51 protein-coding genes and 5 tRNA genes (1 of these 56 running past the window's edge) are annotated in these 57,671 nt (G+C 37.2%); 14 read left to right on the forward strand and 42 right to left on the reverse strand.

Annotation, left to right across the window (positions count from 1 at the left end; genetic code table 11):
• Window positions 1-491: 491 nt before the first annotated feature.
• From rpoC to G521_RS0100140, 20 genes are all read right to left on the reverse strand, one after another.
• Window positions 492-4,778 carry a DNA-directed RNA polymerase subunit beta' gene (gene rpoC / locus G521_RS0100045; protein ID WP_026896684.1) on the reverse strand — a complete coding sequence of 1,429 codons (4,287 nt, stop codon included), beginning with the start codon at window positions 4,776-4,778 and terminating at the stop codon, window positions 492-494.
• 99 nt (window positions 4,779-4,877) lie between these two features.
• Window positions 4,878-8,687: a DNA-directed RNA polymerase subunit beta gene (gene rpoB / locus G521_RS0100050; protein WP_026896685.1), complete on the reverse strand. Its 3,810-nt coding sequence runs from the start codon at window positions 8,685-8,687 to the stop codon at window positions 4,878-4,880.
• Window positions 8,688-8,841: 154 nt separating this feature from the next.
• Entirely contained in the window at window positions 8,842-9,219 is a 378-nt protein-coding gene (rplL, locus tag G521_RS0100055; RefSeq protein WP_026896686.1) for a 50S ribosomal protein L7/L12, read from the reverse strand.
• A gap of 56 nt (window positions 9,220-9,275) precedes the next feature.
• Complete coding sequence (gene rplJ / locus G521_RS0100060) at window positions 9,276-9,794, reverse strand: 50S ribosomal protein L10 (protein WP_026896687.1); 519 nt, start codon at window positions 9,792-9,794, stop codon at window positions 9,276-9,278.
• A 2-nt stretch (window positions 9,795-9,796) separates the two neighbouring features.
• A complete protein-coding gene (rplA, locus tag G521_RS0100065) occupies window positions 9,797-10,495 on the reverse strand; it encodes a 50S ribosomal protein L1 (RefSeq protein ID WP_026896688.1) in 699 nt (232 codons plus the stop codon).
• A 22-nt stretch (window positions 10,496-10,517) separates the two neighbouring features.
• Window positions 10,518-10,961, reverse strand: a complete 444-nt coding sequence (gene rplK / locus G521_RS0100070; protein ID WP_026896689.1) for a 50S ribosomal protein L11 — start codon at window positions 10,959-10,961, stop codon at window positions 10,518-10,520.
• Between the two features lie 129 nt (window positions 10,962-11,090).
• Window positions 11,091-11,633 (reverse strand): transcription termination/antitermination protein NusG, encoded by a 543-nt coding sequence (nusG, locus tag G521_RS0100075; protein WP_026896690.1) that lies wholly within the window; start codon window positions 11,631-11,633, stop codon window positions 11,091-11,093.
• A gap of 14 nt (window positions 11,634-11,647) precedes the next feature.
• A complete protein-coding gene (secE, locus tag G521_RS0100080) occupies window positions 11,648-11,842 on the reverse strand; it encodes a preprotein translocase subunit SecE (protein ID WP_026896691.1) in 195 nt (64 codons plus the stop codon).
• A gap of 17 nt (window positions 11,843-11,859) precedes the next feature.
• Window positions 11,860-11,930 (reverse strand) — tRNA-Trp (locus G521_RS0100085).
• A gap of 119 nt (window positions 11,931-12,049) precedes the next feature.
• The gene (tuf, locus tag G521_RS0100090) at window positions 12,050-13,237 is read right to left on the reverse strand and encodes an elongation factor Tu (RefSeq protein ID WP_026896692.1); all 1,188 of its coding nucleotides are present in this window, start codon (window positions 13,235-13,237) and stop codon (window positions 12,050-12,052) included.
• A 60-nt stretch (window positions 13,238-13,297) separates the two neighbouring features.
• Window positions 13,298-13,369 (reverse strand) — tRNA-Thr (locus G521_RS0100095).
• Window positions 13,370-13,453: 84 nt separating this feature from the next.
• Window positions 13,454-13,526 (reverse strand) — tRNA-Gly (locus tag G521_RS0100100).
• Window positions 13,527-13,569: 43 nt separating this feature from the next.
• Window positions 13,570-13,650 (reverse strand) — tRNA-Tyr (locus G521_RS0100105).
• Window positions 13,651-13,657: 7 nt separating this feature from the next.
• Window positions 13,658-13,730 (reverse strand) — tRNA-Thr (locus G521_RS0100110).
• Between the two features lie 206 nt (window positions 13,731-13,936).
• Window positions 13,937-14,275 (reverse strand): ribosome hibernation-promoting factor, HPF/YfiA family, encoded by a 339-nt coding sequence (hpf, locus tag G521_RS0100115; protein WP_026896693.1) that lies wholly within the window; start codon window positions 14,273-14,275, stop codon window positions 13,937-13,939.
• Between the two features lie 13 nt (window positions 14,276-14,288).
• Entirely contained in the window at window positions 14,289-15,176 is an 888-nt protein-coding gene (locus tag G521_RS0100120) for a tyrosine-type recombinase/integrase (protein WP_026896694.1), read from the reverse strand.
• Window positions 15,177-15,247: 71 nt separating this feature from the next.
• The gene (gene rpsU / locus G521_RS0100125) at window positions 15,248-15,439 is read right to left on the reverse strand and encodes a 30S ribosomal protein S21 (RefSeq protein WP_026896695.1); all 192 of its coding nucleotides are present in this window, start codon (window positions 15,437-15,439) and stop codon (window positions 15,248-15,250) included.
• Window positions 15,440-15,592: 153 nt separating this feature from the next.
• Entirely contained in the window at window positions 15,593-16,765 is a 1,173-nt protein-coding gene (locus tag G521_RS0100130) for an acyl-CoA dehydrogenase (protein WP_269464933.1), read from the reverse strand.
• Between the two features lie 142 nt (window positions 16,766-16,907).
• Window positions 16,908-17,435: an adenine phosphoribosyltransferase gene (locus G521_RS0100135; protein WP_026896697.1), complete on the reverse strand. Its 528-nt coding sequence runs from the start codon at window positions 17,433-17,435 to the stop codon at window positions 16,908-16,910.
• Window positions 17,432-18,361 carry a ComEA family DNA-binding protein gene (locus tag G521_RS0100140; RefSeq protein WP_026896698.1) on the reverse strand — a complete coding sequence of 310 codons (930 nt, stop codon included), beginning with the start codon at window positions 18,359-18,361 and terminating at the stop codon, window positions 17,432-17,434. The genes G521_RS0100135 and G521_RS0100140 overlap by 4 nt, the downstream gene beginning before the upstream one ends.
• Before the next feature lie 143 nt (window positions 18,362-18,504).
• On the opposite strand from G521_RS0100140, the gene G521_RS0100145 reads away from it, so the two are divergent.
• Both G521_RS0100145 and G521_RS0100150 read left to right on the forward strand, forming a co-directional pair.
• Window positions 18,505-20,256 (forward strand): lysophospholipid acyltransferase family protein, encoded by a 1,752-nt coding sequence (locus tag G521_RS0100145; RefSeq protein WP_026896699.1) that lies wholly within the window; start codon window positions 18,505-18,507, stop codon window positions 20,254-20,256.
• A 91-nt stretch (window positions 20,257-20,347) separates the two neighbouring features.
• Window positions 20,348-21,586 (forward strand): hypothetical protein, encoded by a 1,239-nt coding sequence (locus tag G521_RS0100150; RefSeq protein ID WP_051189319.1) that lies wholly within the window; start codon window positions 20,348-20,350, stop codon window positions 21,584-21,586.
• A 78-nt stretch (window positions 21,587-21,664) separates the two neighbouring features.
• On the opposite strand, the gene G521_RS0100155 is transcribed toward G521_RS0100150, so the two are convergent.
• Window positions 21,665-23,101: a hypothetical protein gene (locus G521_RS0100155; protein ID WP_026896701.1), complete on the reverse strand. Its 1,437-nt coding sequence runs from the start codon at window positions 23,099-23,101 to the stop codon at window positions 21,665-21,667.
• Between the two features lie 104 nt (window positions 23,102-23,205).
• The gene (locus G521_RS0100160) at window positions 23,206-26,004 is read right to left on the reverse strand and encodes a TonB-dependent receptor (protein WP_081674988.1); all 2,799 of its coding nucleotides are present in this window, start codon (window positions 26,002-26,004) and stop codon (window positions 23,206-23,208) included.
• Between the two features lie 256 nt (window positions 26,005-26,260).
• Between G521_RS0100160 and G521_RS0100165 the strand changes: the two genes are divergently transcribed.
• Window positions 26,261-27,466: a porin gene (locus tag G521_RS0100165; RefSeq protein WP_026896703.1), complete on the forward strand. Its 1,206-nt coding sequence runs from the start codon at window positions 26,261-26,263 to the stop codon at window positions 27,464-27,466.
• 31 nt (window positions 27,467-27,497) lie between these two features.
• On the opposite strand, the gene G521_RS0100170 is transcribed toward G521_RS0100165, so the two are convergent.
• The 8 genes from G521_RS0100170 to rpsT all read right to left on the reverse strand — a co-directional run bounded on the left by G521_RS0100170 (window position 27,498) and on the right by rpsT (window position 34,965).
• A complete protein-coding gene (locus G521_RS0100170) occupies window positions 27,498-28,232 on the reverse strand; it encodes a TlpA family protein disulfide reductase (protein WP_026896704.1) in 735 nt (244 codons plus the stop codon).
• Between the two features lie 55 nt (window positions 28,233-28,287).
• Window positions 28,288-28,824, reverse strand: coding sequence for an Mpo1 family 2-hydroxy fatty acid dioxygenase (locus G521_RS0100175; RefSeq protein WP_036677930.1), 537 nt, complete (start codon window positions 28,822-28,824; stop codon window positions 28,288-28,290).
• A 136-nt stretch (window positions 28,825-28,960) separates the two neighbouring features.
• Window positions 28,961-30,514: a ribonuclease Y gene (gene rny / locus G521_RS0100180; RefSeq protein WP_026896706.1), complete on the reverse strand. Its 1,554-nt coding sequence runs from the start codon at window positions 30,512-30,514 to the stop codon at window positions 28,961-28,963.
• A gap of 199 nt (window positions 30,515-30,713) precedes the next feature.
• The gene (locus G521_RS0100185; protein ID WP_026896707.1) at window positions 30,714-31,004 is read right to left on the reverse strand and encodes a cell division protein ZapA; all 291 of its coding nucleotides are present in this window, start codon (window positions 31,002-31,004) and stop codon (window positions 30,714-30,716) included.
• 22 nt (window positions 31,005-31,026) lie between these two features.
• Window positions 31,027-31,338, reverse strand: a complete 312-nt coding sequence (locus G521_RS0100190; RefSeq protein ID WP_026896708.1) for a hypothetical protein — start codon at window positions 31,336-31,338, stop codon at window positions 31,027-31,029.
• A gap of 64 nt (window positions 31,339-31,402) precedes the next feature.
• Window positions 31,403-33,802 carry a phenylalanine--tRNA ligase subunit beta gene (gene pheT / locus G521_RS0100195; RefSeq protein WP_026896709.1) on the reverse strand — a complete coding sequence of 800 codons (2,400 nt, stop codon included), beginning with the start codon at window positions 33,800-33,802 and terminating at the stop codon, window positions 31,403-31,405.
• 125 nt (window positions 33,803-33,927) lie between these two features.
• On the reverse strand, window positions 33,928-34,626 hold the full coding sequence (gene radC / locus G521_RS0100200; RefSeq protein WP_026896710.1) for a RadC family protein: 699 nt from the start codon (window positions 34,624-34,626) through the stop codon (window positions 33,928-33,930).
• Window positions 34,627-34,710: 84 nt separating this feature from the next.
• On the reverse strand, window positions 34,711-34,965 hold the full coding sequence (rpsT, locus tag G521_RS0100205; RefSeq protein WP_026896711.1) for a 30S ribosomal protein S20: 255 nt from the start codon (window positions 34,963-34,965) through the stop codon (window positions 34,711-34,713).
• A gap of 231 nt (window positions 34,966-35,196) precedes the next feature.
• Here rpsT and G521_RS0100210 point away from each other — a divergent pair, with 231 nt between their 5' ends.
• Window positions 35,197-36,159: a zinc dependent phospholipase C family protein gene (locus G521_RS0100210; protein WP_026896712.1), complete on the forward strand. Its 963-nt coding sequence runs from the start codon at window positions 35,197-35,199 to the stop codon at window positions 36,157-36,159.
• Here the strand turns inward: G521_RS0100210 and G521_RS0100215 are convergent.
• From G521_RS0100215 to G521_RS0100245, 6 genes are all read right to left on the reverse strand, one after another.
• Entirely contained in the window at window positions 36,156-36,812 is a 657-nt protein-coding gene (locus G521_RS0100215) for a DedA family protein (protein WP_026896713.1), read from the reverse strand. The two genes, G521_RS0100210 and G521_RS0100215, sit on opposite strands and share 4 nt — an antisense overlap.
• A 155-nt stretch (window positions 36,813-36,967) precedes the next feature.
• Window positions 36,968-38,092 carry a DNA polymerase III subunit beta gene (gene dnaN, locus G521_RS0100225; protein WP_026896714.1) on the reverse strand — a complete coding sequence of 375 codons (1,125 nt, stop codon included), beginning with the start codon at window positions 38,090-38,092 and terminating at the stop codon, window positions 36,968-36,970.
• Window positions 38,093-38,188: 96 nt separating this feature from the next.
• Entirely contained in the window at window positions 38,189-39,871 is a 1,683-nt protein-coding gene (gldG, locus tag G521_RS0100230) for a gliding motility-associated ABC transporter substrate-binding protein GldG (RefSeq protein WP_026896715.1), read from the reverse strand.
• Window positions 39,865-40,593 carry a gliding motility-associated ABC transporter permease subunit GldF gene (gene gldF, locus G521_RS0100235; RefSeq protein WP_026896716.1) on the reverse strand — a complete coding sequence of 243 codons (729 nt, stop codon included), beginning with the start codon at window positions 40,591-40,593 and terminating at the stop codon, window positions 39,865-39,867. The genes gldG and gldF overlap by 7 nt, the downstream gene beginning before the upstream one ends.
• Window positions 40,594-40,654: 61 nt before the next feature.
• On the reverse strand, window positions 40,655-41,368 hold the full coding sequence (locus G521_RS0100240) for an ATP-binding cassette domain-containing protein (protein ID WP_026896717.1): 714 nt from the start codon (window positions 41,366-41,368) through the stop codon (window positions 40,655-40,657).
• Window positions 41,369-41,462: 94 nt separating this feature from the next.
• Window positions 41,463-42,047, reverse strand: coding sequence for an outer membrane beta-barrel protein (locus G521_RS0100245; RefSeq protein ID WP_026896718.1), 585 nt, complete (start codon window positions 42,045-42,047; stop codon window positions 41,463-41,465).
• A 122-nt stretch (window positions 42,048-42,169) separates the two neighbouring features.
• On the opposite strand from G521_RS0100245, the gene G521_RS0100250 reads away from it, so the two are divergent.
• The gene (locus G521_RS0100250; protein WP_026896719.1) at window positions 42,170-43,648 is read left to right on the forward strand and encodes a glycine--tRNA ligase; all 1,479 of its coding nucleotides are present in this window, start codon (window positions 42,170-42,172) and stop codon (window positions 43,646-43,648) included.
• Between the two features lie 71 nt (window positions 43,649-43,719).
• Here G521_RS0100250 and namA read toward each other — a convergent pair whose 3' ends face one another.
• The gene (gene namA / locus G521_RS0100255; RefSeq protein WP_026896720.1) at window positions 43,720-44,784 is read right to left on the reverse strand and encodes an NADPH dehydrogenase NamA; all 1,065 of its coding nucleotides are present in this window, start codon (window positions 44,782-44,784) and stop codon (window positions 43,720-43,722) included.
• Between the two features lie 237 nt (window positions 44,785-45,021).
• On the opposite strand from namA, the gene G521_RS0100260 reads away from it, so the two are divergent.
• The 8 genes from G521_RS0100260 (at window position 45,022) to G521_RS0100295 (ending at window position 53,566) form a co-directional block, all read left to right on the forward strand.
• Entirely contained in the window at window positions 45,022-46,014 is a 993-nt protein-coding gene (locus G521_RS0100260) for an NAD-dependent epimerase/dehydratase family protein (RefSeq protein ID WP_026896721.1), read from the forward strand.
• A gap of 160 nt (window positions 46,015-46,174) precedes the next feature.
• Window positions 46,175-46,981, forward strand: coding sequence for a murein L,D-transpeptidase catalytic domain family protein (locus G521_RS16125; protein WP_051189321.1), 807 nt, complete (start codon window positions 46,175-46,177; stop codon window positions 46,979-46,981).
• 78 nt (window positions 46,982-47,059) lie between these two features.
• Window positions 47,060-48,658: an ArnT family glycosyltransferase gene (locus G521_RS0100270; RefSeq protein ID WP_026896722.1), complete on the forward strand. Its 1,599-nt coding sequence runs from the start codon at window positions 47,060-47,062 to the stop codon at window positions 48,656-48,658.
• On the forward strand, window positions 48,655-49,611 hold the full coding sequence (locus G521_RS0100275) for a glycosyltransferase family 2 protein (RefSeq protein WP_026896723.1): 957 nt from the start codon (window positions 48,655-48,657) through the stop codon (window positions 49,609-49,611). Before G521_RS0100270 ends, G521_RS0100275 begins: the two co-directional genes overlap by 4 nt.
• The gene (locus tag G521_RS0100280; RefSeq protein WP_026896724.1) at window positions 49,580-50,461 is read left to right on the forward strand and encodes a lysylphosphatidylglycerol synthase transmembrane domain-containing protein; all 882 of its coding nucleotides are present in this window, start codon (window positions 49,580-49,582) and stop codon (window positions 50,459-50,461) included. The genes G521_RS0100275 and G521_RS0100280 overlap by 32 nt, the downstream gene beginning before the upstream one ends.
• Window positions 50,462-50,588: 127 nt before the next feature.
• Window positions 50,589-52,364, forward strand: coding sequence for an aromatic amino acid hydroxylase (locus G521_RS0100285; protein ID WP_026896725.1), 1,776 nt, complete (start codon window positions 50,589-50,591; stop codon window positions 52,362-52,364).
• Between the two features lie 2 nt (window positions 52,365-52,366).
• Window positions 52,367-53,068, forward strand: a complete 702-nt coding sequence (locus tag G521_RS0100290; RefSeq protein ID WP_026896726.1) for an SDR family NAD(P)-dependent oxidoreductase — start codon at window positions 52,367-52,369, stop codon at window positions 53,066-53,068.
• Window positions 53,069-53,071: 3 nt separating this feature from the next.
• Window positions 53,072-53,566 (forward strand): hypothetical protein, encoded by a 495-nt coding sequence (locus tag G521_RS0100295; protein WP_026896727.1) that lies wholly within the window; start codon window positions 53,072-53,074, stop codon window positions 53,564-53,566.
• Between the two features lie 29 nt (window positions 53,567-53,595).
• Here the strand turns inward: G521_RS0100295 and G521_RS0100300 are convergent, their stop codons facing one another.
• Entirely contained in the window at window positions 53,596-53,793 is a 198-nt protein-coding gene (locus G521_RS0100300; RefSeq protein ID WP_026896728.1) for a KTSC domain-containing protein, read from the reverse strand.
• A 121-nt stretch (window positions 53,794-53,914) separates the two neighbouring features.
• Entirely contained in the window at window positions 53,915-54,253 is a 339-nt protein-coding gene (locus G521_RS0100305) for a single-stranded DNA-binding protein (protein WP_026896729.1), read from the reverse strand.
• A gap of 180 nt (window positions 54,254-54,433) precedes the next feature.
• Here G521_RS0100305 and G521_RS0100310 point away from each other — a divergent pair, with 180 nt between their 5' ends.
• Window positions 54,434-54,787 carry a hypothetical protein gene (locus G521_RS0100310; RefSeq protein WP_026896730.1) on the forward strand — a complete coding sequence of 118 codons (354 nt, stop codon included), beginning with the start codon at window positions 54,434-54,436 and terminating at the stop codon, window positions 54,785-54,787.
• Between the two features lie 56 nt (window positions 54,788-54,843).
• Here G521_RS0100310 and G521_RS0100315 read toward each other — a convergent pair whose 3' ends face one another.
• The 3 genes from G521_RS0100315 to G521_RS0100325 all read right to left on the reverse strand — a co-directional run.
• A complete protein-coding gene (locus tag G521_RS0100315) occupies window positions 54,844-55,455 on the reverse strand; it encodes a c-type cytochrome (protein WP_026896731.1) in 612 nt (203 codons plus the stop codon).
• A 270-nt stretch (window positions 55,456-55,725) separates the two neighbouring features.
• Window positions 55,726-56,403 (reverse strand): YoaK family protein, encoded by a 678-nt coding sequence (locus G521_RS0100320; protein ID WP_245580810.1) that lies wholly within the window; start codon window positions 56,401-56,403, stop codon window positions 55,726-55,728.
• 179 nt (window positions 56,404-56,582) lie between these two features.
• On the reverse strand, window positions 56,583-57,671 hold the 3' portion of the coding sequence (locus tag G521_RS0100325; RefSeq protein WP_026896733.1) for a M48 family metalloprotease. The gene runs 378 nt beyond the window's last position; 1,089 of the gene's 1,467 nt are visible here — the last part of the coding sequence; the start codon falls outside the window, past its right edge; its stop codon occupies window positions 56,583-56,585.

Raw genomic sequence — 57,671 nt, forward strand, 5'->3', positions numbered from 1 at the left:
TTTCAAATAAAGCATAACACCTCATCCTCAACCACTCTGCTACCCCAAATCCTCAATGTACCATCCGCATTTACTTCCTTTGCGGGTTGCAAAAGTAGAAAGTTATTTCATCCCCGCAAATAAGTTTTTTAAAATAATTAAAACAATCCGATAACTACATGATAAAGAGATGCAAAATTATTTGAAATACTTTCAGAATGACTACAGAATAGGCAAAAGGGATGTATAGGAAGATATAAATTGTGAAAAGCATTTAAATACAAAGTGACAGATTAATAGTATAAAATTATTATTAAAAGCTAATAAGTATTCCAGAGCACTTTAAATACTAACAGTTAAATCAGAAAATATCGTGTTATGATCTGATTCGATTGGGTCTCTGATCATAAAATAAAAGCTAATAAAAAAAGCCGTCCCGAAATTAAATTCGAGACGGCTTATTATTATTTAGATTTTCATTAAAGTAATCTGATAAGATTACAGAGAAAGAATTATGCTTCTACTTCTTCTTGTTTAGAAGCCAGCAACTTGTCGTATTCTTCCTGAGAACCTACTATGATACGTTCGTAATGACGCAAACCAGTTCCTGAAGGAATTAAATGTCCTACAATAACGTTTTCTTTCAATCCTAACAGATTATCTCGTTTACCACTGATAGCTGCTTCATTCAAAACCTTGGTAGTTTCCTGGAAGGAAGCTGCAGAGATGAATGATTTAGTTCCCAATGATGCCCGGGTAATACCCTGTAACATTTGGCTTGAAGTAGCTGCAATTGCATCACGAGCTTCTACCAGTTTCATATCCTTACGTTTAAGAACTGAATTCTCATCTCTTAATTTACGCACAGAAATAATCTGACCAGGTTTCAGATTAGGAGAATCTCCAGGCTCTACAACAACTTTCTTGTCATAGATCTCGTCATTTTCCAACATGAAATCCCAACGATCTACCAGTTCTTTTTCTAAGAAACGCGTATCACCTGCATCTTCGATCATCACCTTCTGCATCATCTGATGTACAATAGTTTCGAAGTGCTTGTCATTGATCTTAACCCCCTGCAATCTGTAAACTTCCTGAATACCATTTACAAGATATTCCTGAACAGCTGCCGGCCCTTTTATAGAAAGAATATCTGCAGGAGAAATTGATCCGTCAGAAAGTGGCATACCTGCTTTCACGAAGTCATTATCCTGTACAAGAATGTGCTTGGATAATGGAACAAGGTATTTCTTGATTTGTCCGTCTTTTGATTCGATAGACATTTCACGATTACCACGTTTAACACCACCTAAAGTTACTACACCATCAATTTCAGTTACTACAGCCGGATTAGATGGATTACGTGCTTCAAACAATTCAGTTACACGTGGTAAACCACCCGTAATATCTCTTGTTTTTCCGGTAGAACGAGGAATCTTAACGATAACCTGTCCCATTTTCACTTTTTCACCTTCTTCAACTGCAATATGTGCACCTACAGGAATGTTATAACCTTTAATACCATTTCCTTTTTTATCCGCTACGCGAATAATTGGATTTTTGGTTTTATCACGGGTATCAATAATAACTTTTTCTCTGTGCCCGGTTTGCTCATCAGATTCTTCACGGAAGGTAATACCTTCAATAATAGCTTCGAACTCTGCAACACCTTCAAACTCAGAAATAATAACCGCATTATATGGATCCCAGCTACAAATACGATCACCTTTTGAAATCTGTGCACCATCTTTAACATACAGATAAGCTCCGTAAGGGATGTTGTTAGACATGATCATTTTGTTAGTTCCGGCTTCCAGAATACGGAATTCGCCTGAACGACCCAATACTACTTCCAGCGGTCCTTCTTCAGTTTGATGACTCACAGTTCTAACATTCTCAAATTCAATAATACCATCGAACTTAGCGTTGATCTGAGATTCTGCGGCAATATTGGATGCAGTACCACCCACGTGGAATGTACGTAATGTTAACTGAGTTCCCGGCTCTCCGATAGACTGTGCGGCAATTACACCTACAGCTTCACCCATCTGAACACGTTTACCTGTTGCAAGGTTACGTCCATAACATAAAGAACAAACTCCGCGTTTACTTTCGCAAGTTAATACAGAGCGAATTTCGATACCTTCTAGTGGTGAGTTTTCAATTTTAAGAGCAATGTCTTCCTCGATATCATTTCCGGCACTAACTAATAATTCATTAGTTAATGGGTCATAAACATCATGTAAAACAGTTCTTCCTAAAATACGGTCGTATAATGGCTCAACAACATCCTCATTATCTTTTAAGGCTGTAGTATAAATTCCTCTTAAAGTTCCGCAATCTACTTCACCCACAATCATATCCTGGGCCACATCATGTAAACGACGGGTTAAGTAACCAGCATCAGCCGTTTTCAAAGCTGTATCGGCCAAACCTTTACGTGCACCGTGTGTAGAGATAAAGTATTCTAATACTGATAATCCTTCTTTAAAGTTGGATAAAATCGGGTTTTCAATAATCTCACCACCTGAACCTGATTTCTGTGGCTTAGCCATCAAACCACGCATTCCGCAAAGCTGACGAATCTGCTCCTTAGAACCACGTGCTCCAGAATCAAGCATCATGTACACCGAGTTGAATCCCTGGTTATCTGTTGAAAGGATTTCCATCACATTCGCTGTTAAGCGATTGTTGATACGGGTCCAGATATCAATAATCTGATTGTAACGTTCGTTGTTGGTAATGAAACCCATGTTATAGTTACCCATAACCTCCTGAACTTCTTTAGTAGCCTGAGCAATAAGTTTAACTTTTTCATCAGGAATATTTAAATCCTGAAGGTTAAACGAAAGACCACCCTGAAATGCCATTAAGAAACCTAATTCCTTAATTTCATCAAGGAACTGGGCCGCACGTGCCATACCAGTAATTTTAACAACTTCTCCAATAATATCACGAAGTGATTTCTTGGTTAAAAGCTCATTTATATAACCTACTTCTGCCGGTACACGCTGATTAAATAGCACGCGACCCACAGTGGTTTCGATAATTTTGTTAACAATTTCACCGCTTTTCTCTTTCACATGAGTTTTCACTTTTATGAAAGCATGAAGATCGATCATCCGCTCATTATAAGCGATAATCACTTCTTCAGGTGAATAGAAAGTTTGATCCTGACCTTTTACTACCCTACCCGCATCAGTTCTGCGACCTTTAGTAATATAATACAGACCCAAAACCATATCCTGTGAAGGAACAGTAATCGGGGTTCCGTTAGCCGGATTCAAAATATTATGCGAAGCAAGCATCAGCATTTGGGCTTCCAGAATCGCAGCATTTCCTAAAGGTAAATGCACGGCCATCTGGTCACCGTCAAAATCCGCGTTAAATGCAGTACAAACCAAAGGGTGTAACTGAATCGCTTTTCCTTCAACTAATTTTGGCTGAAAAGACTGGATACCTAACCGGTGTAATGTAGGTGCACGGTTTAATAATACCGGGTGCCCTTTTAACACGTTTTCAAGAATATCCCAAACAATCGGATCTTTACGATCGACAATTTTCTTCGCTGATTTTACTGTCTTCACAACACCACGCTCAATCATTTTACGAATGATAAACGGTTTGAAAAGCTCAGCAGCCATATCTTTTGGCAAACCGCACTCGTGCAATTTCAGGTTAGGTCCTACAACAATTACTGAACGTGCTGAATAATCCACACGTTTACCCAATAAGTTTTGACGGAAACGCCCCTGCTTACCTTTCAGAATATCTGAAAGTGATTTTAATGCACGGTTACCTTCAGTTTTAACCGCGTTAACTTTACGTGAATTATCGAATAACGAATCTACAGCTTCCTGTAACATACGTTTCTCGTTTCGTAAAATAACTTCCGGTGCTTTAATCTCAATCAAACGTTTTAAACGGTTGTTACGAATAATTACACGGCGGTATAAATCGTTCAGATCTGAAGTGGCAAAACGACCGCCTTCTAAAGGAACCAATGGACGTAATTCCGGTGGAATAACAGGAACGATCTTCACAATCATCCACTCGGGATGATTTTCGATACGTGTGTTAGCTCCGCGGAAAGCTTCAACAACCTGAAGACGTTTTAACGCTTCATTTTTACGCTGCTGCGAAGTTTCGTTTGCTGCCTGGTGACGAAGATCATATGATTGCTGATCTAAATCTAAACGGCTTAATAAATCCTGCAAAGCATCAGCACCCATTTTGGCAATGAATTTCTGCGGATCTTTATCGTCTAAATACTGATTCTCTTTTGGCAGTGTATCTAAGATATCCAGGTATTCTTCTTCAGTAAGGAAATCCATTTTCAGAATTCCATCTGCTTCTTTTAAACCCGGCTGGATAACTACATAACGCTCATAATAGATAATCAGATCAAGCTTTTTAGTAGGTAAACCTAATAAATAACCAATCTTATTTGGCAATGAACGGAAGTACCAGATGTGGGCAACTGGAACCACCAAATTGATGTGTCCCATACGCTCACGACGTACTTTCTTTTCGGTTACTTCAACACCACAACGATCACAAACAATCCCCTTATAACGAATACGTTTGTATTTACCGCAATGACATTCGTAATCCTTTACAGGACCAAAAATGCGCTCGCAGAATAAACCATCACGCTCGGGTTTGTAAGTCCGGTAGTTAATAGTTTCCGGTTTTAACACCTCACCGCTTGAACGCTCCAGAATGGATTCCGGAGAAGCCAAACTAATGGTAATAGAGGTGAAGTTACTTTTGATTTTATTATCCTTCTTGTAAGACATAGCTCTTTTGTTTTGAGTACTTAGTCGTAAGTATTTAGTATTTAAATGAGCCGTTTAAGCTTCTGTCTAAATACTAAATACCAGATACTATAATACTATTTAGTCTAACGTAATATCTAAACCTAATCCTCTTAATTCATGAACCAATACGTTGAATGATTCAGGTACGGAAGGGGTTGGAAGATTTTCACCTTTAACAATCGCTTCGTAAGTTTTTGCACGACCTACAACATCATCAGATTTAACAGTTAAAATCTCCTGAAGAATGTTGGCAGCACCAAATGCTTCCAGTGCCCAAACTTCCATCTCACCAAAACGCTGACCACCAAACTGAGCTTTACCACCCAATGGCTGTTGTGTAATTAATGAATATGGTCCGATTGAACGAGCGTGCATCTTATCATCAACCATGTGACCTAATTTCAGCATGTAAATAATACCTACTGTAGTCTGTTGATCAAAACGATCTCCGGTTAAACCATTGTATAAATAAGTTCTACCTGAAGTTGGCACTCCTGCTTTAGTTACCCACTCTTCTACTTCATCGTGCGAAGCACCATCAAATATTGGAGTTGCGAATTTCATACCCAGTTCTTTACCAGCCCATCCTAAAACAGTTTCGTAAATCTGACCAAGGTTCATACGTGAAGGTACACCAAGCGGATTTAACACGATATCAACAGGTGTTCCATCTTCAAGGAACGGCATATCTTCATCACGAACGATACGGGCAACAATACCCTTATTTCCGTGGCGACCTGCCATCTTATCTCCTACTTTTAATTTACGTTTTTTAGCGACATAAACTTTAGCCATCTGTACAATACCTGATGGAAGTTCATCTCCAACACTTATTGCAAACTTATCACGTTTGTAAGCACCAAGCTCTTCGTTTAGCTTAATGTTATAATTATGAAGAGTTAATTTGATCAGCTCGTTTTTATCTTCGTCTGTTGTCCACTTCGTTGGGTTCACATTTGCATATTCAAGCTCTGCTAAAACTTTTTGCGTAAACTTAACGCCTTTAGCTATCAGCAATTCTTTGTATACATTGAAAACACCTTGTGAAGTTTTACCATTTACAATGGTGAACAACTTATCAATTAACGTTTCTTTTAATTCTTTTACCGCTTTATTATGACGGGCATCTAATTTCTCGATTAAAGCTTTCTCTTCTGCCTTGGTTGTTTTCTTGGCACGGGAGAATAACTTGGTATCGATAACCACACCATGAATAGATGGAGGAGTTTTCAAAGATGCATCTTTTACATCACCGGCTTTGTCTCCAAATATGGCACGTAAAAGTTTTTCTTCCGGCGAAGGATCAGATTCTCCTTTTGGAGTGATCTTACCGATCAGAATATCACCTTCTTTTATCTCTGCACCTACACGGATAATACCATGCTCATCCAGATCTTTAGTAGCTTCTTCAGAAACGTTCGGAATATCCGGAGTTAATTCTTCTTCACCACGTTTGGTATCACGAACTTCTAATTCGAATTCCTCGATGTGTAATGAAGTGAAAATATCCTGAGAAACCACACGCTCGGAAATTACAATCGCATCCTCAAAGTTAAATCCCTGCCAAGGCATGAACGCAACTTTTAAGTTTCTGCCTAAGGCCAATTCACCATCCTGTGTTGCATATCCTTCGCAAAGAACCTGACCTTTTTCAACCTTCTGCCCTTTTTTAACAATTGGCTTCAGATTGATACAGGTACTTTGATTAGTCTTTTTGAATTTTATTAAACGGTAGGATTTTACTTCACCTTCAAATGATACCAATACATCATCTTCATTACGTTCGTAACGGATTTGAATTTCATTGGCATCTACATATTCTACTACACCATTACCTTCTGCATTGATCAGGGTGCGGGAGTCACGTGCAACACGACCCTCTAAACCTGTTCCAACAATTGGCGCTTCAGGGCGTAATAATGGAACGGCCTGGCGCTGCATGTTTGATCCCATCAATGCACGGTTTGCATCATCATGTTCCAGGAATGGAATTAATGAAGCGGCGATTGAAGTAATCTGGTTTGGAGCAATATCCATCAAATCGAGTTTCTTAGGCTCAATTACCGGGAAGTCACCTTCATAACGTGCTTTAACATGAGGATTGGCGAAAACACCATTATCATCATACTGTGCATTAGCCTGACCGATAGTTTTACCTTCTTCATCTTCTGCAGATAAATAAATTACCGGCTCTTCAACAACTACACGGCCATCATCCACCTTACGGTAAGGAGTTTCGATGAAACCTAAATTGTTGATCTTCGCGTGAACGCAAAGAGAAGAGATCAGACCAATATTCGGACCTTCGGGAGTTTCAATGGTACACAAACGACCGTAGTGAGTATAGTGTACGTCACGAACCTCAAAACCGGCACGCTCACGTGAAAGACCACCCGGGCCTAAGGCTGAAAGACGACGTTTGTGAGTAATCTCTGCCAGAGGATTGGTCTGGTCCATAAACTGTGACAACTGATTTGTTCCGAAGAACGAGTTGATCACAGAAGAAAGTGTACGGGCATTGATTAAATCGGTTGGCGTAAACACCTCGTTGTCACGAATATTCATCCGCTCACGAATAGTTCTGGCCATACGTGCTAAACCTACTCCAAACTGAGCATATAACTGCTCGCCTACAGTACGTACACGACGGTTTGACAAGTGATCAATATCATCCACCTCAGCTTTGGAGTTGATCAGTTTGATCAAATACTTTACGATGGCAATAATATCCTGCTTGGTTAATACTTTCGTAGCAACCGGGGTATCTAATTTTAATTTACGGTTGATGCGGTAACGACCAACATCTCCTAAATCATATCTTTTATCTGAGAAGAATAAACGATCAATGATACCACGAGCTGTTTCTTCATCAGGTGGTTCTGCATTACGTAATTGACGGTAGATATGCTCCACCGCTTCTTTCTCAGAGTTTGATGTATCTTTTTGTAATGTGTTATATATAATAGTATAATCACCGCTGTTTATTGCATCATCTTTAGTTAAGATAACGGTTTTAACACCAGCATCAATGATCATATCGATATGCTCATCCTGAAGAACTGTTTCCCGCTCCATAATGATTTCATTACGGTCAATAGAAACTACTTCACCAGTATCTTCATCAACAAAATCTTCAACCCATTTTCTTAAAACTCTTGCAGCAAGCTTACGTCCGATGAATTTCTTCAAACCAGATTTACTTACTTTAACTTCATCAGCTAATTCAAATAATTCAAGGATATCCTTGTCATCTGAATAACCAATGGCACGAAGTAAAGTGGTTACGGGGAATTTTTTCTTACGATCGATGTATGCATACATGACGTTATTTACGTCGGTTGCAAATTCGATCCAGGATCCTTTAAAAGGAATTACACGGGCTGAATACAGTTTTGTTCCGTTAGTGTGGCGGCTCTGGCCAAAAAACACACCTGGCGAACGGTGCAATTGCGATACAATTACACGCTCAGCTCCGTTAATAACAAATGTTCCTTTTGGAGTCATGTATGGGATAGTTCCCAGGTATACATCCTGAACAATTGTTTCAAAATCTTCATGTTCTACATCATTACAAGATAAGCGAAGCTTAGCTTTTAAAGGAACACTATACGTTAAACCACGCTCGATACATTCTGTAATATCATAACGCGGGGGATCTATGAAATAATCAAGAAATTCTAAAACGAAGATATTTCTTGAATCAGAGATCGGGAAATTTTCAGAAAATACCTTAAACAAACCTTCCTGATGGCGGCTGTCTGAAGTGGTTTCTAATTGGAAAAATTCCTTGAAAGATTGCAACTGCACATCCAGAAAGTCTGGATAATCCAACACATGCTTACTTGTAGCAAAATTTACTCTTTCGTTGTGCTTATTTTTGTTTGCCAAGGGAATAAGAATTTAGTTTAAAAAAATAAACTGCGACTTGTTTTCCCGGTTTCACACGGGTTTGTAAGTCAAACAAAAATGGGGATTTTATAAATGGGAATAGACCCCGACGAAAATCGGGGTCTAAAACCATTAAACATTAACTGTTAGGAAATTACTTAATTTCAACTACAGCTCCTGCTTCTTCTAATTGTTTTTTCAAGCTTTCAGCTTCTGCTTTATCAACACCAGTTTTAACTTCTTTAGGAGCTCCGTCAACTAAATCTTTAGCTTCTTTCAATCCTAATCCAGTTAAATCTTTCACTAATTTCACAACTGCTAACTTAGCGCCACCAGCTTCTTTTAAGATAACATCAAAAGCAGTTTGCTCAGCTGCAGCTGCAGGAGCATCACCACCACCGGCAGGACCAGCAACAGCTACCGCTGCAGCAGGCTCAATACCATACTCATCTTTTAATATTTGAGCTAATTCGTTAACTTCTTTTACTGTTAAGTTTACTAATTGCTCAGCAAACGATTTTAAATCTGCCATTTTATTTAAATTTTAAAATTTCTATTCTTGTAATTTGTTCGAACTTCAGGTGTTCGTTAACCTCTTTCTTGTAATGTTTTAACAATTCCGGCAAGTTTGTTACCACCAGACTGTAAGCCTGATATAACGTTCTTGGCAGGAGATTGCAGCAATGCAATAATATCTGCAACTAATTCTTCCTTAGATTTAAGGTTAACTAATGCATCTAACTGGTTATCACCAATAAATACTGCTGAATCAATGTAAGCTGCTTTTAATACTGGCTTATCACCTTGTTTTCGAAGTTGTTTAATCAACTTGGCCGGAGCGTTTGCTGACTTAGAAAACATAATAGATGAAGATCCTTTAAGTACTTCAAACATTTCGCTAAAATCACCATCAGCAGCTTCCATAGCTTTTCTGATTAATGTATTTTTAGCAACCTGCATTTTGATATCGCTTTCAAAACATTTACGGCGGATAGCATTTATTTTTAAAACGCTCAAATTAGCAGTATCAGTAATATAAAAATTACCATACTCTTTAATTTGCTCTGTTAAAGCCAGAACCACATCTTGTTTTTGTTCTTTCTTCATGATTAGATCCCCGCTACTGATTTAGTTTCAATTTCGATTCCCGGACTCATTGTTGAAGACATATGAACGCTCTTAAAATAAGTTCCTTTAGAGGCAGATGGTTTTAATTTTGAAATTACCTGAAGTACTTCAAGCGCATTCTCATAAATTTTATCAGCATCAAATGATACTTTTCCTATGGAAGCATGAATGATTCCTGTTTTGTCAACCTTGAAGTCAATTTTACCACCTTTAACATCAGTTACCGCTTTACCCACATCCGGGGTTACAGTACCTGACTTAGGATTTGGCATCAGGTTACGCGGACCTAAAATACGGCCCAGCTTACCTACTTTTGCCATTACACTAGGCATGGTAATAATGATATCAACGTCAGTCCATCCACCTTCAATTTTGGCAATATATTCATCCAAACCAACAAAATCTGCACCTGCTGCTTTAGCTTCTTCTTCCTTATCAGGAGTACATAAAACTAAAACGCGGACAGTTTTACCGGTTCCATGAGGAAGAGTTGCAATACCACGTACCATTTGATTCGCTTTACGCGGATCTACGCCTAAACGTACATCCAGGTCAACCGATGCATCAAATTTGGTAGTAGTAATATCTTTAACCAAAGCAGCTGCCTGAGTTAAAGTATATGCTTTCCCAACCTCAATTTTGGAATGTGCCTTTTTTTGATTTTTTGTTAATCTAGCCACTTCTTAAACTGATTTGTGTTAATTAATTGTTCCAGGGTGCATCACCGCTAACGGTAATTCCCATACTGCGTGCTGTACCAGCTACCATTTTCATGGCCGACTCTTTTGTAAATGCATTCAAATCGGTCATTTTATCACTTGCAATGGTCTCAACCTGTTCCCAGCTTACACTGGATACTTTTTTACGGTTGGGCTCAGCAGAACCTCCTTTTAATCCCGTAGCTTCTAATAACTGGATAGCTACCGGTGGAGTTTTGATGATAAAATCAAATGACTTGTCTACATAAACAGTAATTACAACAGGCAATACTTTACCTGGCTTATCTTGGGTACGAGCATTAAACTGCTTGCAAAATTCCATAATATTCACCCCTTTTGCTCCCAATGCAGGACCAACCGGAGGAGATGGATTAGCAGCGCCGCCTTTGATTTGTAGTTTTACTAACGCACCGACTTCTTTTGCCATTTTACTTAATTTATTTATTACTCAATGTTCAATGTGGAAGCATGTAACATTTAAGATCTTTATCGAAACTTAGGTTTCAGAGATTAAAATATGAGATACTTCTCAGATCTAAATTCTGAAATATCCAATCTATTCCTTTTCTACTTGCATATAATTCAACTCAAGTGGTGTTCTTCTGCCAAAGATCTTAACCATTACCTTAAGTTTCTTTTTCTCTTCGTTAACCTCTTCGATTACACCGGTAAAACCATTAAATGGACCATCCATTACTTTAACGTTTTCGCCAACGTAATATGGAACATTCATAGATTCACCCTGCTCGGCCATTTCATCAACCTTACCTAAAATACGGTTCACTTCTGCTGGTCTCATAGGTACGGCGTTTCCGGTTTTATCTCCAAGAAAGCCAATCACACTATTGATGTTTTTAATAATATGTTCTAATTCGCCATCCAATTGTGCCTCTATCAGAACATAACCCGGATAAAAATTGCGCTCTTTTGCAATTTTCTTTCCGTCACGCATCTGGTAGTATTTTTCCATAGGAATTAATACCTGTGGAAGTAAATGAGAAAGGCCTAAACGATTCACTTCTGCTTCTAAGTATTGCTTTACCTTTTTTTCTTTTCCGCTAACAGCTCTTACTACATACCATTTTAATTGATCGCTCATTCTTAGTGCTGTGATTATGCCAGAGATTTGTAAAACATTTTTAAAGCAGTACCTGCTGTTTCATCCATCCCTAAAATTAATAATGCGATGATAATAGAAGCAACCAATACTAATATTGCTGAATTCTGTAACTCAAGCCAGGTTGGCCAGGTAACTTTTTCAGTCATCTCTATATATGACTCTTTTAAAAACTCTACTACGTTAGCCATGTTTTAATTCGCGTAAGCACGGGCACAAGGATTCGAACCCTGATCAAAGGTTTTGGAGACCTCTATTCTACCATTGAACTATGCCCGTGTATTATAAAGCTCAGTTCTGTTATAACCTCAATAAACTAAGCCCGTGTATTATAAGAAAACATAAGTCCACACTTGGCAGACTTATGTTGTCCAATTAACCTTTATTTTGAAATTTTATTACTTTAAAATTTCAGTTACTTGTCCGGCTCCTACAGTTCTGCCACCTTCACGGATAGCGAAACGAAGACCTTTTTCCATTGCAATAGCGTTAATCAACTTAACAGTGATGGTAACGTTATCACCTGGCATAACCATTTCAACACCTTCAGCTAATGAAATCTCACCAGTAACGTCTGTGGTACGGAAATAGAATTGTGGACGATATTTGTTAAAGAATGGAGTATGACGGCCACCCTCTGCTTTTGACAATACATAAATCTCAGCTTTGAAATCTGTGTGTGGAGTTACAGAACCTGGCTTACAGATAACCATACCACGACGGATATCAGTTTTCTCAATACCACGTAATAATAATCCTACGTTATCACCAGCTTCACCTCTGTCTAATATTTTACGGAACATCTCAACACCTGTAACTACAGATTTTAAGTTTTCAGCACCCATACCTAAAATATCAACCTGCTCACCAGAGTTGATTACTCCTCTTTCAATACGTCCTGTTGCAACAGTACCACGACCAGTGATCGAGAATACATCTTCAACCGGCATTAAGAAAGGAAGATCAGTTAAACGTGGAGGAATTGGAATATATGAATCAACTGCATTCATTAATTCTAATATTTTCTCTACCCATTTAGCATCACCGTTCAATCCACCAAGAGCAGAACCTTGAATTACTGGAATATCATCACCCGGGTATTCGTAGAAAGATAATAATTCACGAATTTCCATTTCAACAAGTTCTAACAATTCTGGATCGTCAACCATGTCTACTTTGTTCATGAATACAACCAATGAAGGAACACCTACCTGGCGAGCTAATAAGATGTGCTCACGAGTTTGTGGCATAGGACCATCAGTCGCAGCAACAACAAGAATTGCACCATCCATCTGCGCAGCACCTGTTACCATGTTCTTCACATAATCCGCGTGACCTGGACAGTCAACGTGAGCGTAGTGACGGGTAGCAGTTGAATACTCAACGTGAGCGGTATTAATTGTAATACCTCTTTCTTTTTCTTCCGGAGCAGAGTCAATTGATTCAAATGAACGTGCCTCAGAAAAACCTGCATCAGATAACACCTTAGTGATAGCTGCAGTTAAAGTTGTTTTACCGTGGTCAACGTGACCGATAGTACCGATGTTTAAGTGCGGCTTACTGCGGTCAAATTTTTCTTTTGCCATGTTTTTATACTAATTAGTAGGTTAATTTTATTGTTGTTTTTGAATTATTTTACCTTTTTGAGCCAATGATGGGAATTGAACCCATGACCTCTTCCTTACCAAGGAAGTGCTCTACCGCTGAGCTACATCGGCTTTTTCCCGTCAATGCAAAATAGCCCATTGAACAGCAGCCTTTTATAACCGATTTTCAATCAACTGAATCGCTCACTCAACGTGAGCGGAAGACGAGGCTCGAACTCGCGACCTATAGCTTGGAAGGCTATCGCTCTACCAACTGAGCTACTTCCGCTTATTAAGTTTACTGTCCGCTAAAGCTTACAGCAAATTTTCCGTGGGGGGAGAAGGATTCGAACCTTCGAAACCGAAGTAACGGATTTACAGTCCGTCCCATTTGACCGCTCTGGAATCCCCCCTACATTGAGCCTCCTATCGGGATCGAACCAATGACCTACTGATTACAAGTCAGTTGCTCTACCAGCTGAGCTAAGGAGGCTTATGCTTTATCTTTAAATATTAAAAGAATCTTTAAAGAACCAACCCTTTAAAAAGAATTTCATCTGTTGATGACCTTTCCGTAAGGGAATGCAAATCTACAAAAAATAAGGTTTGATCAAAATTTTTTACAAAAAAAAATCGGCAGCCTCATCGGCTGCCGAAAATCTACTTTATTTTAGTAAAATGGAATAGCAATATTATCTATCAAAACTCCTCTGTTGCAGCAATTTCTTTGAAATTACTCGTTTTGGCACGCACCTTCACTTTATGTTTTTCTATTTGCTTCCTTAATGATTCAACTGCCTTATCCGTTGCTTCTTCAAACGTTTTACATTGTTCTTTAGCAAACAGATCATTCCCTGGAATGTGCAGCTTTATTTCCGTAATCTTATTTTCTTCATCTTCCGTGTTTTCTAACTTAAGGTAAACTTCCCCACTGATAATCTGATCAAAAAACTGATCCAATTTATCTGCCTTTTTCTGAATAAAATCCAACAGCTTAATATCTGCTGTAAAATGAATTGACTGCACTCGGATTTTCATGGTTCCTCCTTTTTTAACCCTTTGGATGGGCTTGTTTATAAATTAATTTTAATCTTTCAACTGAATTGTGAGTATAGACCTGGGTGGCAGCTAAACTGGCGTGGCCTAACAACTCCTTAATAGCATTCAACTCTGCACCATGATTTAATAAACTGGTTGCAAAGGTGTGTCTTAAAACGTGAGGGCTTTTTTTATCGTTAGTAGATATGTATGATAAAATAGAATTCACTATACGATAAATAAATTTTGGATAGGCAATGTTGCCTTCATTGGTAACGATTAAAAATACGGAATTGTTATTAAAATTTTGACTTTTTTTGGATTCAATATATTGCAGTATCAATTCTAATAATGAAGAATTAATTGGAATAATTCGTTCTTTATTCCTTTTCCCCAGAACTTTAATTTGATGTCCATACATATCAATATCATGCTCTTTCAAATTAATCAATTCAGAAGAGCGAATGCCGGTACCATACAACAATTCAATAATCAGCCTACTGCGGATTCCTGAAAAATCGTTAGAAAAAATTTCGCTATTGGCAGTATCCAGCATGGAGTTTATCTTTTCCTCCTCTATTGTTACCGGTAAACGCTTTGGAACCCTGGGCGCCTGAACCAAGAGCATGGGATTTACCTGGATGAAGTTTTGGCGATGTAAAAATTTATAAAAAGATCTGAGAGTGGATATTTTTCTGTTAACAGTTTTTGCCTCTATTCCCTGATCTAATAATTCTACAATCCAGGAGCGGACATGAATATGCAATACATCTCCAAAATCAAGTTCGGATAGTTTAATAAAGGCGTAGAATTGCTTTAAGTCTTTTTGGTAGGCTGTAACGGTGTGCGGAGAATACCGTTTTTCAAACTGGAGGAATTTTGTAAAATGCGCTATAAACATCAAAAACTATTTGTACATCTCAAAAATGAAATATACAAATAGTTTTAAGTTTTATATGCCTGAAAAAAGAATTAAACAGTTTCTCTGTTCATTCCTTCTTTGTAGATAGCTTTTTTAACCTGCGTACGACGGGTAATAGATTTTTTCTCGTAGGCCTGACGGCTACGCAGTTCTCTTAATACACCGGTTTTTTCGAATTTCTTTTTGAAGCGTTTTAATGCTTTGTCTAATGATTCGCCGTCTTTTACGTTGATAATGATCATAATTTAAAGATACCCCCTTTCGGTTTTGGATTGCAAATGTAAGAAAAACTATAGAAACACGAAAAGCTATTTCTATTTAAGTTGGATTACGTTTCGAGGTATAAAAAAAGCGGACTGATTAATCAGTTCGCTCTATATATATTAAATGAAATATTATTTCAATACTTCTCTGGCAATAACCAGTTTCTGTATCTCTGAAGTACCCTCTCCTATAGTACACAATTTGCTATCGCGATAGAATTTCTCCACTGGGAAGTCTTTTGTGTATCCGTAACCACCAAATATTTGAATAGCCTCTGTAGAAGCTCTTACACAAACTTCTGAAGCGAAATATTTGGCCATTGCCGATTCTTTCGTAACTTTTTTGCCCCGGTTTTTTAAATCTGCAGCCTGCATAATCAGTAATTCTGCAGCTTCTATTTCGGTTGCCATATCGGCCAGTTTAAAAGATATTCCCTGGAAACTTGCAATGGGCTGGCCAAACTGATAACGTTCTTTTGAATAAGCAACTGCCGCTTCAAACGCACCTTTGGCAATTCCTAAAGATAACGCAGCAATAGAAATCCGTCCGCCGTCTAAAACATACATGGCTTGTTTGAATCCTTCGCCTTCATTACCCAGCAGGTTTTCTTTCGGAACACGGCAGTTATCAAAAATGAGCTCTGTAGTTTCGGAAGCACGCATGCCCAGTTTATTCTCTTTTTTTCCTGCTGAAAATCCGGGAGTTCCTTTCTCTATTACGATAGTCGAAATTCCTTTCGAACTCCCCTTTTCTCCCGTGCGCACCATTACTACAGCTACATTCCCTGACTTTCCGTGAGTAATCCAATTTTTTGAACCGTTAACGATATAATGATCACCATCTAAAACTGCAGTGGTATTCATCCCCATGGCGTCAGATCCGGTATTTGCTTCGGTTAACCCCCAGGCCCCAATCCATTCTGCGGTAGCTAATTTTGGCAACCAACGCTTTTTTTGCTCGTCATTTCCAAACGCCAGAATATGACCTGTACACAAAGAATTGTGAGCAGCCACAGATAAACCGATTGAACCACAAACTTTCGCGATTTCTACAATAACATTTACATATTCAAAATACCCAAGGCCAGAACCACCATATTCTTCAGGAACCAATACACCCATTAAGCCCAATTCGCCTAATTTCTTGAAAGTTTCAACAGGAAAAGTTTGTGCTTCATCCCACTCCATCACGTTTGGACGCACGTGCTTTTCAGCGAAATCGCGTACCATATTGATGATCATTTTTTGATTATCAGTTGCTGAAAAATTTATTCCGCTTTGCTCTGCCTCTACTGAATTATGCATATTTGGTTGTGGTTAATTTGCAAGTATAGCAATTTCCAATTCATTTTTTTATTATTTAAAGCTTGTTTATAAGTAGAACAAAATGGTTTCCGGTTCAATTAAGCAAACCAAAACACCAGAGTTTAAGAATGCGAAAGTAGAATCAATATGAAACCAGAGAAATAATTTTATCCGAATGCATTTTCAAGGATTCTTTGCCTTTTAGAAAATCCAAAGAAATAACAAATGCATAACCAGCAACTATTCCTTCTAACTGTTGAACCAGCCGTGTTGCTGCGTTAACCGTTCCACCCGTAGCCAGCAAATCATCATGAATGAGAACCCGTTGGCCGGGAAAGATGGCATCCTCATGCAGTTCTAAAATGGCGGAACCATATTCCAGCTCGCAGGGCTCCTGAATTTTATTAAAAGGAAGCTTTCCCTGTTTGCGGATCGGAACAAAGGGAACCTCTAATTTGGCTGCCAGCATAAGGCCGAATAAAAATCCGCGGCTTTCTATACCTGCAATTATATCAATCTGATCACCTTTCAGCTTTTCCGCGAAAGCGTTAACAATTTCCTGGCAAAGGGAAGCATCTTTTAAGATGGGAGTAATATCTTTAAACAGGATACCCGGTTTAGGGAAATCAGGAATATCACGGATAGCTGATTTTAATTTCGATTCAATCATTCAAATAGTAAATAAGGCTCAATTTTACGCAAAATCTCATCATTCATAATGGCTATTTTTTTTAAATCTGATACCGCTTGATACGGACCATGCTGTTTTCGATATTGAATAATGGCATTTATCTGCTTATATGATAAATAAGGGTTACGTTTTAAATCGTCGAACTGAGCTTTATTAACATTTGTTTTCTGAATTGAATTTGCGTCTACTTTAACCTGATTTTTAAGATTTTCGAACATAGCAGAATCCAGACCGTAAATTTCACGAAGCTGCTCTTTTGAGTGAAAACCACCTAATCGCTGCCGATATTTTAAAATACGCAAGGCAAATGCAGGCCCTATTCCCCTGATAGTTTCTAATTTTGCCGAATCTGCTGAATTTAATTCTACAATTTCAAAAGGCATGTTCTTTTCGTAAACCGGTTTTTTATTCTCCCATTCTTTAGTTTGCGAATAAATCGGTTTACTGTTTGTAAAAGATTTTTTTATGCTGATGTAGGGCTCCAGTTTAGAATATTGAGATTCAGAAATAGAATATATCTTTTTCAAATCTTCATTCCTGTAAAACCTACCTCCTTTTGATTCGTAATTTTTTATCACTTTTATCTGACGCTCAGATAAACCAAGCTTGCGCCAGTCTGAAGCCGAAAGCCCGTTTGGATCAAATAAAAAATAATTTGCCCTTAATTCATTATCTTCAATATATTCCTTCAGGTTGTTATAATTAGAATAAGATCTTTTCTGAGCTGAAGACTTAAAAGCCGAAATCTCCCGTTGAAAACTTTCTGTATCATATACCACAGGGACTTTAAAATAGGAATATATATAAGGAAAAGCCAGAACCAATACCATCAAGATACAAAGCACCAAAATGCCGTTGTATTCTTTTTTAGAAAAACTGAAATAAGCTTTCAGTGCATTCTTCATGTACGGCTAATTTTTAAATTTATCTTAAATATAATAAAGCTATTGGCTGGAAATAATATGATTTGAAAAAGATTTACAGCCAAATTTGCAATCTGTATTCTAAATAATTTTCTTTAAAATCTATTTTATTGAGGATCATATTTATGAAAATTATTACGAAAGAAGAATTTGCCCAGGCCACCCGAATAAATAAATTGCACATGCCAGGACTTGCATCTTTACTGATGGAAGTGATGAAAATAAACGAGGTGAATGAAACCTTCGAAAAAGCAGAACATTTGCAAGGTTCGCCGTTCATTGATAAAATCCTGCAAATTCTGGGTATTCAAATGGAATTTGATGAAGCTGAATTAAAAAACATTCCAAAAAAAGGTGCTTTTATTGCCATTGCTAACCATCCTTACGGTGGAATTGAAGGCCTTGTATTACTGAAATTATTAAGCACAGTAAGACCTGATGCCAAGCTGATGGCCAATTTCATTTTAAAAAAAATCCCCAATCTGAGTGACTATTTTATTGCTGTTAATCCTTTTGAAAACGTAGATCATTCCTCCAGCATCAGCGGTTTAAAAAATACACTCACCTTACTTGCCGGCGGAACTCCGATTGGTATTTTTCCGGCAGGAGAAGTTTCATCATATAAAATAAAAACTCAGCAGGTTACAGACAAAATGTGGAATCCTGTGGTTGGGAAAATAATCGCGAAAGCCAATGTCCCGGTTGTCCCGGTTTACTTCCATGGAAACAACGGGCTTATGTTTAACCTTCTGAGCTTAATACATCCTACACTTCGCACAGCCAAACTGCCTTCAGAATTATTTAACAAACACGGCCATACCATTAAAATTCGTATTGGCAAGCCCATCCATATTGAAGAGATCAGCCAGAATAACAATTCGGCTAAGCTTCTGAATTACCTGCGTGCCAAAACCTATGCCCTTGGAACCAGTCTTGAAAATGAAAAAAAGATTTTTAATCCCGGGAATATTTTTAAGATTAAAAAAAAGCCTGAGAAGATAGTAGAACCCATATCTCAGCAAATTTTAGTAAATGAATTATCGGCTCTTGATGATTATAAAATTTGGACGGAAAAAGACTATAGTATTTACGTTGCTCCAACTCCGGCTATACCTAATTTAATTAAAGAAATAGGACGATTAAGAGAAATTACTTTCAGAGAGATTGGTGAAGGAACTAATAAATCAACTGATCTGGATGAATACGATATTTATTATAATCATTTATTTATTTGGGATATTACAAATCAAATGATTGTTGGGGCGTACCGCATTGGTCGTGGAGACGAAATATTTTACAGCATGGGAAGCAAGGGCTTTTATCTTACCGAATTATTCAAGATAAAAGAACCACTATTCCCGATAATGAAGCAAAGTTTAGAATTAGGAAGATCATGGGTAAGAAAAGAATATCAGCAAAAAGCGCTTCCCTTATTTTTGCTCTGGAAGGGGATTTTAAAATACCTTTCAGAAAATCCTCAGTATAAATATTTAATTGGTCCGGTTAGCATCAGCAATAGCTTCTCTAAATTTTCTAAATCATTGATTGTTGATTTCATTATTAAAAATCATTTTGATCATGAACTGGCAGCGTATGTAAAACCCCGAAAAAAGTTCAAAGTCGATTATTCAAAAATCGATACCGATCTGTTACTGGAAAGCAAAGAAAAATTAAAAGATCTGGATGATTTGATTTCCGATGTGGAAACATCACACCTGAAAATACCTGTTTTATTAAGGCAGTATATTGCATTAAATGGCAAAATCATTTGCTTTAATATAGATCCTAAGTTTTCAGACAGCCTGGATGGGTTTTTAATAGTGGATATGGAAAAAATACCTGCCGAGATTTTAGAGAAACTGGCAAAAAATTTTTAAGACTTAAAAAATACATCCTTATAAATTATCGCCTTTACTTGATTAAACAGAATATTTTCTGTTAATTTAGTATTAATTCAATGTTAACTTAATGTTAACATTAATCAGTCAAGTGAAATCAGCCCGTATCGCATTTCTTTCTTTTATATTTTTAGTTTTTACTGTATGCAGTGCATTTGCAGAAAGTAAAAACAGAATACTTTCATTTGAATTTTATGAAGGCACCATTAATATTGAATTAGATTCATCCATGATTGTTGAGTTCAACAATCATGTCAATGAATTATCTATACAAGCATTTTATAATTCTTTAAGCAGCGCTAAATCAGAGCCCGTTATAGCTGCACTCAAATCCTACAAAGAAAAACATCAGTTAAATGACTGGCTTTATTACCAACTCATCCGGAAAACAGCACAGCAGATAAGTCCGAAAGCAGAAAATTACCCACGTTATACTTTATATAAATGGTTTTTTCTTTCTAAGTCAGGTTACGATGCCAGGCTTGCTTTAACAAATGATCAGATTTTATTTTATGTTAGAAGCGAGGAAGATATTTATGATATTCCGTACTATGAAACAGACGGGAAACAGTATGTATGTTTAAATTTCCATGATTATCCGCAATTGAATTATGAGAAAGATGAAATCAGGCTCATCAATATTACATACCCGGAAAGCAAAACTCTTTTCTCATACAAAATAAGCCGAATGCCGGATTTTAGGCCGGAAAGTTATTCGGAAAAATTGTTAAAATTCAATTATCGCCAAAAGGAATATCACTTTAATGTATTGCTGAATCCGGAGGTTGAAACTATTTTCAAAAATTATCCAGGTGTAAGTTTCGAATCTTATTTCAATATTCCGTTAAGCAGAGAAACTTACGGCTCTTTAATTCCTATACTCCGCAAAAACATTAGCGGCATGAGTCAGAAAAAAGGCGTTGATTATTTAATGAGGTTTACACGCTACGCCTTTTTATATAAGCCGGATGAATTGAACTTCGGAAAAGAAAAACGCTTATCTCCTGAACAAACATTATTTAACGACCAGAGTGATTGTGATGATCGGGCTGCATTGTTTTTTTATCTGGTGAAAGAGATTTATAACTTACCGATGATCGCTCTTTTATATCCCACGCATATTACCATGGCTGTTCAGTTTAATAAGCCTCTTGCAAATTCAATTACTTATAAAGGAAAAAAATATTCGATATGCGAACCAACGCCACAATCAGAGGATTTAAAAATTGGCCAAATCGATACTAAACTTAAAAATGCTGCTTTTAAAGTCGTGTATCGCTATGATCCCGTTTATTCATTTGATAAATAAGGCATCTGTATAATACTATCCTGAATAGAAAAACCCGCCAAAAGCGGGTTTTCACATTAACTAACCAATTTATTATTATTAATTAACTTTACCGGGAGCATCATAAGGCATTGCCTGCGGATCGAAATTAGCCCATGTAGCAGTCCAATCGCTCGAGCCAAAGGCACCGCGGTAAGTAACTTTTTCGAAAAACGCATCTGCAACTTTAGTATTGCTGAATAATGCGCCAGTTTCTGCAACCGATCCGGCTTTTACTGTAAAATTTGGACGACCAGCTTTGGCAGCGGCAACCAGATTTGAAGCGTATTTGTATGGATCATTCATCAGCACTTCTCCGAATTTAGCTCCGTCAAATATATTTGCAGCTCTTATAGAAGTTTCGAAATCAGCCTTGTTTTCGCCCTTAAGTTCATTACTTTTAGCATTAGACCCATAGACGATATTGTTTTGGAATGCAAGATTACCGGCAAGGTAATTTGCTGAGGTAGCTTTTGCGACAGCTACTTTGGAATCATCTATGTAAACACCTTCTGTGTAACCTGCAAAAATTGAATTTAAAATGCTCAGGGATGAATTTCTGCGAATTTGTGCAGCATGCTGATAATTTGCATTTACACCGCTTAAAGAAGTTGAAGTCAATGGCCCTAAAACAGTTACATTACTAAAAACTGCATTGGTTTGAGGAACTTTAACAGATCCAGATCCATCGTTATCAGTTTCGAAACCGTTAGATCCTGAAACGTCTGCAATGGTAGGATAACGCTGAGCCACAGCAAACTGAACCTTACCTGAATAACCAAAATCTGCATCAAAATCATCATCCAAAGCACCTATTGAAATCAGGTGCTTGCAATTTACAGAACCACCAAACCACTCATAGGCATCATCGCCAGCAAATGAAACCTGAACGTAATCAATAGTTGTTCCTGAACCTACAGAACCGAATGTTAAACCGTTTATTTCATTATCCGGTGTAAGTGGAATTCCACCAAATTCAATACGAACATATTTTAACGTACCTGAATTGTCTGCCGGATCAGTTCCTCCAAAAGATGCTTTACCTGCGGCATCTGTAAGAATTCCTTCGATACCCTGGCTGGTTCCCTGATTATTTGGTGCTTTACCTAACAATACGATACCACCCCAGTCACTCGTAGAACGTGCACCCACTGCCTGATTTGATGTAAATACAATTGGCTTGTCAACCGTTCCAACGGCTTCAATTTTACCACCTCTGTTAATTACCAGAGTTCCTTTTGTAGCTTTATCGCCTTTAATAAGTGTACCCGGCTGGATTGTTAAAGTGGCTCCGCTGGTTACATTAATAATTCCCTTTAATAAATATATTTTATCTGCGGACCAGTTCGTATTGGTTGTAATATCTGTTGAAACCTCAAGAACTGAACTTACCGGCGCTACAATAATGGTATCATCTGTATCATCTACCGTACTTTTTTTACAGGCTGTAGTAAAAATGGCGGCAGCTAATGCTAATAAAATTGCTTGTTTTTTCATGTTAATTTTTTGATTTTATCTATATCCCAAAAGTATCCCTGGCAAATAACCTCAGTATAAAATCAGGGTAATGATATTGTTAAATCCTATTAAGGTTATGTTAATTAGAATGAATAATTAAAAGATAAAGAGTAATTGCTTCCGGTTTTAAAACGGCTGATGGTTTCATCAGATGAGCCAATAGAGTATTTCTTGTTCATATCCTTATCGAAATACAATACATTATCGTTGTTCAAAATATCATTGGCGTTAAACTTCAACTCTCCTTTTGATTTAAGAATTTTATAACCCAATTGAAAATCGACCACATTACGAGGTGCTTCATAAACACTCGGAAACTGTTGTCCACCGGCATTGGCAATGCGTCTGCCAATACGATTGTATAATAAATTGAAGTTTAACAAATTATTTAATGCGGTATGTTGTAAACCAGCATTGATAACATATGGCGACTGACCCACCAGAGGACGTTCTTTTTCGATAATATTATCAATCTCCGGATTCTTAACTTTTGATTTGATTAATGACAGATTAGTGTAGAAGGTTGTATTCTTAAATGCTTCATTGGTACCTAAAAAAGCAAGGTTTTTTCTGTACTCCAATTCTACCCCATATACATCTGCTTTTTTAGAATTAAAATAAGAGATATCGGGTGTAGAATTAGCATCGGCAATACTGGCTTCTATTGCATTGGTAAACTTTTTATAGAATGTGGATACCGAGAAAATCTGACCCGCTGATGGGAAGAACTCGTATCTTAAATCGGCGTTATCAATCTTGGCACGTTTTAATAAAGGATTTCCCTGTACGTTTGCACCTCTTTCATAATCGAAATAAGTAAAGGGAGCCAATTCTCTGAACTCGGGACGGGCCAAAGTTTTAAAATAGGATGCTCTGAAATTACTTTTTTCTGAAATGCTGTAGGTATAATTTACAGAGGGAAGTATATCTGCAAAATTTTGAGAAACCAAATTATTGGTGGTTAAAGTTTTTAATTTCAAATCATATTGTTCCATGCGCACTCCATAAACAATTCTGGATTTTGCTCCGATTTTATTATCCATCATCACATAAGCGGCATTTACCAGTGAGTTTGCATCATATGAATCACCATTGTTATTAACTTCATCCAGTTTATATTTTCCCTGACTGATCAGATCTTCTCCAAATAAGGTTTCAATGGGGCGTTGACGAATCTCATTATCTGCTTGTGGATTATTGGCATCAGTTTGCAGCCTTAATCCCAAAAACCTGACATCGAAATTCCGGTTGCGATAGTTTGAAGAAATACCAGCTTTAAAGTTTGCGCTATTTTTGAAGAATTTTAAAGGCAGGGAATATCCCGCTTCCGCTGAATAAACGTTCTCATTTAAGTAAGAAAACAGTCTTGCATTTTCTTTACCGATGTTAGTTACACCTGCATAATACGAATTTGGAACATCCCTGTCGGCTACGTTGCGCAGGTAATTTACTTTTCGCTGATCAGGCTGATCATTAATTACATTTCCAAAACCAAGAGTCCATTTCAGCTTAGAGTTATTATCTCCTACTTTATGCTCACCTTCCAGGGCTGTTTTAAATAAAGATTTCTGAAGAAGGTCAAATGCATAGAATTTAACATCTCCTGTGGTTTTGTTATTGCCTGTTCGATAAGTGTACTGATCATCCAGAGTGCGGTTGTAAAGATTTTTCAGCGTAATACGGCTGTTTTTAAAATTGTAGGCAAAGTTGGCTAAGGCTCCAACATTGGTAGAAAACTTGTATTGATCATCTGAGTAATCAAAAACATGGTATTGCCTTACTATGCCTGTATTACTGTTTTGAGAATTACGATAGGTTAAAGATAAAATAGCACCCAAACGATTATTTGTTTTTTCAAAATCCTTCACCCGGCCAACTGTAAACTGGTAATTTTGATTTAAAAAAGCATTTCCGTTACGAATGCCATAATCCTGTGGCAAAGCCTGTAATGAAGCAATATTCTTGTTCGGGCCAACCCCGTTATTTATTATCTTTCGTGTAGATGGAAAATTATTAGGTATTGATCTTAAGCCATTGTCAAAGCCAAAATAGTCAGAAGTATTTCTGGCACCGCTTTGAAAATTTTGGAAAGTTGCCTGAGAATTATAACTGTATCCCAAGCCAAATGACATAAAATTATCATCTGGTATATCTTTGGTAATTATCTGTACAGAACCTCCTGCAAAGTCTCCCGCCAAATCTGGGGTGGCGGTTTTGCTGATAATGATATTATCAATCAGATTTGAAGGAACAATATCAAATGAAAATGCTTTTCTGTTTGGCTCTGTGCTTGGCAATACACCATTATCTAAAGAAGCCGAATTGTAGCGATCAGCCAAACCACGCACAACCACAAATTTATTATCCTGAATAGTTGTTCCGCTAACTCGTTTTAATACTTCACTGGTATTTTTATCCGGAGATTTTTTAATGGTTTCAGCAGAAATCCCATCAGTTACCCGAACACTGTTTTTCTGTTTGGCATATAATCCGTTTAAACTTTCCTGTCTTGCTGTAGCAGTAATAACCACTTCGCTCAAAACCTGACCGCCGGCTTCTTCCATTACGATATCCAGGCTGGTTGTTACACCCGGGTTTACCTGTATATCTGTAATGCTTTTTGATTTATAACCAATATAAGAAAATGTTAATGCTACTTTTCCGGGAGTTAAACCTCCTAAATTATAATTACCGTCCACATCTGTCATCACTCCTTTTGTGGTACCTTCAACTTTAACGGTTAAACCAATTAAGGTTTCCCCGGTTTTTTTATCGGTTACCTTACCTGCTATTTTACCAGTTTCCTGACCGAAAATATTCAAAGTAATTAAGGTAAAAAAGACACTTATTGCCAAAATTCGTATGATTACGTTGTATTTCACTTTTACTTATTTTAATGTTCTGCAAAAGTATTAGCACAATGTTATCTCCACGTTAGTTAGATATTATGTATTGATGATGTTAATGTTAAGCCAATATTAATAAATACGGAGTATATTTAAATTCAAGGTTTTATACATGCTATCCATACATCTTAAGATAAAACCTGCAATTAAGAGTAGCTTAACAATTAGTTAACCGCGATATAATATTAAATTAATATAAGTGTTAAATTTGCTTCCTTTAAACCAAACGGGAATGGGACTAAAATTCAAAGTCGGGATAACTTTAATAATACTATGCTTCTTATCATTTCATAATTCGAATGGGCAGGACAAACCTAAGGAAGAAACAAAATGGTATGATTCATTTACCATCAGAGGATATATACAGGCCAGGTACAATAGGCTCTTTGAAACAAATTCTAAACTTAAATGCGAACAATGCGATAAAAGCTGGGGTGAAAATGGCGGTTTTTTTCTTAGACGAGCCCGGCTGGTTTTTTCGGGCCAAATAGGGAAACAAGTATATTTTTATTTTCAGCCTGATTTCGCAAGCTCATCATCTTCTACGGGTTTAAATTTTGGACAAATACGCGATGCTTATTTTGATATTGGTGTTGACAGTAAAAATGAATATAGATTTAGAATAGGTCAAAGCAAAATTCCTTACGGATTTGAAAACTTGCAATCAAGTCAGAACAGGCTGCCACTGGACAGAAATGATGCGCTCAACAGTGCATTAAGCAATGAAAGAGATTTAGGAGTAACTTTTTACTGGGCTCCGGAAGATAAAAGAAAACTGTTAGCCTCTGTGGTGAAAGAAGGTTTAAAAGGATCGGGTGATTATGGCGTTTTCGCTTTTGGAGTTTTTAACGGCCAAACTGCTAACAAACCCGAACTTAACAATACTTTGCATATGGTGAGCAGATTTAGTTATCCTTTTGAAATAGGCAACCAGATTCTGGAGCCCGGAATACAAGGATATACCGGAAAATTTGTTATGCCCGAGGATCAGCTAAGTCCGGGAGTAAAATATATCTCCGATCGAAATTATACCGATAAGAGAATGGCAGCATCCTTTGTTTTATATCCCAAACCTTTCGGAATTCAGGCAGAATATAATGTTGGAAAAGGCCCGGAATACAATAAGCTCAACGATTCAGTTGAAGTAAAAAATCTGCAAGGCGGATATGTTACGCTATCCTATTTGATGAGGAAAAACGATCAGATATTTATCCCTTTTACAAGAATACAATATTACCGTGGTGGCAAAAAGCATGAATTAGATGCTCGTAGTTATAAGGTAAATGAGTTGGAATTGGGTATAGAATGGCAGCCCCTTAAACAATTTGAATTGGTTGCGATGTATACCTTTTCATCACGCAGATTTGAAGATAATATTAAGAGAGATAATCTTCAGGAAGGTAATTTATTGAGACTCCAGGCGCAACTGAATTTTTAAAATCTGAATTTTACTGTCAGCTTTGTAAAGATTATTTTGCCTGGATACTTTCAGTTTCTGCTTTGCTCAAAGCTCCTTTTATAGATTTGTCAACCCAGTAAACAGTGTTCTGCGCCAGACCGGTACTATGAAACAATATAGTTGCTTGCTGGTCTACAACCACATGAGTTGGATAGGAATTAACCCCATAAAATGCAGACAGCCACTTCCCGTTTTCAGAAATATTGTATAAAAAGGGCGAAGTTTTTAAAAAGTCTTTTATCTCTGATTTTGTGTCGAGTGCAACACCAAGAAAGACCACATTGGGAATATCCTTATATTTCAACACCATTTTATTTAATTCCGGTATTTCTTTACGGCATGGAGCACAATTGATAAACCAGAAATTAAGAACCACCACTTTCCCGGCTAATTCTTTGAGATTGAATTTATTGCCGTTCAGATCTGTTAATTTAAAATTCGGAAGCTTATTACCGGTTTTAAAAAATGATGTTTCTCGCGGCTTAGGAATAGATTCCATCCTTTTTGATTTTGTTTCCTCTGATAATTCATAAATCAGAAATTCCGGACTTTCTCCATTTATCACAAATGTTCTCATCCCGTAATTTCCGCTCTGAAACAATTTCTTCCAGATGGCATACGGATACTGAAATCCCGTAGAATCCTTTACTATACTGTTCTCATTAAGGCTTGGCTTAGACTGAACAAGCTGAGCAGAAACGTTAAAACTAAAAAGTATAAAGAAGAGAAAGTACAGTTTTTTCATTTATGAGTTTTGATATAATTATGGTTATTTATCATCTACAGGAAGCTTTAAAATCCTAATATCTTAACCCTGCTTTTTTAAAGATAAAATGTAATAACCAGATAGGCCCTATCAGTAAAAATTTAATATCATCAAGAAAGGAAGGTTTCTTACCCTCAATTTTGTGGCCTATAAACTGTCCGATCCATGACAACACAAAAATACCAAGACAAACCTGCCACATGGGCGGCCAACCATGCAAATTATGCAGTTTCTCTAATCCTAGTATTCCGGCAGAAAAGATCATAATAATCAGCAACATGGCATAGGATAATACCGGAGAAAGTTTGTAATAATAGTATATTGAGAAGGCAATCAGGAAAGATGCCCAGTTTACAAAACCATTATAACGACCTAAAAAATCTAAATGCGGAAAGGGAATAGCCCACACTAAACCAAATAAACTGAATACAATCAGAGGGACACAAATCCAATGAATTAATTCGTTGGTAAGATTTTGATGACTTTCAGCATATTTATTAAAATAAACATCAACAGGGCGAATCTGACTAGTCTGCTTTGGAGATTTAGCTGCGGTATTTTGCTTTAGCATGATTTAAAGATAAAAAGATTTTGCTGACAGTAATTGACATTTTTCAATATCATTTAATAAAAAAACCGAATAAAGAATTTTTGATTCTATATTCGGTTTAATCGTTTAATTAACTATTTCTAATTAATCCGTTAATTTATTTCGCATAAGAAACAGATCTGGTTTCCCGGATAACGGTCACCTTTATCTGCCCCGGATAGGTCATTTCGGTTTGAATACGGTTTGATATATCCGCGGCGAGTATTTCAGATGCAGCATCTGAAATGCGCTCGCTTTCTACAACTACACGTAATTCGCGACCGGCCTGAATAGCAAACGTTTTCTCAACTCCCGGATATGATAAAGCAAGTGCTTCCAAATCTTTAAGTCTTTTGATATAACTTTCTACAACCTCACGGCGGGCACCCGGACGAGCTCCGGAAATAGCATCACAAGCCTGGATAATCGGCGAAATCATTGAAGTCATTTCAATTTCATCGTGGTGAGCTCCAATGGCGTTACAAACCTCCGGATGTTCCTTATATTTTTCAGCCAGCTGCATTCCCAGAATAGCGTGAGGCAATTCCGGATTGTCATCAGGCACTTTACCAATATCATGCAGCAGACCGGCACGTTTGGCCATTTTCACATTTAAACCCAGCTCAGCTGCCATGGTAGCACAAAAGTTTGCTACTTCGCGACTGTGCTGTAATAAATTTTGACCGTAAGAAGAGCGGTAACGCATACGTCCAACCATCCGGATGAGCTCCGGATGCAAACCATGAATCCCAAGATCAATTACCGTACGCTCACCAATTTCAACAATTTCATCTTCAATTTGCTTCTTGGTTTTAGCAACAACTTCTTCAATCCTGGCGGGATGAATCCGTCCATCGGTAACCAAACGATGCAATGCCAAACGGGCAATTTCTCTTCTAACCGGATCAAATCCAGATAAAATAATCGCTTCTGGTGTATCATCTACAATTATCTCAATGCCGGTTGCAGCTTCCAGAGCTCGTATATTTCTTCCTTCACGACCAATAACACGGCCTTTAATCTCATCACTTTCTATATTAAAAATCGAAACCGTATTCTCGATAGCGCTTTCTGTTGCTGTTCGCTGAATGGTTTGTATAACCACCTTTTTAGCTTCTTTGCTGGCAGTTAGTTTCGCTTCATCAACAATATCTTTAATCTGACTCATGGCCTTGGTACGGGCTTCCTCACGAAGCGAATCAACCAATTGATTTTTTGCCTCGTCGGCAGATAAACCTGCAATAGATTCTAACTGAGTAATATGCTGATTTTTAATAGCGTCTACTTCTTCCTGTTTTTTCTGGGCAACTTCAGTTTGCTTTTCCAGATTTTTGCGGGCCGTATCCAGTTCCTGTTCTTTGCGATTCATATTCTCAAGCTTCTGGTTCAAAGACTGCTCCTTTTGCTTGAGGGTATTTTCCCGCTGATTAATCGTGTTATTTTTGCTGTTTACATCCTGCTCGTGTTCAGCTTTTAATTTTAAAAAGTGATCCTTAGCTTCTAAAAGCTTTTCTTTTTTCAGGATTTCTGACTTGCTTTCGGCATCTTTAAGTATTTTCTTTACTTTATTCTGTGCTGCAATTTCCTGACTTTTTAACAGTTTGCGAAGTAGAAATCTCCCGATTACCACCCCCACTGCTAATCCAATTAAAACGTAAAGTATTATTTCCATAATTTCATTTTATATAAAAAAAACCGCAACTAAATCATAAATTTCATGTATTATAAAGCTTTTCAATTACGGTTAGAACTTTTACAAAACCTTAAGGCATTGCACTAAAGTTCACATAATATTGAAGCGTTAAGCTTAAAATAGTGAAATCTAAAAATTTAACTGCGGCTAAATCTTAGGCTCTAAATAAAGAACGATACTACTTAGAGAAAAAATCCGTCAGCAACTGGTCCAGTTGATACACCTTTTCAGCAACCTCTGTGTCTTCATTCATTACTTTTTTTTCAGCCTTCAGCGTAGCTGTGGCATAATGTAAAACACACATGGATAACAAATCCTGTTTATCTCTGACTGCATAATTATCCTGATATTCTTTTATACGGTCATTTATCAGTTTTGCTGCCCTACGTATTATTTCCTCTTCTTCCATGTTTACCTTTAATGGGTAAACTCTGTCAGCAATATTTATTTTTATGGAGATTTCTCCCATTTGAGCTTGGTTCACTATCGCATTACTTCTTGAGCAATACAATACACTTATCTATTTCGCGTACAAATTCGCTAATTTTTTGCTTTATGTCAAGACTTTTTTCATTAACCCCTAATTCTGGTGCTTTTAAACCTTCCAGCGAACGGGCCATGGTTACAATCCTCACTTTTTCTTCCAGTTCTGCACTTTTATTTTTGCTGGCATCAACCGCAACTTTTAAAGATTGATTTTCCAGTTTCAACAAATCATTTTCTTCCTGTAAAGCTCCACACAGATCTATCAATCTTGCTGCTTTATCAACTACTTTTTGCAACTGATCTGCTAACTGGCTCATTTTACTTGGTAATGTTTTATTGATTAAATCTTTAAGCTGCTTTGTGTTTACTTTTTCTGCTCAACTATCTTCTAATTTCTGCTCCTGCTTCCTTTTCGAAATTAAGAATTAATTTATCCATAATGCTGTCGATCTGTTTATCGGTTAGCGTTTTCTCTTCATCCTGCAAAACAAAACTTAAAGCATATGACTTTTTACCTTCGGGCAATTTGTCGCCCTCATAAACATCAAAAACATTTACATCCTTTAACAGATTCTTTTCTGTTTTCTGAGCGATATGTTTTAATTTGTTAAATGTGATGTCTTTATTCAGCAACATTGAAAGATCACGGCGAACAGCAGGAAATTTAGAAACTTCTTTGTAAGCTATTTTGTTATTCCTGATCACTTTCAAAATCATATCCCAGTCAAAATCTGCATAAAAAACATCAGAAGATATATCCAGTTTCTTCAATGCCTGTTTGGAAACCTTTCCGAAATCTACCAGCGACTTTTCTCCTTTTCGATAGCTGAGACCATTTTGCAAATTTTTAACTTCGGAGTCGAATGGAATTAATCCTTTGATATTCAACCGGCTTATCAGAGCATCCACAACTGCTTTTAAACTATAAAAATCAGTTTTTTGTTCTGGTTTACTCCAGTTAGCTGTTTCCTTATTCCCGCTTATAAAAATTGACAGTCTTTGATTCTCCTTATAGGATTCTGTTCCTAAACTGTAAATCTTTCCGAATTCATATAATTTCAAATCTGCATTTCTGCGATTCTGATTATAGGAAATTGCTTCCAATCCCGAAAATAATAGGCTTTGACGCATTACATCCAAATCTGTACTTAAGGGATTTAATATCCTTACAGCCTGATCCAGATCTGATGAGTAAGCTGATTTGGTTAGGGAGTTGGACAATATTTCGTTATAGCCGTTTGACGTTAAAAGATCAGCAATACTATTTTGCACCACTTCTCGGTCCGGTTTAACCGAATAATTTAAAGAAGCCCGTATCTGTGTTGGGATTTCAATATTGTTATATCCATGAATCCGCAGAATTTCTTCAATCACATCTACTTCGCGGGTTACATCAACTTTATAAGCCGGAACTTCCAATGATAATCCTTCGGCAGTTTCTGCAGATATTTGAATTCCTAAACCTGTAAGGATGGATTTAATTTCTTCATGTGGTATTTCTTTACCTATTAAGCGGTCTGCATTTTTATAAATCAGGTTTACACGGAATGGCTCCGCGGGAGCCGGATAAAAATCAGAAACAGCTGAAGAAACATATCCTCCGGCAATTTCTTTTATCAGCAAGGCTGCTCTTTTCAGAGCAAAAATGGTCATTTCTGGATCGGTACCGCGTTCAAACCTGAAAGATGCATCGGTTTTTAATCCATGTCTTTTTGAAGTTTTTCGAACAGAAACCGGATTGAACCAGGCGCTCTCCAGAAAAATATTTTTAGTTTGCTCATTTACGCCCGAAGATTCGCCGCCAAAAACTCCTGCAATGCACATTGGTTCTTCAGCATTACAAATCATCAGATCTTCTGCTGATAATTTGCGCTCAATACCATCCAGGGTTTTAAATATTGTTCCTTCATCACATTTCTTTACAACTACTTTTCCGGATGTAATGGCATCGGCATTAAAGGCATGCAGAGGCTGACCCAAATCATGCAACACAAAATTAGTAACATCCACCACGTTATTAATCGGGCGAACGCCGATCACATTTAATTTATCTTTCAGCCATTCTGGCGATTCTTGAATAGTAATTCCACTAATGGTGATAGAAGAATATCTTGGACACGCTGCTTCATCTTCTACAATTACCGGGATTGGAAGATCATGTGAATCTGTAATAAATGAAGATACATCCGGCATGTTTAGAGTTAAGCCAAGGTATGCTGCCAGATCCCGGGCTACGCCTAAGTGCGAAGCTGCATCGGCCCGGTTGGGAGTTAATCCTATTTCAAATAAATAATCATCATCCAGCTTAAAATATTCTTTTGCTTTACTTCCTACCAGGGCATCTTCAGCCAAAACCATAATACCGGCATGATCAGATCCCAAACCTATTTCATCTTCGGCACAGATCATTCCTTCAGAAACTTCGCCTCTGATCTTGGATTTATTTATTTTAAAAGGCTCTCCCTTGGTTGGATATACTATAGTGTTCACAGTGGCAACAACCACTTTCTGACCGGCGGCTACGTTATTTGCCCCGCATACAATTTGTACATCCTGCGAATTTCCTACATCCACTTTGGTTACTTTTAACCTATCGGCATTTGGATGCTGGCTGCACTCTTTTACAAAGCCAATAACCAATCCTTCTAATCCCCCCGGAATAGTTTGCACTTTCTCAAGGCTTTCTACTTCCAGACCGATATCTGTTAATATCAGTGAAATTTCTTCAGGTGTCTTTTCAGTTTGGATGTATTGTTTAAGCCACTTATAAGAGATCTTCATGTTCTAATTTTTCCTAAACGGCAAAGATAGAAAAGCTGAATTAAGAATTATCAATTATGAATTATCAATTTAGAATATTGATTCCGGATATATGCTGCTAAAGGCTTTTTTTGAAGGTTGCAGAACTATATAAGACCTTCATCTGCAAAACTAAAAAATCCGGCATCGGTAATTATTAAATGATCAAGCACCGGAATATCCAGAAACGCCCCTGCAGATTTTAATTTTCGGGTCAGATCCAGATCAGCCTGACTTGGTTTTAAATTACCCGAAGGATGATTATGAGCCAGTATAACGGAAGCTGCATGGTTTTCAAGAGCCGTATTGAATATAATTTTCGGATCTGCTACTGTTCCGGCCTGCCCGCCTTTACTGATCAAATGCTTCGAGGTAATTTTGTTCGCCCTGTTCAACAGCACTATCCAGAATTCCTCATGATTTAAATCCGCAAACTGCGCAGCAATAGCCTGATGAACATCATAACTGCTTTGCACAGGAGTTAAAATTTCTGAATTTGTTTCTTTTCTTCTCCTGCCAAGTTCAAGTGCGGCAATAATGGAAATAGCTTTGGCTTCTCCGATTCCTTTAAATTTGGACAATTCCTGAATGCTTAATTTTCCTAACAGGTTAAGATCATTCTGGCAAGAAATCAAAATACGCTTACTTAATTCAACAGCAGATTCTGTACGATTACCTGAGCCAATTAAAATTGCAATTAACTCTGCATCACTCAATACCCTGCGGCCTTGCTGTGATAATTTTTCGCGTGGCCGGTCTTCTTCGGCCCATGATTTTATACTAATTCTATCTTCATAAGATCCCATTCTTAAATCTAATTAAAATAGGGCACAAAAAATAAAAGGGGATTCGATGTCTCGAATCCCCTTTATTTAAAATAATGTAAAACCTTATTTTAAAGTATTAACGTATTTTGTAAGCTTCGATTTATTGTTCGATGCTTTGTTTTTGTGAATGATGTTCTTTTTAGCTAAACGATCAAGCATAGAAATCACTTTGGTTAAAAGTGTTGAAGCTTCTGCCTTATCTGTAGAAATACGCAATTTCTTGATCGCGTTTCTGGTAGTTTTAGCCTGATATCTATTACGCAAACGCTTTGTTGCGTTTGTTCTGATTCTTTTGATCGATGATTTATGATTTGCCATTTGTTAGCTTGTTTTCTCTATTCTTTTAAGGACTGCAAATATAGACCGATTATTTTAAAATGCAAAGGAGATTTTAAAATTGTTTTACTTCCTCATAAGATGCACAAATTGAACATGTTTAATACAGAAGCAAAGATAGTTTATAATAGGATATCTGCATTTTAATGAGAGTCATCATTATATTTGGCCCTGATGCTTTTTTAAACGTGCTTCAAATAGCTATTTTTCTTTATGAAAAAATTAATTTGCAATTGCCTGCTGGTTTCATTTTTAATTATTTTTAGTTCCTGGGGCTTTTTCGCACACCAGCGAATCAACCGCCTTGCCGTATTTACCCTGCCCAAGGGAATGATCAAATTTTACAAGAGTAATATTAATTTCATTACCGAACATGCCGTTGATCCGGATAAAAGGCGATATGCTGATTCGCTGGAAGCTCCCCGGCATTTTATTGATGCCGACAGATATGGCAATGCTCCTTTTGAAAGCGTTCCTGAAAAATGGAAAGATGCAGTTGCAAAATATGGTGAAAAAACTTTAACTGAAAACGGAATTGTACCCTGGCAGATTGAAAGAACCTATTATTCATTAGTAAAAGCATTTCAGGATCGGGATTCATCACGCATCCTAAGGTATTCTGCAGATCTTGGCCATTATATAGGTGATGCGCATGTTCCGCTGCATACTACCGAAAACTATAACGGACAATTAACAAATCAGGTTGGGATTCATGGTTTTTGGGAAAGCAGACTTCCTGAATTATTTTCTGATGAGTATGACTATTTCGTAGGGAAATCTCAATATATAGAAAACCCGCTAAAGGAAGCCTGGAGCATCGTTAAAAACACGTATCTCTATAAAGATTCGGTACTGCTTATTGAAGCCCGCCTGAATAAACAATTACCTTCTGACAAAAAATATACCTTTAGCGAACGAAAAGGTAAAGTAGAACGACAGTATTCAGAAGAATATTCAAGAGCATATCATTTAGCTCTTAATGGAATGGTAGAGCAACAAATGCGATCTTCTATATTAAAAATTGGAAGCTTTTGGTATTCTGCCTGGGTTGATGCCGGGCAACCCAATTTAAAAAATCTTCGCCGTCTCAATATTCCTGAGGCTGAAAACCACCAGACTGAACTTGAAGAAAAGCTATTTAAGCAAGGTAAAATAATTGGTCGTGAAGAAAATTAAGCAGTGGTTTTCTTCATATCCCTTTTAGTTTTTATACCTGCATAAATAGCAGGAAGGATAGTTAAAACAATGATTACCAGCATTACGTAAGTAAAGTTATCCTTAATAACAGGGATATTTCCGAATACAAAACCCAGACCCAGGAAACTAATAATCCAGAATAATCCACCCACTACATTATAGAAAGTAAATCTTACGAAATTCATATTTCCTACTCCGGCAACAAAAGGTGCAATTGTCCTGAAAATAGGTAAGAAGCGACTGAAAATCACAGCTTTACCACCCTGTTTGTTAAAAAACTCCTGTGTTTTAACATAGTATTCTAGTTTCAAAATTTTGTTGTGAGGTTTAAAAACTTTAGGCCCAAGAAAACTCCCAAGATAATAGTTAAGCGAATTCCCGGCAATTGCAGCAATAATAAGCAGCAATCCCATTAAGTAAATATCCAAGCCTGTATTTCCCTTAGCTATTAAAGCACCTACAGCAAATAACAGTGAATCTCCGGGCAGGAAAGGTGTTACCACAAAACCAGTTTCGGCAAAAATGATCATGAAAATAATCAGGTATGTCCAGGTTTGATAACTGCTAACAATTTCGATAAGGTGTTTATCTATATGAAGAATAAAATCTAAAACGTTGCTTATAACTTCCAATTTTTCGGGGGCTTAATGATAATTAAAGAGTGGCTTAACCAATTTCATGCCACGGCTTTTTTAATATGGCGCAAAAATAGAAATTCCGGCAATAATTGCCGGAATTTTCTACAGAGTATCTGTAAACTTTATGTTAAGATTATAATTGAAGAAAATTATGCGTAGGTATTAAGCATCACCGGCATAACCAGCATCAGCACTTCTTCCTGCTCATCATGGCTTTGAGGCATTAAAAGTCCGGCACGGTTTGGCGTGCTCATTTCCAGTAAAACCTCATCACCGCCTAAATTATTTAACATCTCGATTAGAAATTTAGCGTTAAAGCCAATCTCCATATCTTCTCCTTCATACTGGCAGGATAAACGTTCATGAGCCTCATTAGCAAAATCTATATCTTCTGATGAGATATTTAATTCGCTGCCGGTAATTTTCAGGCGAACCTGATGAGTAGTTTTATTGGCAAAAATAACCACACGGCGTAAACAGTTTAAGAATAAGCTGCGGTCAATTATCAATTTATTTGGATTATTCTGAGGAATCACCGCCTCATAATCCGGATAACGCTCATCAATTAACCGACAAATCAGGTTGATATTTCCGAAACGGAAAAATGCACTTGTGCTGTTAAATTCTACAGAAACATGTACATCGTCTGATGGCAAGGATGATTTTAATAAGGTTAAAGCCTTTTTTGGAAGGATAAAAGTTGTGGCTGTATCAGACTTAGCATCCAGGCGGCGATACCGCACCAATTTATGCGCATCTGTAGCTACAAAAGTTACATGCTGCGGGCTTAACTGGCAATAAACACCGGTCATTGCCGGACGCAGTTCATCATTACTTACAGCAAAGAGGGTTTTATTAATCGCTTCTGATAAAACCGATGCTGACATGGTAACCGAAGAGGCATTTTCAACAGCAGGAATTTTAGGAAAATCCTCACCATTTTCGCCGCTCAGTTTATATTTACCATCTCCTGCGCTGATTTCTATTGAAAAAGTTGAATCATCAACTGAAAAAGAAATTGGCTGATCGGGCAGTGTTTTTAATGTTTCTAACAAAATCTTTGAAGGGATAGCCACTTTTCCATCCTCCTTGGATTCTACCGGAAGAGTTGTGGTCATACTTGTTTGCAGATCTGTTGCAGATATGGTAAGAATCCCATCTTTTATTTCAAAAAGAAAGTTCTCCAGAATTGGCAATACAGTGCTGCTGCTCGATGCACCATTAACTGCCTGCAACTGCTTTAACAAAGTTGATGTTGAAACAATAAATCTCATATTCTTATCTTGAATAAATTTTGTGTGTCGCTTTTATTTTAGCAATTAACCTTTTTGCAATTAAACATTCAGGGTTAACGCTCAAAAATATAAAAATTAACGGGCATACTTTCGTCTGCGGTAATAATGTTGAAAAATGCCGGAAACTACTAACAATATCAGCGGTAAGCCTAAATTTAAGGTCTGCCAAAAGGTTTTTTCCTCTCGTATCCGGGCCCGATCAAGCAACCTGATTTTCACTTCCTTATTTCTAAGTTCAATAATTCCAGAATCATCGGTTAAGTAATCTGCTACATTCATCAGGAAATTTTTATTACCATATTGCTGCTGAGTATAGCGGTCATAACCTAAAGGAAATGGGGAGCCATCTGTACTGCTAATTTGATTTTTAAGAATATCGCCGTCAGCCATTACAATCATTTTGGTCGGTTTTCCCTTTTCAGGAATATCGAGACTCCCCTCTACTCCGGCCGGAACAGGACGATTTTTAAAATTCGATGCAAATGAACCTTCAAGCAATACAGCCACAGGTTTTGCTGTACTTTCAAAAGCTTTGGGATCTGGCTCCTGCTCTACCATTTGCAGCGAAAGTAAAGCTGGCGCTTCAACAATCCGGTTAAATGGGGAGGTACTTAAGATAACCTGTTTGCGTATATCTTTAACATCAATTACATCAATTGTATTGGAAAACTCACTTCTTATACCATCCAGATTTTTTACCAGAGGGTGTGCTGAGGTAGGAATAAATATGGGATAAAACAACCAGGGCAGCAACTGAATCTGCTCCTGACCAGCTACATTGCCTACGTTAACCGGAACCTGCACACAATTGAGGTCGGCAATCAGATTATAATTAATCCGGGCTCCGTATTTAAACAATATATCATCCAGATTTAGTTTTTTTGGAAAAGCCAGCTGTTCTCCGGCGCCTCTTAAGCTATCCAGTTCGGCATTTACCTGATCTATAGCCCAAAAAACGCGTCCTCCACGCATCACGAAATAATCAATTTTAAATTTTTCTGCTTCAGTAAACGCCGTAGCGGGTTTGGGAATAATCAGCAATTTTAATTTGTCCAATCCTGTTAAAGGAATAACGCTCAGATCCACCCGGCCAACTTCATACCCATCAGCTAAAGATTTCATGGCATCATTTAATTGAAGATCATTCAATTCGCCATGACCTTCGGTAAAGCCCACCCGCGGCTTACCGCCAGAAGAAACTTTTTTAATGGCGCTTACAAAAGCATATTCGAGATTTTGAATAGAATTATTGAGCACTTCTTCAGGAGATGCGCCGGACCTGTTCTGCAATAATTTTACAGCAATTTGCTGGCCTTTGTAGGTAATTAATGCGGCGGGAAAAATTGTTTTTTGCGACAAGCCCTCTTCTGTTTTCACACTGAGGTTTGTAGGCTCTATACCTTTTTCCAGCAATTGACTGTATGAGGATTCCTGCGATTTTGCATCACCCTGGGATGGATTTATAAAATCAAAATGAAGTTTCCCATTTGAATAGGCTTTCAAATCTGACAACATATCGTTTGTTGAATTTCTCAGCCTTTTAAATCCGGCCGGAAAATCTCCTTCCAAATAAACAGTTACCTGGAGATCATTATCAAGATTAGAAATAAGTTGTTTTGAAACAGGCGATAAAGTGTAGCGTTTCTCTTTTGTAAAATCAATTCTGCTGAAGAAAAAAGAGGAAATGATATTGATCAGAACCAGTAGAGCCAGAAACACAAGCAGATTCTTTAAGTCTTGATTTCGTCGATTTACCATTTGCGTGCCCTCAAAATGATATGGGTAAATAACAGGAACAAACTAATGAAACTGAGAAAATATAACAAATCACGGGTATCTAATACACCCCTGCTTATAGACTGATAATGCTGGTTAATACCTAATCCGGTGATATATGAACCAATATTTTGCAAGGAGAGCAGCTGACTTATAGATTCAAATCCGCTGAAAGCAAAAAAACATAGAAACACAGCAATTGCAAATGATATAATCTGGTTTTTGCTGATGGCCGAAGAAAATATCCCTAATGAAGTAAATGCCCCTCCTAATAACAAGAGGCCTATATAAGATCCGATTACAGCTCCGCTGTCGATATTACCCGGACTTACTCCAAGTTGATAAACGGTTATATAGTAGATAAGTGTTGGGATAAGAGCCAAAAGCACGATACTTAAACATGCTAAAAATTTGCCTATAACTATTTGCCAATCTGTTAATGGCCGGGTTGCAAGTAATTCAAATGTTCCTTCTTTCCGTTCTTCGGCAATTGATCTCATGGTAATAGCCGGAATCAGAAACATGAAAATGTAAGGCACTACGTTAAAAAGACTGTCAAGACCTGCATAACCGTAATCTAAAATACTTGATTCGGGAAATACCCAAAGAAAAAGACCGGTAACCAACAGGAAGATTCCAATGGTAATGTACGCCACCAGGGAATTAAAGAAATCAGCAAGGTCTTTCTTAAGGATTGTAAGCACGTTTTATTTATTGAACAAGGAGCCGAAATTAATAAATTATAGCTAAAGCAAACTTTAAAAATCAGGACATATGCGTCAGGCGGATAAAAATTTCTTCCAAACTGCCTTGACCGTTTTTATTTTTCAATTCCTTCAAATCATCGTCAGCTACAATTTTGCCTTTATCGATAATAATAACCTGCTCGCATATGGCTTCTACTTCCTGCATAATATGCGTTGAAAAAATAACAGTTTTTGTTTTCCCGAGGTCTTTAATCAGGTTACGGATTCCAATAATTTGATTGGGATCTAATCCCGTGGTAGGTTCATCAAGTATCAAAACTTTAGGATCGTGGAGAATGGCCTGAGCCAAACCAACCCGTTGCCTGTATCCTTTTGATAATGCAGCTATTTTTTTATGCTGCTCATCTCCCAATCCGGTAAGTTCAATCACTTCTGCAATTCGTTTATGCTTTTTTGGAATCTGGTAAATATCGGCCATAAAACCAAGGGCCTCTTTAACATAAAGATCCAAATACAGCGGATTATGCTCCGGCAGATAGCCAATATTCCTGCGAACTTCCATGGGGTTTTCCATTAAATCAAAGCCGCATACACTGGCAGAGCCGGAAGTTTGAGGAATGAAACAGGTAATGATTTTCATGGTAGTGGATTTCCCGGCACCATTGGGACCTAAAAAACCCAAAATCTTACCGGGTGAGGCACTAAAACTGATCTCATCGACAGCTTTTTGCTGACCATAAACTTTACTGATCTTGTTAACTACAATGCTCATCAATTATTTATAAACCCAAAATCCTCACAAAACTGGCGCAAAAAAAGCGGTTTATCCATTTGAATAAACCGCTTCTAAGGTATATTTTTTTTCATTATTCTGTTAAACGATCTTTAAGCTGTTTTCCCGGAAGGTAAATCTGGAAACCTATTCCCAAATTTACCCTGTTTGTAGTGGTTGCATTGCCAAACCCCACACCCAGATTATATTTTAATAATCCTTCAAGGGATATTCTATCGGTAACAAAATAAGCCAAACCCGGTCCGAAACCAATTCCCAGGCCGTTCGTATTGGTAGAAGGTAATCCTTTTACTTTAACATTTGTGCCTGTGAGTCCGGCATTTGCTTCCAGAAACCAACGCGAACCGCGTACCACTTCTGTAACTTCAGCGTTCGAAAGAAAATATCTTCCAAAACCTCCGGCTCTATACGTAAATACGGTTGATCCGTCATTGGTGTTCACACCAAGGGCTATTTCCGGACCAACGGCCAGATCATCTTTAATAAAATAGCCAATTTTAGGAGTAAGATCCATACTAAATCCGGTATTCCCTTTCTGGAAATCCAAACCAATATTACTTACACTTGCACCCCACATCACATTTCCTTTCTGGGTTTGTGCATTTGCAGCATGTATTCCAATACATGCTATCAAAATTGTAGTCATTACTGTTTTCATAATCAAAAGCATTTAAATAATAAATAGGTAATAAATCAATCTATTAACAATTGCTTAAAATCATAGTTTTAAGAATTCACCTAGTGTATTTATATGGCATTCTTATTTATCTTTGCGGCGATATGAGCAAAAACAACGACGAACTTTTTAAAAATGTAATTGGCCATGCCAAGGAATATGGCTTTGTTTTCCAGTCAAGCGAAATTTACGATGGACTAAGCGCCGTATATGATTACGGACAACTGGGGGCAGAATTAAAAAATAACATCAAAACCTACTGGTGGAAAAGCATGGTACAGATGCATGAAAATATCGTAGGAATTGATTCTGCCATATTTATGCATCCTAAAATCTGGAAAGCCAGCGGCCATGTGGACGGTTTTGCGGATCCGATGATTGATAACAAGGATTCAAAAAAACGTTATCGTGCCGATAACCTGATTGAAGATAAAATTGCCCGCTATGAAAAAGACGGCAAAACAGATAAAGCATTAAAATTACAGGCAGACCTGGATGCAGCCTTAACTGCCGATGATTTGCCGGCACTGAAAAGTTTAATTGAAGCTCATGAAATTGCCTGTCCGGTTTCGGGTACACGCAACTGGACCGATGTACGCCAGTTTAACCTGATGTTTTCTACCCAAATGGGCGCCATGGCCGAAGATTCTGACGAAGTGTATCTCAGACCGGAAACTGCACAGGGTATTTTTGTTAACTTTTTGAACGTACAGAAATCAGGAAGAATGAAAATTCCTTTCGGGATTGCTCAAATAGGAAAAGCTTTCAGAAATGAAGTAATTGCCCGACAATTTATCATGCGTATGCGTGAGTTTGAGCAGATGGAAATGCAGTTTTTCGTTCGCCCCGGCACCGAAATGGAATGGTATGCGTACTGGAAACAAGCCCGTTTAAAATGGCATTTAGCACTGGGAACACCTGAAGAAAAATACCGGTATCATGATCATGCAAAATTAGCTCATTATGCGAATGCAGCTGTAGATATCGAATTTGATTTCCCTTTTGGTTTTAAAGAAGTTGAGGGCATTCACAGCCGCACAGATTTTGACTTAAGTCAGCATCAGAAGTTCTCGGGTAAAAAGATGCAATATTTTGATAATGATCTGAATGAGGATGGAAAGCCATTCGGTAATTATATTCCATACGTCATTGAAACATCTATTGGTTTAGACCGCATGTTTTTATTGACCATGTGTAATGCGTACGAAGAGCAGGATTTAAGTACCGAAGATCGTAAAGATTCTCGCACCGTTTTAAAATTGCATCCAACCCTCGCTCCTGTTAAGGCCTGCGTTATGCCGCTGACCAAAAAAGACGGTCTGCCGGAAAAAGCCAGGGAAATAATGGATCAGTTAAAACTGGATTTCAATATGCAATACGATGAGAAAGATTCTATTGGAAAACGTTACCGCCGTCAGGATGCCATTGGTACTCCTTTCTGCATAACAATTGACCACCAGACATTAGAGGATAATACGGTTACAATCCGCCATCGCGACAGCATGGAACAGGAACGGGTTGAAGCTTCAGAGCTCGATAATATAATAGGTAAATTAGTTAGCTGGAAAAATCTGCTTAAGTAAAATTCAAAAACCGCTTCGCAAAACGAAGCGGTTTTTTTATGTCCTTTGGTTAATCCTAATCAGGTTATAAGTTATAGTTTAGCCCTTTCATATTGTACAGGCCATGAAACATCATCTCCTAACAAGTGTGCTGCACTTAATGGGAAATAAGGCTCACGTAAATATTCTCTGGCCATAAAAATCAAATCTGCCTGACCATTTTTTAATATGGTTTCTGCCTGCTCTGCGGTAGTAATCATACCAACAGCAGCGGACATAATTCCGGTCTGAGTTTTAACTGCCTCCGCAAAAGGAACCTGGTATCCGGGTTTTGTTTCAATTTTAGCATAGGGAACTAATCCTCCTGAAGAACAGTCGATCAGATCCACATTTTTTTCCTTTAGAATCCGCGAAAGATTTACCGAATCTTCAATCGTCCACCCTCCTTCGGCCCAATCGATTGCTGAGATCCGAACAAATAAAGGATAGTTTTCTGCCCATACGGTATTCACTTCATCAATTATCCGGCATAAAAAGCGAATGCGGTTTTCAAAAGTTCCGCCATACTCATCTTTTCTAAAATTACTGAGCGGAGAAAGAAACGTATTAATCAGATAACCATGAGCCGCATGAATCTCGAGCACTTTAAATCCTGCATTAAGTGAGCGTAGAGCTGCGTCCTTAAAATTTTGAACAATTCTTGTGATTTCTTCAAGGGATAATTCTACAGGCAAACTATCTGTTTCCCGAAAAGGCACCGCAGAAGGAGCCAAAGTTCTCCATCCATTTACCTGCTCCGAAATTTGTTTTCCCCCATTCCAGGGCTCTGAACAACTGGCCTTTCTGCCGGCATGGGCCAATTGAATTCCGGCTACCGAACCATTCTGATGTATAAATGTGGTAATCCTTTTTAAATTTTCAATATGTTCATTTTTCCAGATTCCTAAATCTGCAGGCGTTATTCTTCCTTCCGGTGATACTGCGCTGGCCTCGGCCATGATCAAGCCTGCCCCTCCAACGGCACGGCTGCCCAAATGAACAAGGTGCCAATCGTTTGCATACCCGTCTTCACTTGAATACTGACACATCGGAGATACCGCAATTCTATTTTTAAATTCAACATTTTTTATTTTGAGGGATTGGAATAATAAACTCATCGGGATAATATTTGGAAAAAAAGGATGTGTATTGGTAATGAATCAGCAACAGAATTTGAATTAAAAAGTTTAAACGCTTTCTTTTAAATCATCAAAATATTGGCTTTTTAAAAACACTTTAAGATTTACGGGGTACTATAAGCTGGCCATTTAGAATTGATTTACCAAATTCTGTTTAGTTTAAAAGTTCTACTATTGTACGGCTATTAAAAAATTAAATCAGCATATATATATATTTTGAAAATCGCAATAACAGGGGCAAATGGATTTGAAGGAGCTTCATTATGTCGTTATTTTCATAATGCGGGCCATCAGGTTATTGCTATAGGTAGAACCAAAAATCCACATCCTAATTTATTAAATTATGCAAGTTATCTGCAGGCTGATATATTAAAGCCTATCGTCCCATTAGAAGCTGATGTTTGCATTCATAGCGCCAGTTTAAAATCTGACACCGCATCGTACAAAGATTTATTTTTAAGCAATGTGGAAGGAACATTAAATGTAGTAGAAGCATCTAAATACTGTTCCCATGTTATCCATATTTCCTCGTCAGCTGTTTATGAGTTTGGAGATTCGCCGGCAAAAGAGATTGACGCCAGCATTGAAAATGATCTTACAGATTATGGCGAAACCAAACTTCTATCCGAAGAGATTCTTCATTTGGATATCCCGCTGGCCCAAAAAAGATTGATTCTGCGACCGCGAGCAATCTACGGCATCGGCGATCGTGTTTTATTACCCCGACTTTTTAATCTTCTGAAGAGAAAAACGATATTTTGTCCGGTAGAGAGCAAAATCAAAACATCCTTAACAAATATTAAAAATGTGGGTTATGCCATTCAGCTATTTCTGAATCAAAAAGAATTACCCAATTTGCAGGTTTTTAATATTGCTGATGAGCATGTTTACTCTTTACAGGATGAAATTCTAAAACTTCTTACCGAAATAGAAGAGGAACAACTAAATCTAATTTCCATTCCCGGTGGAGCTATAAATATTCTTACACGGCTTAACTCAAAACTTAAATTTATCCGGAATCTTAATCCGGTACTTATTCAATCCATCAGCAGAAATGCAATTTTAGATACGTTCTGTATTCGTAAGGAATTGAATTACAATCCTGAGAATAATTTTCAAAACTCCCGTTTGGAAATTGCGCAATGGGTTAAAAACATGGGAGGCAAAAATGCTTATTTAAGCAATTTAGCAATGGCTCCCTGGCTGTAAAAACTGCCTTTATCGTAACTTTAAGGCCCATTCTGCCGTAATAAAACCTTTAAATGACATTTGCTAACTCCTATATCAGTATATTTGTTACATAATAAATCAGCAGATGAACATTGCAATTTTTAATTAATTACATCGTTTCTGTTAAACTGAGAAAAATATGAAAAAACCATCAATCGGAATTTTAAGTACTCTTTTTATACTTCTTGCTTTTACTGCGGTTAGCTGGACTTCTAATAAAACAGTTAGCGAACCCGTTGAAGTTTTAACAAAGACTTCTAAAGTTAACAATGTGGTTTCTGCGGCAGATCTTTTTGATCAGCATGTAACTGATGTTTACAACAAAATTGGATTACAAGCTTCACAATTAGATTTCGCTGTATTTAAAAAAGCGTTAGTTGGTTATTATAATTTTAAAGATGCCAGCCTGATTTCAAAGAATCATAACGTAATTACCATAGTTGATTTTAATAAGCCAAGCACTAAAAAGCGTCTTTGGATTGTAGATCTGGATAATAGCAAATTACTTTTCAATACTTTAGTTGCTCACGGTCAGGGAAGCGGAGATAACATGGCGATGAACTTTTCAAATACAGAAAATTCTCACCAAAGCAGTCTTGGTTTTTATATCACCAGTGATATTTATTTTGGAAAGCATGGCTTGTCAATGAAACTTGATGGCATGGACAAAGGCTTTAACAGTAATGCCAGAGAACGTGCAATTGTAGTTCACGGAGCAGAATATGTAAGCCAAAGTTTTGTAAACTCCCGCGGACGTTTAGGAAGAAGTCACGGTTGCCCGGCTTTACCGGTGGAGTTAACTAAAACCATCATAGATAATATTAAAGGAAAAACTACTTTATTTATCAATGGCAATCAGAAAAACTATATTTCTAAATTTGCTGACATGAATTTAGCGGTTAATACCTTTATGAATACCACAGGTGCAGTAACTGCAAGTTTATAAATATTTAAAATTCCCTTTCAGAAAGAGAGATTTGTTCATTCAAATCTCTCTTTTGCTTTATATATATTTGCGGTTCATATGCAGAAACTGGAAAATTATATTCAGAAAAATCCCCGTCAAACTTTTTCAATCCTCATAATAATGGCTTTGGCCCCTTTTCTTATCAATCTGGGGATATTACCACTTTTTGCTGACGAACCTACTCGTGCCATTGTTGCAATGGAAATGATTTTAAGTAAGAATTTTTCAATCCCGACTATCGGCGGAGAATTCTATTATAATAAACCCCCTTTATACAACTGGATCTTAGCTTTATTTTATTTAGTAAGCGGCAGTTATTCTGAATTTGTAACCAGATTACCCGCGGTTATTCCCATGTTTCTGTTTGCAGTAACAATCTATTACTCAGTTTCTTTTTTCTTAAAAGATAAACGTATAGCCGCTTTAAGTGGAATTTTATTCCTGGTAAACGGAAGAATGCTGATCTATGATTCGATGCTGGGACATATTGATATTTTTTATTCCTGGCTCACTTTCATTTCATTCATGCTGATTTTTTATTTTTACCAGAGAAAACTCTGGTTCTTATTATTTTTCAGCTCCTACATTATCACGGCCGTAGCGTTTTTAAGCAAAGGGCTGCCATCTATTGTTTTTCAGGGATTTACGCTTATCGCATTACTGGCATATACAAAAAACTTAAAAAAATTATTTAGCTGGCAGCATATGCTTTGCGGAGCAATATGCCTGATTCTGATTTCACTTTACTTTATAAACTATTCACGACAGAACCCAAATCTCGAAGGATATTTCAGCACAATCTGGGATCAAAGCAGCCAACGCACGGGGGCAAAAACCGGCTTTGGAAAAACAATCATTCATATTATTCAATTTCCATTCGAACATTTGTTCCACCTCTTTCCGGCCAGCTTGCTCCTGTTATTTTGTCTTCACAAAAGATTCTGGAAAAAGCTAATGGTAAATGATTTTTTAAAATATACAGGTATTATATTTCTGGCAAACATCTGGGTCTATTGGCTTTCACCCGAAACCAGACCGAGATATTTAATGATGTTATATCCTTTATTATTTATTATTTGGGCACATGCCTATTATACTTATCGAGATAGTTTGACAAAAAGCAACAAAGCATTTAAAATTATCCTCCTCATTTTAGCGCTCGTAGTTACTCTTGCAGTTCCGGCAGCGTTTTTCTCCGGCTTGGATAAGTTTGTGCCTTATTTAACTGCGAAAATACTGTTCATATTTTCAGCCTGCCTTCTGTTATGCTACCTGATTTACAAGTTTAAAAATGAATATATAATCCCTTTTATTGCATTTCTATTAGTCGTAAGATTGGCTTTCAGCTGGTTTATATTACCCTACCGCTTAAACAATCAGACGGAAATTTATTATAAGAATGCATCTATAGAAGTAGGTAAAATCACCAAAGGAAATTCACTCTTTTTCTATCAATACAATCCAAATGTTTTAGAAATCCCCTTTCACCACCGCCTGATATTCTATATGGAAAGCAGCAGAAAGGAAACCGTAAAATTCACTTCAAAAGACAGGTTGCCCGGTTATTATTTTACCTTTGACAGGGATTTAAATAATCCAAACGCAGTATTGCTTAAATCTTATCAGGGAAACCTTAAACTGTTTAAAGTAAAATGAGAGAACTCTCTGTTGTGGTCACCGTTTTAAATGAACGGGATAATATTCAACCTTTAATACTCGCCATACGGGATGCCCTTAGCGGTATTGATTATGAGGTTGTATTTGTTGATGACGGATCTGATGACGGCACGCAGAAAGAGATTAAAAAATACGCTGATGATCGGATTAAACTGGTAGAGCTTCGTAAAAACTATGGTCAAAGCACGGCCATGACCGCCGGAATTGATCATTCTACCGGAAATTATATTGCATTGCTTGATGGAGACTTGCAAAATGATCCTACAGATATACCTTTTATGCTTCAAAAATTAAAAGATGAAGATTGGGATGTTGTTGCCGGAAATCGCAAAAACAGAAAAGACGGAATGTTTTTACGGAAGCTTCCATCGTCAATAGCGAATGCCCTCATCCGAAAAATGACAGGTGTTTATATCAGGGATTATGGTTGTACTCTAAAACTTTTTAAACGAGAGATTGCTGAAGATTTAGGTATTTATGGCGAGCTGCACCGCTTTATACCTGTACTTGCCAAATTGCAGGGAGCAAGCATCACGCAGGTAGATGTAAAACATCATGCACGGCGTTTCGGCAATTCAAAATATGGATTGAACCGTACTTTTAAAGTAATGTCAGATCTTATTCTGATGGTTTTTTTTAGGAAATACATCCAAAAACCAATGCATCTTTTTGGAACAATGGGATTTATTTCATTGGGATTGGGAATTCTGATTAATACTTACCTCCTCATTCTTAAAATTTTAGGACAGGACATTTGGGGGAAGCCTATTTTAATCCTTGGCCTTATTTTTTTATTAGGCGGGATTCAGCTCATCACATTCGGTATTTTGGCCGAAATAAATGTGCGAACATATTTTGAAGGAACTAACAGAAAAACGTACCAGGTTAGACGAATTTTTAATGGACAAACAGAAACTGTGGAGCATCACTAAGCTCTTTATAAAAATTGCAGTAAGCGGATTATCCTTGTACCTGGTTTTTAAAAAAGTAGAATTACCTGACTTAAAAGAAGCCTTTTATGATGCTAATCCGGCTTTTCTCCTGATTGCTTTTATATGCTTTGTTGTATCCCAGATTATTTCCTCATCACGACTTAATAACTTTTTTAAAGGAATTGGGCTGCATATTTCAGAATTCTATAATTTCAAAATTTACCTTCTTGGAATGTTTTACAATTTATTTCTTCCCGGAGGTATCGGCGGCGATGGTTATAAAATATTTCTGTTGCGTAAAAAAATGGAAGTTAAAGGCCGAAAGCTATTTCAGGCCATATTTTTTGATCGCTTAAGCGGACTTTGGGCATTAGGATTAATTGTTTCCAGCCTGGTAATTTTTATTCCTAAACTCGGAATCCCCAATTGGATACCCATTTTGGTAGTAGCGATAGGCTCGGTGATCTATTATCTGGTGATGCGGAAATTTTTCAGGGATTACAGTCATCATTTTGTAATTACCCATATAAAAGCGCTTTTAGTGCAATCAATGCAGGTTATTGCAGTTATCTTTTTACTTTATACCTTAAATTTTGATGGGAAATTTTCTCCCTACCTGTTCATGTTTCTGGTTTCTTCATTGGTAGCCATATTTCCATTTACAGTCGGCGGCCTTGGAGCTCGCGAAGTGGTGTTTGTTTACGGCGCAGAACTATTTGGAATTGATCCTCACATAGCTGTATTAATCAGTCTTATGTTTTATTGTATCTCAGCCTTATTATCCTTTTCGGGAATCTATTTTGTATTTCATCCACAGGCTCTGGGAGAAAAAAAGATTGATATCAGCTAATTTCTTTGAAATAAACTGTATAATTGGTATTATCAGGATGATAAACCATTTTAATTCTGTTTAATGAGAATTAAAAACTTTATAAGATTAAAAAATCATTCTAACTTTATATTCTATATTAAACCATATGAACGACTTTAACGATTTTAACAATCCGCAAGTTGCCCGGTTGCCCAAGCACCTCAAACAGTTTATTGTAGAGCAGCATTACGAGCACTACACTCCGGTTGATCATGCCGTTTGGCGATATGTGATGCGTCAAAATTACAGCTATTTAAAAGATGTAGCATACTATCCATATATCCCGGGTTTACAGGCCGCCGGTCTCACCATCGAAAAAATTCCTGATCTCCAGGACATGAATGATGCACTTGCAAAAATTGGCTGGGGAGCAGTTACAGTAGATGGATTTATTCCTCCTGCGGCATTTATGGAATACCAGGCTTATAAAGTTTTGGTTATTGCAGCCGATATCCGCCAGTTAAAACATATTGAATATACTCCCGCACCTGATATTATTCACGAGTCGGCGGGTCATGCTCCTATTATTGCAGATGCAGATTACCATCAATATCTTAGTTATTTTGGTTCTATTGGAGCTAAAGCAATGTTTTCATCGAAAGATTTTGAACTGTATGAAGCAATAAGAGAACTTTCTATATTAAAGGAAATGCCTGATGCTGATGAAGCGGAGATTCGGAAAGCAGAAAAACGAGTTAATTTTTGTCAGAGTAATTTAGGTGAGCCTTCAGAAATGGCTTTGCTGAGTCGTTTGCATTGGTGGACGGTAGAATATGGCCTCATCGGATCTTTAGAGAATCCAAAAATTTACGGAGCAGGCTTACTTTCTTCAATTGGAGAAAGTGCAAGCTGCATGAGTGAAGAAGTTAAAAAATTATGGTATACCATTGATGCTGTAAATTATCCTTTTGATATTACAAAAACTCAACCTCAGCTTTTCGTTACACCTGATTTTCAGAATGTAATTAATGTACTGGAGCAATTTGCAGATACAATGGCTTTTCGCAGAGGTGGCTTCGAAGGTTTAATGAAAGCAATTGAATGCAAAAACATCTGTACTGCAGTTTACAGTTCGGGCTTGCAGGTTACCGGAACATTTACTGATTTGGGTGTTGATACACTTAATAACCTGACATTTTTGAAAACCAGCGGTCCAAGTGCATTGTCATTTGCTAACAGGCAACTTGAAGGTCATTCAAAAACGTACCACGCGGATGGTTTTTCGTCCCCGGTAGGAAAACTCAAAGGATATTCAGAATCGTTAGAGAATTTCAGTGATCAATTGCTAAAACAACTGGGAATTACAGAAGGTCAGCATACCGATTTGATTTTTGAAAGTGGAATTACCCTAAAGGGCAAAGTTGAAAAGTTTGTCAGGAAAGAAGAAAAAATCATCCTGATAACCTTTACAGATTGTGAGGTTAAAGGATCTGATGGATCTATTTATTTTGAACCTGCATGGGGAGTGTACGATATGGCAGTTGGCGAAAGTATTACTTCCGTATTTTGCGGAGCCGCGGACAAAGATGCTTTTGAAGAAATTGCGCTGATAGCAAAAACTACTACCTATCATCCTGAATATACTCCGGAAACATTGGTGTATCATGAATTATTTAAAGAAGTTCGAAATTGCCGTGAAAGTCACTCCGGATATCAACAGCTTCCACAAATATGGAATTCGCTAAAGACCCGGTTCAGAGATGACTGGCTGTGTTCTATGGAGATTTTAGAAATTCTGGAACAGGAAGAAATAATGCCCGATGTGGCAAAAGAAATCAGAATCTTTCTGGAAATGAAAGCCGCCGAGGAGCCGGAATATTCTAAACTGATCATGGATGGATTTTATCTCATTAAACATCCAGTAAGTCAGCTAACTGAATAAATATGAATATTGTTATTACAGGCGCCAGCAGTGGCGTTGGTTTTGAAGCCGTTCTTGATCTTATCCTTAAAAATGAGAACAAAGTAATTGCGCTGGCCCGATCAGAAGACAAATTACAGCGTCTTTATGAAATTGCAAGCAGCCTGAATCCCGATTGCACTTTATATCCTGTAAAATTCGACATTGTTCACGATGATTATTTATCGTTAGTTCCATTTGTTGAAGAGCGTTTTGGCCAGGTAGACATTTTAATTAACAATGCCGGAACATTAATTAATAAAGCCTTCGACAAATTATCTCAGCTTGATTTTGCGGAAATGCTTCAGAATAATTTGCTTGGACATGTTAAAATGATTCAGCATCTACTCCCTTTAATGAAAGCCGGTTCTCATATTTTGAACATTGGCAGTATGGGCGGTTTCCAGGGAAGTGTAAAGTTTCCGGGTTTAGCAGCCTATTCAGCAAGTAAAGCTGCATTACATACTTTAACGGAGTGTTTGGCTTATGAATATGAAGACCGCCAGATAAAAGTAAATTGTTTGGCGCTGGGTTCTGCGCAAACAGAAATGCTTGATAAAGCATTTCCAGATTATGAATCGCCGGTTATGGCATTTGAAATGGGAAAATATATTGCTGATTTCGCACTTACCGGACACAAATTCTTTAATGGTAAAATCTTACCGGTTGCCGTAACTACTCCCTGAATTATGAAAAATTCGCTGATTATACTCGTTCTTCTCGCTGCGTTTTCATCTTGTCAAAGCGACAGGAAAGAAAATAGTAAAACGGCCGATACTACATCATTGAATTCGAATATTCCTAAAAATGAAGTGAAGCAGCTGGATTTGCCCTGGGTGGCTGTTTTGAATGACAGTACACAATTGATGGAAATTAAAAAAAATCCATTAGCAATCAGTACTAATTTAACCGCTACAGATCTGATCGATGCGCTTAATTTAAAATATCCTTTAATAAAACTTGAGCTGGTAGAAATTGCGGCAAATAAAGCTATTGTTAAAATTGATGATGCGGCATATCTAACTCAGCAGATAGGTTCTGAAGGCGCCCGTATTTATCTTGCAGAAGCAACTTTTGCGTTAACTGAATTACCTGACATTGCAGCTGTAGATTTTAGGTTTAAAGAAGGAGATCATGCAAGTCCGCAGATTTTAAACCGAAATAGCTTTAAAGATTTTAATTAGATAAATTAGAATTTTAGCACTGCATTTCTTTATGCTAACTTTTCATAACTAAACTTCCCTTTAATGTGGAAATTGAGGTATCTGCCTTTAGATTCCGCAGATTTAAAATCATTAAAAATATCTAAAGGAACAGCTTTGTACCGGTATACCAATCCCGAAACATATGTAACAATTAAGGATTTTGAATCCTGATCGTAGCTGAATTTAGAAATTACCGAGGATGGCATAATTCTAATTTGTGGAAATGAAATACACTTATTGACTGGATTGGTAAAAAATTAACATCTGTTATATAACTGATAATTTAATCAGCGTCTTTATTGATTTAAAAACGCTGATTAAATTATATTATTTTTTCTCAGACAGAAGGATAATTTCATTGACCAATACTTCCGTCACATATTTTTTCTGGCCATCTTTTGCAGTATAACTATGTGAGGTTAGCTTTCCTTCTACAGAAATTTCTTTCCCCTTTTGAATAAATTTCTCAGCGATTTCTGCTTGTTTTCCCCAAAAAACCAGCGAATGCCATTGCGTTTGCTCAATTTTTTCTCCGCTGGAATTGCGGTAATTTTCATTGGTGGCTATATTCAGGCGGACAACTTTTTTGTTCTCTGCTACAATTTTTACTTCGGGATTATTTCCTGCAAATCCCATCAAACGGACACTGTTTTTTAAAGTACTCATCGGCTTAAAAATTAGGGTTTAAATAAATTGAATAATTACTACGACAAACCAAAGTTGCAGCGCTCTGAGTAGTTTATTCGGAGTTTATCCGTGTATACTCGGATATATACGTTTGAATACGACTATAAACTTTTTGAGATATATTCTTTAGATTTATGTTGCAGCAGTAAATCATTACCTATGGAAAAACAATGTCTTGATTGTGAAAAACCTGTGAGAGGCCGTATTGATAAGAAATTTTGCGATGATCAATGCCGCAGTAATTACAATAATCGGTTGAAGAGTAAAAATCCAGACATTGTGAATTTCATCAATTCAATTTTAAAAAATAACAGAAAAATTCTGGAGAAATTAAACCCGGATGGTAAAACGAAACTATTAAAAAGCAAATTGCTTCAAGCAGGGTTTAATTTCGGATTTCATACGCACATTTATGAAACTCAAAAGGGTCTGATGTATATATTTTGTTATGAATACGGATATCTCGCTTTGGAAAAAGACTGGTATTTACTGGTTAAAAGAAATGAAATTTGAAAGTATCGGTAAAATCCTTGTACTACCAATTGCCTTAAATTTTATTGTATTATAAATTATTTTCGGGCCAAAACCGGCATATTTGGCTGCGGCACTACATTTTTAATGGGTTTAATTGATTTTAGATACGCGAAAATAGCAGACAATTCTTCATCCGTCATATTCTGATACATTTGCCAGGGCATTGGTGGTAAAAGCGTGCGGCCTGTTTCTAAACCTTTAAATTTCCCTTTCCTGATAGCAGTTAGAAAGTTCTCTTCCTTCCACATTCCGATACCGGTAGAATCTGGTGTTAGATTAGCTGCATAAGATACACCCCATGGGCCAACCCAGGAAGTTAAAGTTTGGGTAACCACAAGCCCCTTATTCTCCATATCTCGCCGATCCACATTTGGCGCTGGCATTTGGGAAGGATGCCCCGATAGAGCTAAAGAAAAATCAAGTTCAGGGCCATTAGCAGACATCTTTTTAGGAGTATGGCAATCATGACATCCAGCTATTAAAACGAGATGTTCCCCCAATTTTTCTTTGCTTTCAAAACCCTGATAAAGCGGCTTTTCGGATTCAGCTACGGCGACAGGGTCTTTATTCCCTTTGTCAGCGCACTGCGACATTAAAAATACACTTGCTCCAAATCCGATAAAAATAATGATGCTACTATTCTTCATACAGATAAGTTTAAATATTTCACATTAAAATTATCACTAATATCTATTTATAACAAACTGATAATTTATTGTGTAGAATAATCGCCTGATTGACAATTAGAAGAAAATCTGCAAATGGTCATTTACAGATCATTGAGCTATATTCCATTATACCTTGCCTCAAGGTCTACTGAGCTTTAAAATGAAATTAGATTTATATGAGAAAATTATTGCTATAAATAGTACTGATTTTTCACATATTCATTACCTAAAAATTCAGGTTAAATTTGTCTAACTTCTTGACATCAGCTTTCTTTTAAACAGATAAAAGCGATATCGTAGATTATCATAGATCAGAGCTATTATTAAGAAAAAGGAGGCAAACCAAAGTGTTTTTAAGCCAATGGCTTTAAACATGAATCCACCCAATACGCAACCCGTGAAAAAGAAAAATATGATAATTAGTCTTAAATAGATACTTCTCTTTAATTTTTTGATTTCAGCAAGTTTTCGATAAAAGAATAATTGTGATAACTCAATTCCTAAATCTGTAAAAAGTCCGGTTAAATGAGTTGTTCGAACTGTAGCCTGTGAAACCTGTGTGACTAAAGAATTTTGGATTCCCATAGAAAACAATAAAGCACAAGCTATGATTTGGCCTTCAAACGTAGAAAAAGAGGATTGATATCCAAATAATCCCAAAAAGATCAAAATTAAAATTTCAATCATCATGGGTCCCGAATGCGAAATTTGAGGCTTAGATCTTGAAACTATTTCAATCAGAAAATTAGAAACAAATGCGCCAAGAAGGAAAAACAAAATAAATATCAAAAAGATCAGAGCCGTTTCATAATTCTTGTTTACCAATTCTTCGGCAAAATATCCAAAATGACCTGTAACATTTGTAGTTAAAGTGTTAACCGCAAGAACTCCTGTAACATTGACTATTCCGGCAATAAAAGAAAGCATAGAAGCTAATCTTAAATTATGTAGGTAAGATCTGCTTTTTCCCCGGTGGCGAAACATTTCAATAAGTTTCAGCTAATTTACTGAAATGGATTGCCGGTTAACTGATATATAAAAAAATAAGGAATGCTGATTTATTTCAGCATTCCTTAATCAATAATAGTAATTTGATAAATTTAAAATTACTCTCCGATAACTTTTATTAAAGTTCCGGCTGCAACACTGTCTGTCAATTTCATTCCATTTAGAATTGCTAATTCATTCAAACGCTTATCTTCTGTTTTATAAAATTTCAAAATTTGTTGCAAGCTCTGCGCCTGACTAACTGTTTTCAATCTAACTCTTTCAGGCTTTTTGTTCAATTTTGCTGCATCTGTTAACACTTTAAAATTTTGCATTGCATTGGTAAACAACGGAGCATAATTATTAAAGTCATTAGACCCTGTTACACCAATCATCAAATAATTTAAATCGCCGTAATGAATAACGTAAGATAAAGTTCTAACCACCTGTTGGGATTGCTGTTGCTGCTGCTGAGCCTGCTCTGCTTTTACATCGGCCACCATTGCAATGGCATTTAAACCATTAACCGTAATTTGCTTTGATTCTAAAGCCTGTAAATTATACTGTTGTAAAACTCCGCTGGCGGCTTCCTGCAAAGTTTTACCTGGAGCTAAAGTTAACATCATCATGGCTTTACCATCTTTAGGGGCCATTTGAAAACGCTGTGGTGTATTTTGATATGCCCAATTAGTTGGAATAGGAAATTGAAATTTAAGAACAGGGTGATAAAACACATTGCTTTCTACAAAACCTTGTTTTGGATCTTCACCATAAACAATTCCATCTATTCTTTTTAGATACGTATTTCTGTTAATCTGTGCATTGGTTAGATTCAACTTCTGTTTCCATTCTGTAGCGGCTTTACTTACTGCAACATTACGGTCTCCGGGATTTGGGTGCGTAGACAGAAAGTTTGGAAGACCCTCATTTCCGCTAGCTGCTGATTGTCTCTCCAGAGTAGAAAAGAAACCTGCCATTTGCTGTGCATCAAATCCAATTTTAGATGAATATTCAACGCCCAATTGATCTGCTTCACGTTCGGCATCACGACCAAATTTCAGGAATAATAATCCAAGTCCCTGAGAAGCCTGCTCAGCGAACTGGGCAAAATCCGGAGCGATGATCATTCCGGCAATTAAGCCAATCTGGCTAAGAAGAACATTTCTTTGCTGGGCAACTGAATGACGTGCGGTAATATGTCCAATTTC

This window comes from Daejeonella oryzae DSM 19973, from assembly GCF_000422945.1.
GTDB classification, from domain to species: Bacteria; Bacteroidota; Bacteroidia; order Sphingobacteriales; family Sphingobacteriaceae; genus Daejeonella; species Daejeonella oryzae.

Coding starts and splice junctions, on each gene's coding strand:
- rpoC (WP_026896684.1), bottom strand. CDS start 4,778: ATGTCTTACAAGAAGGATAATAAAATCAAAAGTAACTTCACCTCTATT.
- rplL (WP_026896686.1), bottom strand. CDS start 9,219: ATGGCAGATTTAAAATCGTTTGCTGAGCAATTAGTAAACTTAACAGTA.
- rplJ (WP_026896687.1), bottom strand. CDS start 9,794: ATGAAGAAAGAACAAAAACAAGATGTGGTTCTGGCTTTAACAGAGCAA.
- rplK (WP_026896689.1), bottom strand. CDS start 10,961: ATGGCAAAAGAAGTCGGTGCGTTAGTAAAACTACAAATCAAAGGCGGC.
- nusG (WP_026896690.1), bottom strand. CDS start 11,633: ATGAGCGATCAATTAAAATGGTATGTAGTAAGAGCTGTTAGCGGAAAA.
- secE (WP_026896691.1), bottom strand. CDS start 11,842: ATGGCTAACGTAGTAGAGTTTTTAAAAGAGTCATATATAGAGATGACT.
- tuf (WP_026896692.1), bottom strand. CDS start 13,237: ATGGCAAAAGAAAAATTTGACCGCAGTAAGCCGCACTTAAACATCGGT.
- hpf (WP_026896693.1), bottom strand. CDS start 14,275: ATGAAAATCCGAGTGCAGTCAATTCATTTTACAGCAGATATTAAGCTG.
- G521_RS0100120 (WP_026896694.1), bottom strand. CDS start 15,176: ATGTTTATAGCGCATTTTACAAAATTCCTCCAGTTTGAAAAACGGTAT.
- rpsU (WP_026896695.1), bottom strand. CDS start 15,439: ATGATCATTATCAACGTAAAAGACGGCGAATCATTAGACAAAGCATTA.
- G521_RS0100130 (WP_269464933.1), bottom strand. CDS start 16,765: ATGCATAATTCAGTAGAGGCAGAGCAAAGCGGAATAAATTTTTCAGCA.
- G521_RS0100135 (WP_026896697.1), bottom strand. CDS start 17,435: ATGATTGAATCGAAATTAAAATCAGCTATCCGTGATATTCCTGATTTC.
- G521_RS0100140 (WP_026896698.1), bottom strand. CDS start 18,361: ATGAAGAATGCACTGAAAGCTTATTTCAGTTTTTCTAAAAAAGAATAC.
- G521_RS0100145 (WP_026896699.1), top strand. CDS start 18,505: ATGAAAATTATTACGAAAGAAGAATTTGCCCAGGCCACCCGAATAAAT.
- G521_RS0100150 (WP_051189319.1), top strand. CDS start 20,348: ATGTTAACATTAATCAGTCAAGTGAAATCAGCCCGTATCGCATTTCTT.
- G521_RS0100155 (WP_026896701.1), bottom strand. CDS start 23,101: ATGAAAAAACAAGCAATTTTATTAGCATTAGCTGCCGCCATTTTTACT.
- G521_RS0100165 (WP_026896703.1), top strand. CDS start 26,261: ATGGGACTAAAATTCAAAGTCGGGATAACTTTAATAATACTATGCTTC.
- G521_RS0100170 (WP_026896704.1), bottom strand. CDS start 28,232: ATGAAAAAACTGTACTTTCTCTTCTTTATACTTTTTAGTTTTAACGTT.
- G521_RS0100175 (WP_036677930.1), bottom strand. CDS start 28,824: ATGCTAAAGCAAAATACCGCAGCTAAATCTCCAAAGCAGACTAGTCAG.
- rny (WP_026896706.1), bottom strand. CDS start 30,514: ATGGAAATAATACTTTACGTTTTAATTGGATTAGCAGTGGGGGTGGTA.
- G521_RS0100185 (WP_026896707.1), bottom strand. CDS start 31,004: ATGGGAGAAATCTCCATAAAAATAAATATTGCTGACAGAGTTTACCCA.
- G521_RS0100190 (WP_026896708.1), bottom strand. CDS start 31,338: ATGAGCCAGTTAGCAGATCAGTTGCAAAAAGTAGTTGATAAAGCAGCA.
- pheT (WP_026896709.1), bottom strand. CDS start 33,802: ATGAAGATCTCTTATAAGTGGCTTAAACAATACATCCAAACTGAAAAG.
- radC (WP_026896710.1), bottom strand. CDS start 34,626: ATGGGATCTTATGAAGATAGAATTAGTATAAAATCATGGGCCGAAGAA.
- rpsT (WP_026896711.1), bottom strand. CDS start 34,965: ATGGCAAATCATAAATCATCGATCAAAAGAATCAGAACAAACGCAACA.
- G521_RS0100210 (WP_026896712.1), top strand. CDS start 35,197: ATGAAAAAATTAATTTGCAATTGCCTGCTGGTTTCATTTTTAATTATT.
- dnaN (WP_026896714.1), bottom strand. CDS start 38,092: ATGAGATTTATTGTTTCAACATCAACTTTGTTAAAGCAGTTGCAGGCA.
- gldG (WP_026896715.1), bottom strand. CDS start 39,871: ATGGTAAATCGACGAAATCAAGACTTAAAGAATCTGCTTGTGTTTCTG.
- G521_RS0100240 (WP_026896717.1), bottom strand. CDS start 41,368: ATGAGCATTGTAGTTAACAAGATCAGTAAAGTTTATGGTCAGCAAAAA.
- G521_RS0100245 (WP_026896718.1), bottom strand. CDS start 42,047: ATGAAAACAGTAATGACTACAATTTTGATAGCATGTATTGGAATACAT.
- G521_RS0100250 (WP_026896719.1), top strand. CDS start 42,170: ATGAGCAAAAACAACGACGAACTTTTTAAAAATGTAATTGGCCATGCC.
- namA (WP_026896720.1), bottom strand. CDS start 44,784: ATGAGTTTATTATTCCAATCCCTCAAAATAAAAAATGTTGAATTTAAA.
- G521_RS16125 (WP_051189321.1), top strand. CDS start 46,175: ATGAAAAAACCATCAATCGGAATTTTAAGTACTCTTTTTATACTTCTT.
- G521_RS0100270 (WP_026896722.1), top strand. CDS start 47,060: ATGCAGAAACTGGAAAATTATATTCAGAAAAATCCCCGTCAAACTTTT.
- G521_RS0100275 (WP_026896723.1), top strand. CDS start 48,655: ATGAGAGAACTCTCTGTTGTGGTCACCGTTTTAAATGAACGGGATAAT.
- G521_RS0100280 (WP_026896724.1), top strand. CDS start 49,580: ATGGACAAACAGAAACTGTGGAGCATCACTAAGCTCTTTATAAAAATT.
- G521_RS0100285 (WP_026896725.1), top strand. CDS start 50,589: ATGAACGACTTTAACGATTTTAACAATCCGCAAGTTGCCCGGTTGCCC.
- G521_RS0100290 (WP_026896726.1), top strand. CDS start 52,367: ATGAATATTGTTATTACAGGCGCCAGCAGTGGCGTTGGTTTTGAAGCC.
- G521_RS0100295 (WP_026896727.1), top strand. CDS start 53,072: ATGAAAAATTCGCTGATTATACTCGTTCTTCTCGCTGCGTTTTCATCT.
- G521_RS0100300 (WP_026896728.1), bottom strand. CDS start 53,793: ATGCCATCCTCGGTAATTTCTAAATTCAGCTACGATCAGGATTCAAAA.
- G521_RS0100305 (WP_026896729.1), bottom strand. CDS start 54,253: ATGAGTACTTTAAAAAACAGTGTCCGTTTGATGGGATTTGCAGGAAAT.
- G521_RS0100310 (WP_026896730.1), top strand. CDS start 54,434: ATGGAAAAACAATGTCTTGATTGTGAAAAACCTGTGAGAGGCCGTATT.
- G521_RS0100315 (WP_026896731.1), bottom strand. CDS start 55,455: ATGAAGAATAGTAGCATCATTATTTTTATCGGATTTGGAGCAAGTGTA.
- G521_RS0100320 (WP_245580810.1), bottom strand. CDS start 56,403: ATGCTTTCTTTTATTGCCGGAATAGTCAATGTTACAGGAGTTCTTGCG.